Origin of the sequence: Streptomyces sp. NPDC019443 (genome assembly GCF_044389785.1) — a bacterium.
In the GTDB taxonomy this organism is placed as follows: Bacteria; Actinomycetota; Actinomycetes; order Streptomycetales; family Streptomycetaceae; genus Streptomyces.
The window spans coordinates 226,226-281,077 of sequence record NZ_JBIRYJ010000002.1; the positions used below are offsets into that span (position 1 = coordinate 226,226).

Annotated in this window: 62 protein-coding genes and 2 pseudogenes (2 of these 64 only partly in view); 38 read left to right on the forward strand and 26 right to left on the reverse strand. The window is 68.9% G+C overall.

What is annotated here, in order from left to right; all coding sequences use genetic code 11:
* On the reverse strand, positions 1-233 hold the 5' end (the start) of the coding sequence (folP, locus tag ACH492_RS07185; RefSeq protein ID WP_398983713.1) for a dihydropteroate synthase. The gene continues 628 nt to the left of window position 1, outside the view; 233 of the gene's 861 nt are visible here — the first part of the coding sequence; it begins with the start codon at positions 231-233; its stop codon lies beyond the left edge, outside the window.
* Positions 234-333: 100 nt separating this feature from the next.
* Between folP and ACH492_RS07190 the strand changes: the two genes are divergently transcribed.
* Both ACH492_RS07190 and ACH492_RS07195 read left to right on the forward strand, forming a co-directional pair.
* Entirely contained in the window at positions 334-687 is a 354-nt protein-coding gene (locus ACH492_RS07190) for a DivIVA domain-containing protein (RefSeq protein ID WP_398983715.1), read from the forward strand.
* The gene (locus ACH492_RS07195) at positions 684-1,271 is read left to right on the forward strand and encodes a DNA-3-methyladenine glycosylase I (protein WP_398983717.1); all 588 of its coding nucleotides are present in this window, start codon (positions 684-686) and stop codon (positions 1,269-1,271) included. The genes ACH492_RS07190 and ACH492_RS07195 overlap by 4 nt, the downstream gene beginning before the upstream one ends.
* 51 nt (positions 1,272-1,322) lie before the next feature.
* Here the strand turns inward: ACH492_RS07195 and ACH492_RS07200 are convergent, their stop codons facing one another.
* Positions 1,323-2,123 carry an enoyl-CoA hydratase/isomerase family protein gene (locus tag ACH492_RS07200; protein WP_398983719.1) on the reverse strand — a complete coding sequence of 267 codons (801 nt, stop codon included), beginning with the start codon at positions 2,121-2,123 and terminating at the stop codon, positions 1,323-1,325.
* A gap of 313 nt (positions 2,124-2,436) precedes the next feature.
* Here ACH492_RS07200 and ACH492_RS07205 point away from each other — a divergent pair, with 313 nt between their 5' ends.
* Positions 2,437-2,604, forward strand: coding sequence for a DUF3117 domain-containing protein (locus ACH492_RS07205; protein ID WP_003966491.1), 168 nt, complete (start codon positions 2,437-2,439; stop codon positions 2,602-2,604).
* A gap of 118 nt (positions 2,605-2,722) precedes the next feature.
* On the opposite strand, the gene ACH492_RS07210 is transcribed toward ACH492_RS07205, so the two are convergent.
* The gene (locus ACH492_RS07210) at positions 2,723-3,424 is read right to left on the reverse strand and encodes an O-methyltransferase (RefSeq protein ID WP_398984786.1); all 702 of its coding nucleotides are present in this window, start codon (positions 3,422-3,424) and stop codon (positions 2,723-2,725) included.
* Positions 3,425-3,531: 107 nt separating this feature from the next.
* Here ACH492_RS07210 and sigE point away from each other — a divergent pair, with 107 nt between their 5' ends.
* From sigE to ACH492_RS07235, 5 genes are all read left to right on the forward strand, one after another.
* Positions 3,532-4,299, forward strand: coding sequence for an RNA polymerase sigma factor SigE (gene sigE, locus ACH492_RS07215; RefSeq protein WP_398983720.1), 768 nt, complete (start codon positions 3,532-3,534; stop codon positions 4,297-4,299).
* A complete protein-coding gene (locus ACH492_RS07220) occupies positions 4,296-5,264 on the forward strand; it encodes an anti-sigma factor family protein (protein WP_398983722.1) in 969 nt (322 codons plus the stop codon). The genes sigE and ACH492_RS07220 overlap by 4 nt, the downstream gene beginning before the upstream one ends.
* A 93-nt stretch (positions 5,265-5,357) precedes the next feature.
* Positions 5,358-7,025 carry a S1C family serine protease gene (locus ACH492_RS07225; RefSeq protein ID WP_398983724.1) on the forward strand — a complete coding sequence of 556 codons (1,668 nt, stop codon included), beginning with the start codon at positions 5,358-5,360 and terminating at the stop codon, positions 7,023-7,025.
* Positions 7,026-7,163: 138 nt separating this feature from the next.
* The gene (locus tag ACH492_RS07230) at positions 7,164-7,610 is read left to right on the forward strand and encodes a sec-independent translocase (protein ID WP_398983726.1); all 447 of its coding nucleotides are present in this window, start codon (positions 7,164-7,166) and stop codon (positions 7,608-7,610) included.
* 120 nt (positions 7,611-7,730) lie between these two features.
* Positions 7,731-8,423, forward strand: a complete 693-nt coding sequence (locus ACH492_RS07235; RefSeq protein WP_398983728.1) for a hypothetical protein — start codon at positions 7,731-7,733, stop codon at positions 8,421-8,423.
* Positions 8,424-8,526: 103 nt separating this feature from the next.
* Here the strand turns inward: ACH492_RS07235 and ACH492_RS07240 are convergent, their stop codons facing one another.
* From ACH492_RS07240 to ACH492_RS07250, 3 genes are read right to left on the reverse strand one after another with little or no spacing between them, the layout of a single operon-like run.
* On the reverse strand, positions 8,527-9,660 hold the full coding sequence (locus tag ACH492_RS07240; protein ID WP_398983730.1) for an Mrp/NBP35 family ATP-binding protein: 1,134 nt from the start codon (positions 9,658-9,660) through the stop codon (positions 8,527-8,529).
* A 44-nt stretch (positions 9,661-9,704) separates the two neighbouring features.
* Positions 9,705-10,298: a DUF1003 domain-containing protein gene (locus ACH492_RS07245; RefSeq protein ID WP_398983732.1), complete on the reverse strand. Its 594-nt coding sequence runs from the start codon at positions 10,296-10,298 to the stop codon at positions 9,705-9,707.
* Positions 10,291-11,568 (reverse strand): magnesium transporter MgtE N-terminal domain-containing protein, encoded by a 1,278-nt coding sequence (locus ACH492_RS07250; RefSeq protein WP_398983734.1) that lies wholly within the window; start codon positions 11,566-11,568, stop codon positions 10,291-10,293. Before ACH492_RS07250 ends, ACH492_RS07245 begins: the two co-directional genes overlap by 8 nt.
* Positions 11,569-11,753: 185 nt before the next feature.
* Here ACH492_RS07250 and ACH492_RS07255 point away from each other — a divergent pair, with 185 nt between their 5' ends.
* Positions 11,754-12,521, forward strand: coding sequence for a hypothetical protein (locus ACH492_RS07255; protein WP_398983736.1), 768 nt, complete (start codon positions 11,754-11,756; stop codon positions 12,519-12,521).
* Positions 12,522-12,644: 123 nt separating this feature from the next.
* Here the strand turns inward: ACH492_RS07255 and ACH492_RS07260 are convergent, their stop codons facing one another.
* Positions 12,645-13,157 carry a hypothetical protein gene (locus ACH492_RS07260; RefSeq protein ID WP_398983738.1) on the reverse strand — a complete coding sequence of 171 codons (513 nt, stop codon included), beginning with the start codon at positions 13,155-13,157 and terminating at the stop codon, positions 12,645-12,647.
* Between the two features lie 28 nt (positions 13,158-13,185).
* Complete coding sequence (locus tag ACH492_RS07265) at positions 13,186-14,301, reverse strand: magnesium and cobalt transport protein CorA (RefSeq protein WP_398983740.1); 1,116 nt, start codon at positions 14,299-14,301, stop codon at positions 13,186-13,188.
* A 444-nt stretch (positions 14,302-14,745) separates the two neighbouring features.
* Between ACH492_RS07265 and ACH492_RS07270 the strand changes: the two genes are divergently transcribed.
* From ACH492_RS07270 to ACH492_RS07285, 4 genes are all read left to right on the forward strand, one after another.
* On the forward strand, positions 14,746-15,342 hold the full coding sequence (locus tag ACH492_RS07270) for a suppressor of fused domain protein (protein WP_398983742.1): 597 nt from the start codon (positions 14,746-14,748) through the stop codon (positions 15,340-15,342).
* Positions 15,343-15,578: 236 nt separating this feature from the next.
* Positions 15,579-16,217, forward strand: coding sequence for a DUF6758 family protein (locus tag ACH492_RS07275; protein ID WP_398983744.1), 639 nt, complete (start codon positions 15,579-15,581; stop codon positions 16,215-16,217).
* An 82-nt stretch (positions 16,218-16,299) separates the two neighbouring features.
* Positions 16,300-17,163 carry a PHP domain-containing protein gene (locus ACH492_RS07280; RefSeq protein ID WP_398983746.1) on the forward strand — a complete coding sequence of 288 codons (864 nt, stop codon included), beginning with the start codon at positions 16,300-16,302 and terminating at the stop codon, positions 17,161-17,163.
* 45 nt (positions 17,164-17,208) lie between these two features.
* Positions 17,209-17,814: a MarC family protein gene (locus tag ACH492_RS07285; protein WP_398983748.1), complete on the forward strand. Its 606-nt coding sequence runs from the start codon at positions 17,209-17,211 to the stop codon at positions 17,812-17,814.
* An 83-nt stretch (positions 17,815-17,897) separates the two neighbouring features.
* Here the strand turns inward: ACH492_RS07285 and ACH492_RS07290 are convergent, their stop codons facing one another.
* Positions 17,898-18,050: a hypothetical protein gene (locus tag ACH492_RS07290; RefSeq protein WP_307661284.1), complete on the reverse strand. Its 153-nt coding sequence runs from the start codon at positions 18,048-18,050 to the stop codon at positions 17,898-17,900.
* Positions 18,051-18,223: 173 nt separating this feature from the next.
* Here ACH492_RS07290 and ACH492_RS07295 point away from each other — a divergent pair, with 173 nt between their 5' ends.
* Positions 18,224-19,138, forward strand: a complete 915-nt coding sequence (locus ACH492_RS07295) for an NYN domain-containing protein (RefSeq protein WP_398983750.1) — start codon at positions 18,224-18,226, stop codon at positions 19,136-19,138.
* Positions 19,139-19,158: 20 nt separating this feature from the next.
* On the opposite strand, the gene ACH492_RS07300 is transcribed toward ACH492_RS07295, so the two are convergent.
* Both ACH492_RS07300 and ACH492_RS07305 read right to left on the reverse strand, forming a co-directional pair.
* The gene (locus ACH492_RS07300; protein ID WP_398983752.1) at positions 19,159-20,016 is read right to left on the reverse strand and encodes an alpha/beta fold hydrolase; all 858 of its coding nucleotides are present in this window, start codon (positions 20,014-20,016) and stop codon (positions 19,159-19,161) included.
* A 282-nt stretch (positions 20,017-20,298) separates the two neighbouring features.
* On the reverse strand, positions 20,299-22,044 hold the full coding sequence (locus ACH492_RS07305) for a DEAD/DEAH box helicase (protein ID WP_398983754.1): 1,746 nt from the start codon (positions 22,042-22,044) through the stop codon (positions 20,299-20,301).
* A 515-nt stretch (positions 22,045-22,559) separates the two neighbouring features.
* On the opposite strand from ACH492_RS07305, the gene ACH492_RS07310 reads away from it, so the two are divergent.
* Positions 22,560-23,285: a ferritin-like fold-containing protein gene (locus ACH492_RS07310; RefSeq protein ID WP_398983756.1), complete on the forward strand. Its 726-nt coding sequence runs from the start codon at positions 22,560-22,562 to the stop codon at positions 23,283-23,285.
* Between the two features lie 100 nt (positions 23,286-23,385).
* Here the strand turns inward: ACH492_RS07310 and ACH492_RS07315 are convergent, their stop codons facing one another.
* The 4 genes from ACH492_RS07315 to ACH492_RS07330 all read right to left on the reverse strand — a co-directional run bounded on the left by ACH492_RS07315 (position 23,386) and on the right by ACH492_RS07330 (position 25,231).
* Positions 23,386-23,655: a hypothetical protein gene (locus tag ACH492_RS07315; protein WP_398983758.1), complete on the reverse strand. Its 270-nt coding sequence runs from the start codon at positions 23,653-23,655 to the stop codon at positions 23,386-23,388.
* A gap of 196 nt (positions 23,656-23,851) precedes the next feature.
* On the reverse strand, positions 23,852-24,079 hold the full coding sequence (locus ACH492_RS07320) for a DUF3107 domain-containing protein (RefSeq protein ID WP_307661278.1): 228 nt from the start codon (positions 24,077-24,079) through the stop codon (positions 23,852-23,854).
* Positions 24,080-24,218: 139 nt separating this feature from the next.
* Positions 24,219-24,860 carry a TetR/AcrR family transcriptional regulator gene (locus ACH492_RS07325; protein WP_398983760.1) on the reverse strand — a complete coding sequence of 214 codons (642 nt, stop codon included), beginning with the start codon at positions 24,858-24,860 and terminating at the stop codon, positions 24,219-24,221.
* A gap of 146 nt (positions 24,861-25,006) precedes the next feature.
* Positions 25,007-25,231, reverse strand: coding sequence for a hypothetical protein (locus tag ACH492_RS07330; protein WP_398983762.1), 225 nt, complete (start codon positions 25,229-25,231; stop codon positions 25,007-25,009).
* Positions 25,232-25,355: 124 nt separating this feature from the next.
* On the opposite strand from ACH492_RS07330, the gene ACH492_RS07335 reads away from it, so the two are divergent.
* The 8 genes from ACH492_RS07335 to moeZ all read left to right on the forward strand — a co-directional run bounded on the left by ACH492_RS07335 (position 25,356) and on the right by moeZ (position 34,541).
* The gene (locus tag ACH492_RS07335) at positions 25,356-26,321 is read left to right on the forward strand and encodes an alpha/beta fold hydrolase (protein WP_398983763.1); all 966 of its coding nucleotides are present in this window, start codon (positions 25,356-25,358) and stop codon (positions 26,319-26,321) included.
* Between the two features lie 9 nt (positions 26,322-26,330).
* The gene (locus tag ACH492_RS07340) at positions 26,331-27,692 is read left to right on the forward strand and encodes a DUF3152 domain-containing protein (RefSeq protein ID WP_398983765.1); all 1,362 of its coding nucleotides are present in this window, start codon (positions 26,331-26,333) and stop codon (positions 27,690-27,692) included.
* Entirely contained in the window at positions 27,656-28,450 is a 795-nt protein-coding gene (locus ACH492_RS07345) for an ATP-binding cassette domain-containing protein (protein ID WP_398983767.1), read from the forward strand. Before ACH492_RS07340 ends, ACH492_RS07345 begins: the two co-directional genes overlap by 37 nt.
* A gap of 190 nt (positions 28,451-28,640) precedes the next feature.
* Positions 28,641-30,323 (forward strand): DUF3492 domain-containing protein, encoded by a 1,683-nt coding sequence (locus ACH492_RS07350; RefSeq protein WP_398983769.1) that lies wholly within the window; start codon positions 28,641-28,643, stop codon positions 30,321-30,323.
* Positions 30,320-31,528: a hypothetical protein gene (locus tag ACH492_RS07355; protein WP_398983771.1), complete on the forward strand. Its 1,209-nt coding sequence runs from the start codon at positions 30,320-30,322 to the stop codon at positions 31,526-31,528. Before ACH492_RS07350 ends, ACH492_RS07355 begins: the two co-directional genes overlap by 4 nt.
* Positions 31,529-31,590: 62 nt before the next feature.
* On the forward strand, positions 31,591-32,550 hold the full coding sequence (locus ACH492_RS07360) for an NAD-dependent epimerase/dehydratase family protein (RefSeq protein ID WP_398983773.1): 960 nt from the start codon (positions 31,591-31,593) through the stop codon (positions 32,548-32,550).
* Complete coding sequence (locus tag ACH492_RS07365) at positions 32,538-33,299, forward strand: spherulation-specific family 4 protein (RefSeq protein ID WP_398983776.1); 762 nt, start codon at positions 32,538-32,540, stop codon at positions 33,297-33,299. The genes ACH492_RS07360 and ACH492_RS07365 overlap by 13 nt, the downstream gene beginning before the upstream one ends.
* Positions 33,300-33,362: 63 nt before the next feature.
* On the forward strand, positions 33,363-34,541 hold the full coding sequence (gene moeZ / locus ACH492_RS07370) for an adenylyltransferase/sulfurtransferase MoeZ (protein ID WP_398983778.1): 1,179 nt from the start codon (positions 33,363-33,365) through the stop codon (positions 34,539-34,541).
* A gap of 167 nt (positions 34,542-34,708) precedes the next feature.
* On the opposite strand, the gene ACH492_RS07375 is transcribed toward moeZ, so the two are convergent.
* The 6 genes and pseudogenes from ACH492_RS07375 to ACH492_RS07400 all read right to left on the reverse strand — a co-directional run bounded on the left by ACH492_RS07375 (position 34,709) and on the right by ACH492_RS07400 (position 39,030).
* Positions 34,709-35,065: a hypothetical protein gene (locus ACH492_RS07375; RefSeq protein WP_398983779.1), complete on the reverse strand. Its 357-nt coding sequence runs from the start codon at positions 35,063-35,065 to the stop codon at positions 34,709-34,711.
* A 333-nt stretch (positions 35,066-35,398) separates the two neighbouring features.
* A pseudogene (locus ACH492_RS07380) lies at positions 35,399-35,659 on the reverse strand (transposase family protein); the annotation flags it as partial.
* A 126-nt stretch (positions 35,660-35,785) separates the two neighbouring features.
* Positions 35,786-36,241, reverse strand: a complete 456-nt coding sequence (locus ACH492_RS07385; RefSeq protein ID WP_398983781.1) for a hypothetical protein — start codon at positions 36,239-36,241, stop codon at positions 35,786-35,788.
* A 231-nt stretch (positions 36,242-36,472) separates the two neighbouring features.
* Positions 36,473-37,222, reverse strand: a complete 750-nt coding sequence (locus ACH492_RS07390) for a transposase family protein (protein ID WP_398983783.1) — start codon at positions 37,220-37,222, stop codon at positions 36,473-36,475.
* A gap of 445 nt (positions 37,223-37,667) precedes the next feature.
* The gene (locus ACH492_RS07395; protein WP_398983785.1) at positions 37,668-38,189 is read right to left on the reverse strand and encodes a hypothetical protein; all 522 of its coding nucleotides are present in this window, start codon (positions 38,187-38,189) and stop codon (positions 37,668-37,670) included.
* Positions 38,190-38,484: 295 nt separating this feature from the next.
* Positions 38,485-39,030: a hypothetical protein gene (locus ACH492_RS07400; RefSeq protein ID WP_398983787.1), complete on the reverse strand. Its 546-nt coding sequence runs from the start codon at positions 39,028-39,030 to the stop codon at positions 38,485-38,487.
* Between the two features lie 1,910 nt (positions 39,031-40,940).
* On the opposite strand from ACH492_RS07400, the gene ACH492_RS07405 reads away from it, so the two are divergent.
* A complete protein-coding gene (locus ACH492_RS07405; protein ID WP_398983789.1) occupies positions 40,941-41,525 on the forward strand; it encodes a hypothetical protein in 585 nt (194 codons plus the stop codon).
* Positions 41,526-41,581: 56 nt separating this feature from the next.
* On the opposite strand, the gene ACH492_RS07410 is transcribed toward ACH492_RS07405, so the two are convergent.
* Positions 41,582-42,787 carry an IS110 family transposase gene (locus ACH492_RS07410; RefSeq protein WP_398983791.1) on the reverse strand — a complete coding sequence of 402 codons (1,206 nt, stop codon included), beginning with the start codon at positions 42,785-42,787 and terminating at the stop codon, positions 41,582-41,584.
* 871 nt (positions 42,788-43,658) lie between these two features.
* Between ACH492_RS07410 and ACH492_RS07415 the strand changes: the two genes are divergently transcribed.
* Entirely contained in the window at positions 43,659-44,219 is a 561-nt protein-coding gene (locus ACH492_RS07415; protein WP_398983793.1) for an HD domain-containing protein, read from the forward strand.
* Here the strand turns inward: ACH492_RS07415 and ACH492_RS07420 are convergent.
* Together ACH492_RS07420 and ACH492_RS07425 are read right to left on the reverse strand one after the other, a co-directional pair.
* Entirely contained in the window at positions 44,207-44,677 is a 471-nt protein-coding gene (locus tag ACH492_RS07420) for an NUDIX hydrolase (protein WP_398983795.1), read from the reverse strand. The two genes, ACH492_RS07415 and ACH492_RS07420, sit on opposite strands and share 13 nt — an antisense overlap.
* A gap of 30 nt (positions 44,678-44,707) precedes the next feature.
* On the reverse strand, positions 44,708-45,439 hold the full coding sequence (locus ACH492_RS07425; protein WP_398983797.1) for an XRE family transcriptional regulator: 732 nt from the start codon (positions 45,437-45,439) through the stop codon (positions 44,708-44,710).
* 161 nt (positions 45,440-45,600) lie between these two features.
* Here ACH492_RS07425 and ACH492_RS07430 point away from each other — a divergent pair, with 161 nt between their 5' ends.
* Complete coding sequence (locus ACH492_RS07430; RefSeq protein ID WP_398983799.1) at positions 45,601-45,942, forward strand: hypothetical protein; 342 nt, start codon at positions 45,601-45,603, stop codon at positions 45,940-45,942.
* 63 nt (positions 45,943-46,005) lie between these two features.
* On the opposite strand, the pseudogene ACH492_RS07435 reads toward ACH492_RS07430, so the two are convergent.
* Positions 46,006-46,122, reverse strand: a pseudogene (locus tag ACH492_RS07435) (hypothetical protein); the annotation flags it as partial.
* A 260-nt stretch (positions 46,123-46,382) separates the two neighbouring features.
* Between ACH492_RS07435 and ACH492_RS07440 the strand changes: the two are divergent.
* From ACH492_RS07440 to ACH492_RS07495, 12 genes are all read left to right on the forward strand, one after another.
* Positions 46,383-47,306: an FtsK/SpoIIIE domain-containing protein gene (locus ACH492_RS07440; protein WP_398984788.1), complete on the forward strand. Its 924-nt coding sequence runs from the start codon at positions 46,383-46,385 to the stop codon at positions 47,304-47,306.
* 81 nt (positions 47,307-47,387) lie between these two features.
* Entirely contained in the window at positions 47,388-47,570 is a 183-nt protein-coding gene (locus ACH492_RS07445; RefSeq protein WP_398983801.1) for a hypothetical protein, read from the forward strand.
* A gap of 80 nt (positions 47,571-47,650) precedes the next feature.
* Positions 47,651-48,307, forward strand: a complete 657-nt coding sequence (locus tag ACH492_RS07450) for a DUF2637 domain-containing protein (RefSeq protein ID WP_398983803.1) — start codon at positions 47,651-47,653, stop codon at positions 48,305-48,307.
* An 18-nt stretch (positions 48,308-48,325) separates the two neighbouring features.
* Positions 48,326-48,607 carry a hypothetical protein gene (locus ACH492_RS07455; protein ID WP_398983805.1) on the forward strand — a complete coding sequence of 94 codons (282 nt, stop codon included), beginning with the start codon at positions 48,326-48,328 and terminating at the stop codon, positions 48,605-48,607.
* Entirely contained in the window at positions 48,604-48,798 is a 195-nt protein-coding gene (locus ACH492_RS07460; protein ID WP_398983807.1) for a hypothetical protein, read from the forward strand. Before ACH492_RS07455 ends, ACH492_RS07460 begins: the two co-directional genes overlap by 4 nt.
* A 24-nt stretch (positions 48,799-48,822) precedes the next feature.
* Complete coding sequence (locus ACH492_RS07465; protein WP_398983809.1) at positions 48,823-49,134, forward strand: hypothetical protein; 312 nt, start codon at positions 48,823-48,825, stop codon at positions 49,132-49,134.
* A gap of 89 nt (positions 49,135-49,223) precedes the next feature.
* The gene (locus ACH492_RS07470; RefSeq protein WP_398983811.1) at positions 49,224-49,418 is read left to right on the forward strand and encodes a hypothetical protein; all 195 of its coding nucleotides are present in this window, start codon (positions 49,224-49,226) and stop codon (positions 49,416-49,418) included.
* Positions 49,415-50,227, forward strand: coding sequence for a phosphoadenosine phosphosulfate reductase (locus tag ACH492_RS07475; RefSeq protein ID WP_398983813.1), 813 nt, complete (start codon positions 49,415-49,417; stop codon positions 50,225-50,227). The genes ACH492_RS07470 and ACH492_RS07475 overlap by 4 nt, the downstream gene beginning before the upstream one ends.
* Positions 50,224-50,649: an ASCH domain-containing protein gene (locus ACH492_RS07480; RefSeq protein WP_398983815.1), complete on the forward strand. Its 426-nt coding sequence runs from the start codon at positions 50,224-50,226 to the stop codon at positions 50,647-50,649. Before ACH492_RS07475 ends, ACH492_RS07480 begins: the two co-directional genes overlap by 4 nt.
* Positions 50,624-52,009 carry a replication initiator protein RepSA gene (gene repSA / locus ACH492_RS07485; RefSeq protein WP_398983817.1) on the forward strand — a complete coding sequence of 462 codons (1,386 nt, stop codon included), beginning with the start codon at positions 50,624-50,626 and terminating at the stop codon, positions 52,007-52,009. Before ACH492_RS07480 ends, repSA begins: the two co-directional genes overlap by 26 nt.
* A 2-nt stretch (positions 52,010-52,011) precedes the next feature.
* Positions 52,012-52,209: a helix-turn-helix transcriptional regulator gene (locus ACH492_RS07490; RefSeq protein ID WP_398983819.1), complete on the forward strand. Its 198-nt coding sequence runs from the start codon at positions 52,012-52,014 to the stop codon at positions 52,207-52,209.
* Positions 52,209-53,444, forward strand: a complete 1,236-nt coding sequence (locus tag ACH492_RS07495) for a tyrosine-type recombinase/integrase (protein WP_398983821.1) — start codon at positions 52,209-52,211, stop codon at positions 53,442-53,444. The genes ACH492_RS07490 and ACH492_RS07495 overlap by 1 nt, the downstream gene beginning before the upstream one ends.
* Before the next feature lie 20 nt (positions 53,445-53,464).
* Here the strand turns inward: ACH492_RS07495 and ACH492_RS07500 are convergent, their stop codons facing one another.
* Positions 53,465-54,852, reverse strand: the 3' portion of a protein-coding gene (locus ACH492_RS07500; protein ID WP_398983823.1) for an alpha/beta hydrolase. The gene runs 307 nt beyond the window's last position; 1,388 of the gene's 1,695 nt are visible here — the last part of the coding sequence; its start codon lies off the right edge, out of view; it ends in the stop codon at positions 53,465-53,467.

Genomic DNA, 54,852 nt, shown 5'->3' on the forward strand with positions numbered 1-54,852 from the left:
CCGACCGTCCGACGTGCCTCCTCCTCGGCCGTCACTTCCTCCCCGGGACCCGCCTTCACCCCACCGACGTCGATGATGGCAGCACCCTCCGACACCGCCTGCTCGACGCGGGCGAGGGCCGGCTCGTCGTGGAAGGTCGCGCCCTGGTCGTAGAAGGAGTCAGGCGTACGGTTCACGATCGCCATGATCACCGGCTCGTGCGCGTCGAATTCGCGCCGTCCCAGCCGCAGCATCCGCTGTTTCCTCCTCAGGTCGTTCGCCTGCGACCCTAACTGTCAGAGTCCCGTGGCACGATCAGCACCGGACAGTTTCCGCTTGGGGAGAGGCTCGCTCGTGTTCTTGTTCTTGCTGATCGCGATGGTCGTGGTCGTCGCCGCGGTCACCCTCGCTGTGGTCGGCGGCGGCGACAGCGCGGCCCTGCCCGAGGTGGCGCCCGAGCAGTTGGTCGATCCGCTGCCGGCCACCCGCCCGGTCGGCCGTGCGGACGTCGAGGCGCTGCGGCTGCCGGTCGCGCCCCGCGGCTACCGGATGGCGGACGTGGACGATGTGCTCGGCCGCCTCGGCGCCGAGCTCGCCGAGCGGGACGCGCGCATCGCCGAACTGGAGTCCGCGCTGGCCGGCGCGCAGGCCACCGCTGTGGGCAGGGGCGACCTGTTCACCAAGCCCGGCGAGGACCCCGAGCGGTGACCGGCGGTGTCGCTCCGGGCCCCGACGGGAAGCTGCGCTGCCCCTGGGGCCTGACCACGGACGACTACGTCACGTACCACGACGAGGAGTGGGGCCGCCCCGTCCACGGCGACGACGCGCTCTTCGAACGTCTCTGCCTGGAGGCCTTCCAGTCGGGCCTGTCCTGGATCACCATTCTGCGCAGGCGCGAGGGCTTCCGCCTCGCCTTCGACGGCTTCAAGATCGCTTCTGTCGCGGAGTTCACCGACGCCGACGAGGAGCGCCTCCTCGCCGACGCCGGGATCATCCGTAACCGCGCCAAGATCGAGGCGACCCTCGCCAACGCGCGCGTGCTCGCCGACTGGTCCCCCGGCGAGCTGGACACGCTGATCTGGTCGTACGCCCCCGACCCGGTGGCGCGGCCCGCTCCACGCACGATCGCCGACGTCCCGGCCGTAACGGACGAGTCCACCGCGCTGTCCAAGGCCCTCAAGAAGCGCGGGCTGCGCTTCATCGGACCGACGACGGCGTACGCGCTCATGCAGGCGTGCGGCCTTGTCGACGACCACCTGAGCGGCTGCGTCGCCCGCCGGGCGAGCGCCTAGCCCGCTCCCAGCGTGCTCCCAGCCTGCTCCTGGTCCGCGCCTGGCTCGCCCCTAGCGGCCGAGGTACTTCGGCTTCTCCTTGGCGATGAAGGCCTGGACCGCGATCGCATGGTCCTCGGACGAGCCCGCCCTGGCCTGCAGCTCGTCCTCCTTGTCGAGCGTCTCGCTGAGCGTGTGGCCGGCGCCGTAGGCCAGGGACTCCTTGATCGCCGCGTACGCCACGGTCGGTCCTTCGGCCAGCGCCCGGGCCACCGCGGCGGCCTCTGCGGCCAGGTCGTCAGCGGGGACCAGCTTGTTCGCGATACCCAGCTCGTAGGCCTCCTGCGCGGAGAACGAGCGCGGGAAGAGCAGCAGATCCGCGGCCCGGCTCTGGCCGATCAGCCGGGGCAGCGTCCACGACACCCCGGAGTCGGCGCTCAGCGCGACGCCCGCGAAGGAGGTCGTGAACTTGGCGGTGTCCGCGACGACCCGGTAGTCCGCGGCGAGCGCAAAGCCGAGGCCCGCGCCCGCGGCCACGCCGTTGACCCCGGCCACGACCGGCTTCGGCATCTCGGTCAGGGCCCGCACGATGGGGTTGTAGTGCTCCCGCACGGTGTTCATCGTGTCGCCGCTGCCGGACTCGCGGGCAGCGAGGAGGGTCCCAATGTGCTCCTTGAGATCCTGGCCCACGCAGAAGGCGCGCCCGGCCGCGGTGAGCAGTACCGCCCGTACGGAAGGGTCGGCTGCGGCTGCCCGGGCCGAGTCCCTCAGAGCGACTTTCGCCTCGGTGTTCATCGCGTTCATGGCCTCGGGCCGGTTGATCGTGATCGTCGCGAGTCCGTCGCTCACCTCGTACAGCACGGAGTCGGCCATGGCAGGGTCCCCTTTACGGCTCTGACGTTGGTGTTCAGACGTGTTCAGGGCCCAGCATGACGGAGATCGCCGGGGGCGAACATGTGACCTGCGTCAAACAATCTTCGGGCCCGGCCCGGCGCGCGGTGGCGAAGTATCGCAGGCGGATCGCCGAATTGAGTGGTTTTGAGAGAGCGCGTTGCGCAAGCGATGCCGACTGATGTTGGTCATCGGGTCCCGCCATGCGGGATAATGACCTGGAAGCAATGTGTTCGATGCCGGTGACACCTGGGTTGTCGGCTGCGATGAGCTGGTTTCAGGAAGGGGAACGAGCATGGCGGCCATGAAGCCGCGGACGGGCGACGGCCCGCTCGAGGTGACCAAGGAGGGGCGGGGCATCGTCATGCGCGTTCCGCTCGAAGGCGGCGGTCGGCTTGTGGTCGAGCTGACTCCGGACGAAGCCGATGCCCTCGGCGACGCTCTGAAGAAGGTCGTCGGCTGACGCGGAAGCGCCCACACTTTTCACTGCCCCGGCACTTCGGTGCCGGGGCAGTGCTGTGTTCCGGATCGGATGCGTAACGAGCGTGGCAGCGGTCGCGTCGGCCGACGCGGATACGGGCTCAGCCGCGGCGGACCGCGCAGAGCAGGCCGTCGCCCACCGGCAGTAGCGACGGCAGCAGCTCCTGGCTCTCCCGTACCGCGCGCAGCAGCTCCCGCAGACGCAGCACCTCCGTCGGCTGGGCCGCCGAGTCGACCGTGCGGCCGTCCGCGAAGACGCCCTCGAAGCAGACAAGACCGCCAGGTCGCAGCAGGCGCAACGATTCAGCGAGATAGTCCAGCGACTCCGTACGGTCGCCGTCGCAGAAGACGAGGTCGTAACCGCCGTCCGCCAGCCGCGGAAGTACGTCGAGCGCGCGGCCGGGGATGAAGCGCGCCCGGTTCCCGGCGAAGCCCGCCGCGCGGAAGGCTTCCTTGGCGAACTGCTGCCGGTCCGGCTCCGGGTCCACCGTGGTCAGTACGCCGTCGGGCCGCATCCCGTGCAGCAGATAGATCCCGGAGACACCCGTCCCCGTACCGATTTCGGCCACCGCTTTCGCGTCGGCGGTGGCAGCCAGCAGTCGCAGCGCGGCGCCGGTGCCTGGCGACACCGAGGGGAGCCCTGACTCCCGGGCCCGGTCACGGGCCCAGCGCAGCGCGTCGTCCTCGGCGACAAAGGCGTCGGCGAACGCCCAGCTCGTCTGCCGGTTGGCGGTAATGACCCTCTCCTGTCCCCGTAGTGGCGCGACGCTGACTGTATCCGCTGCGCCCGGGAACCCGCGGATGGGACCAGGCGTTATGGAGGGACAGGGGGAAGCGCATGGATCAGGACCAGAAGCAGGACCCAAATTCGCGTAAAGATTCTTATCCGGAGCTAACGGGCGAGGTGGCTATGGTAGGGGCTCCGCTGGACACCACCAGAGCCGACAGGGGAGGTGCGGCTGCACCTGCGGATCGGAGAGGAGTGCTGAGGCGCTTGCTCAGGTCGGCGGGTGAGCCGAGATCCGTGACCGACATTGCTGACCGTTCTCGCTCCACTGACTCCGCAGCTACCGCGACCTTCGCATCGGATGCGGAATCGCAGGCGTGGACGCCTCCCACCTGGGAGGACATCGTCAGCACGCACAGCGGCCGGGTCTACCGCCTCGCCTACCGGCTGACGGGCAACCAGCACGACGCCGAGGACCTCACCCAGGAGGTCTTCGTGAGGGTCTTCCGCTCGTTGTCGACGTACACGCCGGGCACCTTCGAGGGCTGGCTGCACCGCATCACCACCAACCTCTTCCTGGACATGGTCCGCCGCAAGCAGCGGATCCGCTTCGACGCGCTCGCCGACGACGCCGCCGAGCGGCTGCCCAGCCGCGAGCCGTCCCCGCAGCAGGTCTTCAACGACACCCACTTCGACGCCGATGTGCAGCAGGCGCTGGACACCCTCGCGCCGGAGTTCCGTGCCGCCGTGGTGCTCTGTGACATCGAGGGGCTTTCGTACGAGGAGATCGCCGCGACCCTGGGCGTCAAGCTCGGCACGGTCCGCAGCCGGATCCACCGCGGCCGGTCCCATCTGCGCAAGGCTCTGCAGCACCGTTCCCCGGAGGCACGTGCCGAGCAGCGCTCCCTGGCGGGTGTGGTCGGCCTGGCAGGGGAGGTCGGACCGGCGTGAGTGGCTCAAGCCCCACCCCTGCGGAGCAGCATCTGGGGGACCGGCTCGCCGCGCTTGTCGACGGCGAGCTCAAACACGACGTCCGGGACCGGGTGCTGGCTCATCTGGCGACCTGTCCCAAGTGCAAGGCCGAGGCGGACGCCCAGCGCCGCCTGAAGAACGTCTTCGCCCACACCGCGCCGCCGCCGCCCTCCGAAGGGCTGCTCGCGCGGCTCCAGGGGCTGCCCGCAGGGCCCGGAGGCGACGACGACGGCCGGGGTGGACCTTTTGACGGGGGGCGGCTCGGTGGCGACGGGGTGTTCGGAGCGCTGAGCCCTTCGTCGGAACGGGGCCGGGACTCCGGCGACTCCCGTACGCAGACGTTCGGATACGTTCCCGCGGGCGCCCACGCGACCGTCCTTCCCGGCGGTTCCGGCAGCGGCTTCCGAATTCATGACGTGGGGCGTACGGAAGCGGAGCGCTCGCCCTGGCGCGGGCGGAGGTTCGCCTTCGCGGCCGCCAGCGCCGTGTCGTTCGCGGCGATCGCCCTCGGGGGGGCACTGCCGCTCGACGCCTCGGTCCAGGCCGGACCCAGGGGCGAGGGCGCGGGTCGCAATGTCACGCCGCTGCGGGCCGCGACCCCGACCGCGGGCGCCACCGGCGCGAACACCGGCGCGAACACCGGGGCGGGCAACCTCAGGAGCACCGAGACCGAGCGCCGTCGCACCGGGGGCAACGGCCTGGTCAGGTCGGACAACCGCCCCGTCATCGCAGGGGCGCCCAGCCTGCTGGCCCCGGCGCCGCTGAACCACCCGTTCTCGGCCCCGATGCTGACCGACGCTTCGTACTCCCCGCCGCTGATACGTCCGACGGGCTCGGCATTCCAGCTCGCCACCGCCCCCGGGCTCACCTCGAGCGCCACAGCTGTCCCCACGCATCTCGCTGCCCCGACCCAGTCCGCTCTGCCCCTGTCGTCCCGGCGCTGAGCAGGACTCTGCGCGGAGATTCGCAAACCTGGTTGAATCTTCGGAGGGGTGCCCCGTGGGGGTGCGCAGTGGCCGGCAGTTTGCGGGGAGAGCATGGACGACGGGAAGCCCACCGGACCGAAGGCAAAGTGGTGGAGCCGGCCCAGTGCGGGACGTGCGACCCAGCCCGAGCCGGAGGCGCAGGATCCGGTGTCGGAGGGTGTGCCGGTGCCGGTTCCGGTGCCTGAGGATGCCGCGGTGGCCGCGGACACCGAGGTGACGGCAGAGCTGTCGCCCGCGCCGGCGCCGGGCAGGCCGCAGCCGCTGCACGAGCCCGACGAGTACAGGACCCCGCCATACGGCGGACCCGGGCCGTGGGCGCCCGCACCTCCCGTACAGCGGCCGATGCCGACCCCTGCGCAGGGCACTCCCGTACCGCCGCTGCACTCCGCGACGCCGAACGGCACCGCGCCGGGCACCGGCGGCGGGTACGCCCCGCCGCCTCAGCCCCAAGCGCCGGTGTCCCCGCCACCTCAGCCCCAAGCGCCGCAGCCGCACGCCCACCAGCCCCACACCCAGCTGCCGCAGCCTCCGACCTCCCATTGGCTGCAGTACGACCCCTGGAGCGCGCCAGGTCAGCCGCTGACCCACCCCGGCGAGCCCACCAGGAAGAAACGCGGGCGCGGATCGCTGCTGGTCGGGGCGGTCCTGCTGGCGCTCGTCGCAGGCGTCATCGGCGGTGGCATCGGCGCGTACGTCGAACGCAACGGCGGCATCACCCAGGTCGAACTCCCGCAGGCATCCAAGGACGACGGCAACCGCCCGCCCGACAGCGTCGCGGGCATCGCCGCAAGCGCGCTGCCGAGCGTCGTCACGCTCCATGTCAGCGGCGGCGGCGAACAGGGCACCGGCACCGGCTTCGTGCTCGACCAGCGGGGCCACATCCTGACCAACAACCATGTCGTCGACCCGGCGGGCTCGGCCGGCGACATCTCCGTCACCTTCAGCGGCGGCGAGACCGCCAAGGCGACGCTCGTCGGCAAGGACAGTGGCTACGACCTCGCCGTCGTCAAGGTGTCCGGCGTCTCGGGCCTCAAGCCGCTGCCCCTGGGGAACTCCGACAGCGTCCAGGTCGGCGACCCGGTCGTCGCCATCGGCGCACCCTTCGACCTCCAGAACACCGTGACCTCCGGCATCATCAGCGCCAAGGAGCGCCCCATCACCGCGGGTGGCGAGAAGGGCGACGGCAGCGATGTCAGCTATGTCGACGCGCTGCAGACCGACGCCCCGATAAACCCTGGCAATTCGGGCGGTCCGCTGGTGGACACCAAGGCCCGGGTCATCGGCATCAACAGCGCGATCCGCGCAGCGGACAGCGGCGCGGGCCCCGAGGGCGGCCAGGCCGGCTCCATCGGACTCGGCTTCGCGATCCCCATCAACCAGGGCAAGCGCGTCGCCGAAGAGCTGATCAACACTGGCAAGGCCACCCACCCGGTGATCGGCGTCAGCCTGGACATGAAGTACACCGGCGACGGCGCGCGTGTCGGCGAGAAGGGCAAGGACGGCAGCCCTTCCGTCGCTTCGGGCGGCCCTGGCGCCAAGGCGGGGATCAAGCCGGGCGACATCATCACCAAGGTCGACGGCCAGCGGGTGCACAGCGGCGAGGAGCTGATCGTCAAGATCCGCTCGCACCGCCCGGGCGACCGGCTGGAGCTCACCCTGGTCCGCGGCGGCAGTGAACGGACGATGACGCTCACGCTCGGCTCCGCGGACGGCACATGACGGACAGCGGAACGCCGACGGGGCCGGTCCCGGCACCGGCCGTCGGAAGGTACCGTGCGGACAGTTCCGGCGGGTACCGTGGATCGGGCCCGGACCCCATCCGACCTGCGAGCCGCAGAGAACACGAGGAGCAGCAGGGTGTTCAATGACATAGGCGCACTGGAGCTGGTGGCGCTCGTGGTGCTCGCCGTGCTCATCTTCGGCCCCGACAAGCTGCCGAAAGTCATCCAGGACGCCAGCCGCTTCATCCGGAAGATCCGCGAGTTCTCCGAGAGCGCGAAGCACGACATCCGCAGCGAACTGGGTCCGGAGTTCAAGGACTTCGATTTCGAGGACCTCAACCCCAAGACGTTCATCCGTAAGCAGCTGAACGAGAACGAGGACCTGAAGGAGCTCAAGGACCTCCGCAGCAGCTTCGACCTCAAGAAGGAGATCAACAAGGTCGCCGACGCGGTGAACGGCAAGGAATCCGACACGTCGGTCCCCGCCGCCGTCAACGGCTCGCCGGGCACCCCCGACCTGCTCAAGAAGCGCGAAAAGCCCGTTCAGGACGAGCGCCCGCCCTTCGACGCAGACGCCACCTGAGCACCTCAATCCCTGCGAGCCGGGACAGGGTGGCTATTCTCTCCATCTGTCCGGTAGCGAGGACGCCCGAGGGGGGCGGGTCCGCTCCGGACCTCGGACACAGAGGAGGCGGCCGGGTAGATGGAGACGACAAGTCGGCTAGAAGCGCAAGACACGGTCGGCGACCCCGATGCGCCCGACGGGGAGCCCCCGCTCGCGGCGGCACCTGCGGGGACAGCGGCCCAGCGCGCGGTCGACGACTATCGGCGTGCGTCCTTCCCCTGGTATGGGCTGGACGAGGCATTCACCGGCCCGCGCTGGCTGATGCAGGTCGGCACCGCGGCGGACGGCACGGTCCAGCACGGTGCGGTGGGCCACGGCGACGAGCCGTCGATACGGCCGGAGGCCGCCGGCGCCGAGAGGGAGCGTTTCGCCGCGGTCATCACCGTGGTGGCCAGCCCGGTGCGGCGCAGCGGCGACGGCACGGGCGTACTGGACGCCACCACGGTCTCCTCCGCGGCCTGGCTGGCCGGCTCGGGGCTGCTGGCCTACACCTGGCCCGCCCAGTTGGACCACTCGCTTCGCGACGACTGGCTGGACCAGCAGACCGAGACCGCGTTCGAGCTGGCCGACGATCTGGCCGGACCCGCGTGGTCGATGCTCTCGCTGCCGGTCGACGGCGTGCCGACGACCTTCCACTACCGCGAGTCGGAGTTCGGCTGGGTGCTGGCGGGCTCGACCCGGGCCGGGGTGCACATCGGCGCCTACGGGCGTGGGATGAGCGCGTACGGGCTGGGCTTCTCGGCGGTCCAGGATCTCGGCGCGTACGTCTAGTGCGGTGACCGCGATGGTTGCCGGCGCCGTCCGGCAGCCGGTTCGTCCTCAATCGCCGGACGGGCTTGATTACCAGCCCGTCCGGCGATCGGTGGCAAGCCGCCTAGAACTTGTTGCGCGGGGTGATTCCCAGCGACATGCCCGACAGGCCGCGCTGACGGCCCCCCAGCTTGCCCGCGATGTCCCGCAGCGCCGCGCCCGCCGGTGAGTCCGGGTCGGTCAGGACGACCGGCTTGCCCTCGTCGCCGCCTTCACGCAGCCGTACGTCGATCGGGATGGAGCCCAGCACAGGCACGTTCGCGCCGGTCGTCTTCGTCAGCCCCTCGGCGACCCGCTGGCCCCCGCCCGAGCCGAAGACGTCGACCATCTCGTCGCAGTGCGGGCACGGCAGACCCGACATGTTTTCGACGACGCCGACGATCTTCTGGTGCGTCTGTACGGCGATGGAGCCGGCCCGCTCGGCGACCTCGGCCGCGGCCTGCTGCGGGGTGGTGACCACCAGGATCTCGGCGTTCGGCACCAACTGCGCCACCGAGATCGCGATGTCGCCGGTGCCCGGCGGCAGATCGAGCAGCAGCACGTCCAGGTCGCCCCAGTACACGTCCGCGAGGAACTGCTGGAGCGCGCGGTGCAGCATCGGCCCGCGCCACACCACCGGGGCGTTGCCCGGGGTGAACATGCCGATGGAGATCACGCTCACGCCGTGCGCGGACGGCGGCATGATCATGTTCTCGACCTGGGTGGGACGGCCGTCCACGCCCAGCATTCGCGGCACGCTGTGCCCGTAGATATCGGCGTCGACGACGCCGACCTTCAGCCCGTCGGCCGCCATCGCCGCCGCCAGGTTCACGGTGACGGAGGACTTGCCGACGCCGCCCTTGCCGGAGGCGACCGCGTAGACGCGGGTCAGAGAGCCGGGCTTGGCGAAGGGCACCTCGCGCTCGGCGGTCCCGCCGCGCAGGGAGCTCGCGAGGTTCTTGCGCTGCTCGTCGCTCATCACGTCCAGCGTGACGTCGACGCGCGTGACGCCGTCGACGCGCGCGACCGCGTCGGTCACGTTCTTCGTGATCGTCTCGCGCATCGGGCAGCCGGAGACGGTGAGATACACCGTGACGGCGACCGCACCGTCCGCCCCGATCCCGACCGATTTGACCATGCCGAGTTCGGTAATCGGTTTGTGGATCTCGGGGTCGTTCACCGTCGCCAGTGCTTCAAGCACCGCGTCTTCCGTAGCCATACGGACGATGGTACGGCGCTGACGCCCGCCCCCGGAAAGGGCGGTCAGCGGTCGCCTTCATCACTCCCGCCGGAGGTGTCCTGCGGGAATAGATGCCGGTCGTCCATCTCCTTCATCAGATCCTGGAACTCGGAGCGGATCCAGTCCCGGGTGGCGACCTCGCCGAGACCCATCCGCAGCGCCGCGATCTCCCGGGTCAGATACTCCGTGTCCGCGATGGAGCGCTCGTTCTGCTTGCGTTCCTGCTCCTGCGTGACCCGGTCCCGGTCGGCCTGCCGGTTCTGTGCCAGCAGGATCAGCGGGGCGGCGTACGAGGCCTGGAGCGACAGCATCAGCGTCAGAAAAATGAACGGGTACTCGTCGAAACGCAGATCCCTGGGCGCGAAGATGTTCCAGACGACCCACAGGATGATGATCAACGTCATCCAGACGAGGAACCGTCCGGTTCCGATGAAGCGGGCGATCCGCTCCGAGAACCGGCCGAAGGCCTCGGGGTCGTACTCCGGCAGCAGACTGCGCCGTGGCGCGCGCGGCTGGTCGAGCCGGACCCGGTGACGCGGCGCGGCGCTCGCCCCCGAAGGGATGCGCTCCTTCGGCTCGCCGCGTTCGCTCAGTCCGTACTCGCTGCCGCTACCCATGGGCGGACTCCTCGCGGAGCGACTCCTCGAAGTCCGTCTCCCGCCAGTCCTCCGGCAGCAGATGGTCGAGTACGTCGTCGACGGTCACCGCCCCCAGCAGCGAACCGATCTCGTCGACGACCGGCGCCGCGACCATGTTGTACGCCGCGAGATAGCTGGTGACCGCCGACAGCGGGGTGTTCGGCGAGAGCGGCGGCAGATCGGTGTCCACGATCGAGCTGACCAGCGTGAACGGCGGGTCCCGCAGCAGCCGCTGGAAGTGCACCGTGCCCAGGTACTTGCCGGTCGGCGTCTCGTCCGGCGGCCGGCACACGTACACCTGCGCGGCGAGCGCGGGGGAGAGGTCCTGCTGGCGTACGCGTGCCAGCGCGTCCGCGACCGTCGCGTCCGGCCGCAGCACGATCGGCTCGGTGGTCATCAGACCGCCCGCCGTTCGCTCCTCGTACGACAGCAGCCGGCGCACATCCGCGGCGTCGTCCGGCCGCATCAGCGCCAGCAACCGCTCCTTCTCCTCCTCGGGCAGCTCGGAGAGCAGGTCGGCAGCGTCGTCCGGGTCCATCGCCTCCAGGACGTCCGCGGCCCGCTCCTCCTTGAGCTTGCCGAGGATCTCCACCTGGTCGTCGTCAGGCAGCTCCTCCATCACGTCCGCGAGCCGGTCGTCGTCGAGGGCCGCCGCGACCTCGGCGCGCCGCTTGGGGGACAGGTGGTGCAGCACATTGGCGAGGTCGGCAGGACGGAGCTGCTCGAAGGTCGCCAGCAGGCTCTCGGCGCCCTGTCCGTGCTCCTCCAGCGAGAAGCCGGTGACCGCGGACCACTCGACGGTCAGCGCCGCGCCCTTGCGGCGCAGCGCCCCGGGTTTGCCCTTGCGTACGAAGACCTTGTCGATCTCCCAGTCGCGGCGGGCCGGCAGCTGCTGGATCGAGACGTCGAGCACGGTGACCTCCTCGCCGGTGTCCACGAGCCGTACCCGCCGGTCGAGCAGTTCGCCGAGCACCAGCCGCTCGGTGGGGCGCTGTTCGAAGCGCCGCATGTTGAGCACGCCGGTGGTGATGACCTGACCCGACTCCACGCCGGTCACCCGCGTCATGGGCAGAAAGATCCGGCGGCGGCTGAGCACCTCGACGACCATGCCCAGCAGCCGCGGCGGGCGGCGGCCGACGCGCAACATCGCGACCAGGTCGCGGACGCGTCCCACCTGGTCTCCCTGGGGGTCGAAGACGGGCACGCCGGCGAGGTGGGAGACAAAGATCCGGGGGGCGCCTGCGGGCATGCTCCGCGCCTCCTCTTCACCGGGACATCTGCCGGGAAATACCAGTGTTTGACGGCTTCAGGCTAGCCCGTACGCTTCTGGGCCGCCCTGGCTGGCGTCCGTACGGCTCTCTGCGGATCGGTGCCCTCCGCACAGGTACGCTGCGGTCTGCCACCCACGACACGCAGACGAGAGGCAGCGCGCTTGTGACTCCCCTCCCTCCGGCTTCCCGAGCCCGCCGGGCCGCGCTCCCCCTGGCGCTGTGTGCCGGACTGACCGTGGCGCTCACGGCATGCGGCAGCGAGGATCCGGACGCGGGGACCAATGGTGTCGGCAGGCTCTCGGCCGCCGAGATCGAGACGAAGGCACGCGCGGCGGCGGACGCGGCGGTGTCGGTACGCCTCTCAGGGACGCTGGTCAGCAAGCGCGGCACGTACAAGCTGAACATGCGGCTCAAGCAGGACGGTGGCACCGGTTCCGTCACCTCGAAGGACAACACCTTCGAGCTGCTGCGGGTCGGGAAGGCGCTCTATCTGAAGGCCGACGCCGGTTTCTGGAGCGGCGCGGGCGACAAGGGCGACGAGAAGCCCAGCAAGACGGACGCGGAGGCGGCGGGCAAGCTCGACGACAAGTACGTGAAGGTGCCGGAGGGGGACCCGGCGTACAACCAGTTCCGTGGCTTCACGGACATGGATGTGCTGCTGGAGGGGCTGCTCGGTATGCAGGGCGAGCTCAGCAAGGGCAACCGCACGCAGGTGGGCGGCGTCCGCACGATCAAGGTCATGGCGGGCGAGGGCGCGGGCGGCACGCTCGACGTCTCGCTGGAGGGCAAGCCGTACCCGCTCCAGTTCGCGAGGGCGGGCGGCGCGGGGGTGCTGACGCTGGGGGACTGGGACAAGGACTTCGCGCTGGCGGCGCCGGCGAAGGACGAAACGGTCGACTACGGCCGCCAGCTGCCGAAGACCAGCGACTAGCTGTTCCCCGGGGCTCTCCAGGACCCGGTCCTCAATCTCCTCCAGACTTCGTCCGGGGGACTTCCAACAGGCTTGAAAATCAAGCCCGTCCGGCGATTGAGGACAAAGCCCGGCCGAGGCCGGCTAGCCGTGCCTCTTCTTGCGCTTCAGCAGCAGCCTCGGCAAAGCCGCCGGCACCGGAAGCCGCGTCGTCGCCGTCGTCGGCAGCGGCGCGGCCGCCCCCGAGCCCTCCGGGTGCTCCGTGATCGCGTCCTTCGGCTCCAGCCGCAGCACCCGGCACTCCCGTGCCCATCGCTCCGTCATCTGCTCCGCGTCCGGCGCGTTCAGGCGCTTGCCCTTCAGTTCCGCGACTGCCGACTCCCACGCCTCGGAGTGCGGCTCCAGTTCGCTCACCGCCGCCGTCCAGACGATCAGCCGGCCGCCCTTGTCCTTGCTGCGTACGGTGATCTCCGCCGTACCACCGTTCACCAGCTGCGGCAGTGGCTGCTCGCCCGGGCCGTCGCCGACGATGTGTGCCGCGCCCTCGTGCCACACGTGCCACAGCGCCCTCGCGTGGCCCTCGCCGCGCACCCAGATGAGGCCGGACTTCTTGGTGGCCTCCTCGATGAGGGCCTGGCCGAGCAGCATGTCTGTCATGCCCGCAGCTTAACGACAGCCCCCAGGGCTACAGCCAGCCGTTGCGCTTGAGGGTGCGGTGGATCGCGAGGCAGATGCCGATGATGCCGGTGAGCACCATGGGGTAGCCGTACTTCCAGTGCAGCTCCGGCATGTGGTCGAAGTTCATGCCGTACACCCCGCAGACCGCCGTCGGCACGGCGATGATCGCCGCCCAGGACGTGATCTTGCGCATGTCCTCGTTCTGCGCGACCGTCGCTTGCGCCAGATTGGCCTGGAGGATCGAGTTCAGCAGCTCGTCGAAGCCGATGACCTGTTCCTGCACGCGGGCGAGGTGGTCGGCGACATCGCGGAAGTACTTCTGGATGTCCGGGTCGACCAGCCGCATCGGCCGCTCGCTCAGCAGCTGCATCGGCCGCAGCAGCGGCGACACGGCCCGCTTGAACTCCAGCACCTCACGCTTGAGCTGGTAGATCCGCCCCGCGTCGCTACCGCGCGGGCTGCCCTTCGCGGGCGCGGAGAAGACATCGATCTCTACCTCGTCGATATCGTCCTGAACGGCCGCCGCCACCGCGATGTACCCGTCGACGACATGGTCGGCGATGGCATGCAGCACGGCCGAAGGCCCCTTGGCGAGCAGCTCGACGTCCTTCTGCAGCCCGTGCCGCAGAGCCCGCAGCGAGCCCTTACCGCCGTGTCGCACCGTGATGACGAAGTTCCGGCCGGTGAAGCACATCACCTCGCCGGTCTCGACGACCTCGCTCGTCGCGGTGAGCTCGGCGTGCTCGACGTAGTGGATCGTCTTGAAGACCGTGAAGAGCGTGTCGTCGTACCGCTCCAGCTTGGGCCGCTGATGGGCGTGGACCGCGTCCTCGACGGCCAGCGGGTGCAGCCCGAACTCCGCCGCGATACCGGCGAATTCGGCCTCCGTCGGCTCGTGCAGCCCGATCCACGCGAAGCCGCCGCCCTCGCGCACCCGCAGCATCGCCTCGTGCGGTGTCTGGCAGGTCGCGCTCTCCATCCGCTTTCCATCGCAGTAGACCGCGCAGTCGACGACCGCGCTGGAGGCGGACGGGTCGCGGGTGGCGTCGTACGTGCTGTAGGGGGCGTTGCTCTTGCGCAGGGACGGACGGACCGCTTCACGCAGGTCACGGATCATCGACATGGCAGGCTCCTTCACGGAGAGGCCGTCGTACGAGTGGCGTGGCACAGCCCGGAATGGGGACGTGATGCGTACGTCCGCAAAGCGGGCGGCACCGCGGGGATCGCGGTGACGGCGTTCGCTACAGACAGGCAAAAACGAAGTGCTCTTCCGTCGTGCGAAATGCCATGGGCCCCGTGTGGAAAGGCCTCAGATCACAGAGGAAAGGTGCCGTGCGGAAGAGCGGTTGGTACTGACCGGTCGACTTCGATCCACCGCAGCCCCACCTCCTCCAGCCGGTCCCCCGTGGGGGATGACGTGTCGTCGGGACTTGAGAGCAACTCCCCCAGAGCTCCGCCTGGGGGTACCCCCACCTGCGTGCCCGTCCCGACCAGCGGCCAAGACTATCAGCCGACTGAGGGCCAATCCCTTCGTTTGCCCGTTCCATACGCCATTTATGCTCGCGACATGGAAGACGTTCTTGCTCTGGTCGAGGCCCGGCTGCGTACGGCACTTGGCGAACCGGACGCGCGCGCCGCGGTGACCTTCCTCGGTACGGACCGCGTCGAGGTGCTCCGGTTCCTTGACCGGGGCGGCGACGGGGACATCGTGCGGTACGCCACTCTCGGCATGTCCGCCCACCCGATGACGGACCCCACCGCGGCCCTCGCCGACCCGGTGAAAGGACCGCGCGCGGAGCTGGTTCTCTCCGTACGGGCCGGGCTCGCCGACACCGACAAGGTGCTGCGTCCGCTCGCCGTACTGGCCGCGTCCCCGCAGGTCGAGGGCGTGGTGGTGGCGCCAGGCGCCTCGCTGGACGTCGGCGGTCCGCTGTGGCCGGACGCGCCGTTCAGCTCGGTGCTTGTCGCCGAGTCGGGCGGGCTTGTCGAGGACCTGGAGCTGGACGGGCCGATAGATCCGGTGCGCTTCCTTCCGCTGCTGCCGATGACGTCGAACGAGGCGGCCTGGAAGCGGGTGCACGGCGCGCAGGAGCTCCAGGAGCGGTGGCTGACGCACGGCACGGATCTGCGCGATCCGCTGCGCAGGTCCGTAACTCTGGACTGATTTCAGGTCAGTTGGTGAAGACCGTCACACCGTCCTCGGTCGCGTGGACGGGCTGGAGCGTCGGCGCTGCCCACGCCAACCACCGGCCGCTACTCCGCCGAATGGGTGCGATATGCAAGCAATAGGCTGGACAATCTAATGCTTGCAAGCTGCATCTAGTTTTGCCTGGCGAGGGCACGCGCCGGACGGGTGATCGTCCTTGACGCGACGACGGCCGGGGAGGACCGTTGGACGCTATGAGGGGCGAACCCAGTTGCCCGAAGTGCGGTGGCCGGGTCAGGGCGCCCGGTCTCTTTGCCGACTCCTGGCAGTGCGATGTGCACGGTGCGGTGCACCCGCTGCAGCCGGTGATCCCGCCCAGCGTCGAGGCCCTCGGTGTGGTCGTGCACCGCGCGAAAGTCCCTGTCTGGATGCCCTGGCCGCTGCCCGTCGGCTGGCTCTTCACCGGTGTCACCTATGCGGGGGACGACCGAAGTGGAGGCCGCGCGACCGCAGTTGCCTGCTCGGGTCCCGGCCCGCTCGGCGGCATGGGCGAACTGCTGCTGATCGCCGAGGAGCTGGGCGTCGGCCTCGGTGCGCGTTACGCGGGGATGGACGGACCCGACCCCGGCCCGCACATCTGCGTCGACAAGCCGCCGCAGACCAAGGTGCTCGCCGCGGGACGCCCCACTCCGCTGTGGCTTGTCAGCGACGCCCCCACCGACCGCGCGGTCTTCGCGGGCGAGGCGCTCGGGCTGTGGCTGTGGGCGATCGTCTGGCCGGAGCAGTCAGGGTTGTTGATGTACGACGAGCTGGTGCTGACGGATCTGCGGGACGCGGGCGCGGAGGTGGAACTGGTGCCCTGCGGGGCGCTGTCGCCCCGCCTGCTGTCCTGAACCGGGCTGAAGCGGGGCTGTTCGAATCCCCGATACACTGGACCGTCCCCTTGTCCGTCTGCCGTCCCTGGAGTTACGCGTCGTGCGCATCGATCTGCACACCCACTCCACGGCTTCGGACGGTACGGACACCCCCGCCGAGCTGGTGCTGGGCGCCGCCGCGGCCGGACTGGACGTCGTAGCGCTGACCGACCACGACACCACCCGCGGCCATGCCGAGGCGATCGCCGCGCTCCCCGAGGGCGTGACCCTTGTCACGGGCGCCGAGCTCTCCTGCCGTATCGACGGAGTGAGCCTGCATCTGCTGGCGTATCTCTTCGACGCGGACGAGCCGGAGCTGCTGCGCGAGCGTGAGCTCGTACGGGACGACCGGGTGCCGCGCGCCCAGGCGATGGTGGCCAAGCTCCAGGAACTGGGCGTCCCGATCGAGTGGGCCCAGGTCGCCCGTATCGCCGGGGAGGGCTCGGTCGGCCGACCGCACATCGCGACCGCGCTCGTCGAGCTCGGCGTCGTGCCGACCGTCTCGGACGCTTTCACGCCTCAGTGGATCGCCGACGGCGGCCGTGCACACATCACCAAGCACGAGCTCGACCCCTTCAAGGCGATCCGCCTGGTCAAGGCCGCAGGCGGGGTCACCGTCTTCGCGCACCCGCTCGCCGTCAAGCGCGGCAACACGGTGCCCGAGGCCGCGATAGCCGACCTCGCCGCGTACGGCCTCGACGGCATCGAGGTCGACCATATGGACCACGACGAGGCGACCCGGGCCCATCTGCGCGGCCTCGCCGCCGAACTCGGGCTGCTGACCACGGGATCGAGCGACTACCACGGCAGCCGCAAGACCTGCCGGCTCGGCGAGTACACCACCGACCCGGAGATCTACGGCGAGATCACGCGGCGTGCGACCGGCGCTTTCCCGGTGCCGGGCACGGGCGGACGCCCCGCCTGACCCTCGCCCTCCCTGTTCGACCCCTCTTCCCGCTAGGCCCTCACTGTGTTCGACGCTGCCGTTTTCGGCTCCCTCTTCCTGACCCTCTTTGTGATCATGGATCCCCCTGGGATCACGCCGATTTTCCTCGCCCTGACGTCCGGGCGGCCCGCCAAGGTGCAGCGCCGGATGGCCTGGCAGGCGGTGGCCGTCGCCTTCGGCGTGATCACCGTCTTCGGTATTCTGGGCCAGCAGATCCTGGACTACCTGCATGTCTCCGTACCGGCGCTGATGATCGCGGGAGGTCTGCTTCTGCTGCTCATCGCGCTCGACCTGCTGACCGGCAAGACGGACGAGCCCCAGCAGACGAAGGACGTCAATGTCGCGCTCGTACCGCTCGGCATGCCGCTGCTCGCCGGGCCCGGCGCGATCGTCTCGGTGATCCTGGCCGTGCAGCACGCGGACGGCGCGGCCCAGCAGATCTCGGTCTGGGTGGCGATCGTCGCGATGCACGTCGTGCTCTGGCTGACCATGCGCTACTCACTGCTGATCATCCGGGTGATCAAGGACGGCGGTGTGGTGCTGGTGACCCGGCTCGCGGGCATGATGCTCTCCGCGATCGCCGTGCAGCAGATCATCAACGGCGTCACCCAGGTCATCCAGGCTGCCTGAGGCCGACCTGCCGAACGCACTGCGCCCCCGTACGGATCGTCCGTACGGGGGCGCAGTGCGTCACATCACTACGTCGTCAAGCGTTACGAAGCCATGGATTCGGCCGGTCGGATATAGATGCGCTGGCCTGTCGAGGCGGCCTGCTGCACGATCCGGTTGACGGAGGCGGCGTCTACGACGGTGCTGTCCACGGCGGTGCCGTCGACGTCGTCCAGTCGCATGATCTCGAAGCGCATGGCTTCTCCCTTCGTCTGATCCTCCTGCTGGAGAACTGATGGCGACGGATATCCGTCTGTGTTCTGTGTGTGTTCAACGGGATGCACCCTGCAAACATTCCCTACGCTAAGGAAATTTTTTGGATGCCTAACTACTGGCAGGCTGTGGCGTGACCACGGAGAATGAGCACCGTATGAATGAGCACCGTATGGACGACGCAGAGATCAATGAGATCGGCGCCCGCCTGGAGCGCACCAACGAGCTGCTCCATCGCATGCTCGCCGAGGTCGCCAAGACGCCTTCCACCCACGCCATCTTCGTCGACGCGGGTTACGTCTATGCTGCGGCCGGGTTGCTTGTCGCGGGCACCGAGGACCGGCGCTCCTTCGACCTGGACGCGGAGGGGCTGATCGAGGCCTTCATCGACAAGGCCCGCACGATCTTCGCGGACAGCAGGCTGCTGCGGGTGTACTGGTACGACGGCGCCCGGCGCCGTATCCACACCCCCGAGCAGCAGTCCATCGCCGAGCTGCCGGACGTCAAGGTGCGCTTGGGCAACCTCAACGCGAACAACCAGCAAAAGGGCGTGGACTCACTCATCCGTACGGACCTGGAGTCACTGGCCCGGCACCGGGCGATCAGTGACGCGGCGCTGGTGGGCGGTGACGAGGACCTGGTCTCGGCGGTCGAGGCGGCGCAGGGGTACGGCGCGCGGGTCCATCTGTGGGGCATCGAGGCGGCTGAAGGGCGCAATCAGGCGGAGCCGCTGCTGTGGGAGGTCGACAGCCAGCGGACGTTCGACCTGGACTTCTGCCGCCCCTACATCACGCGCCGCCCGGTCACGACGTACGAGAACGAGGGCGCGCCGCCGCCGTCGCGGGACGAGGTGCGCTTCGTGGGGGCGCAGATCGCGGCGACGTGGCTGGGGGAGCGGGGGCGGGAGGCGATGGGGGAGCTGCTGCCGGGCCATCCCTATCTGCCGGGGCCGGTGGACCAGGACCTGCTGATCGAGGCGGAGAGGGTGCTGCAGCGGTCACTGCGGGGGCACGCGGTGCTGAGGCGGGCGCTGCGGGACGGGTTCTGGCAGCACCTGCAGGCCCAGTACTGACACGCCCAGTACTGGCTCGTTCAGTGTTGATCCCAGAACGCGGCAACGGCTGTGGCGGTCTCGCTGGGGCGGTCGGTGTTCGGTGAGTGCTCGGCGCCGGCGATCACGGTCCGGTGGGCGTCCAGCCGCTGCGCCATCGCGTCGAGCAGCGGCACCGGCCAGGTGTCGTCCCGCTCGCCGGACACCACATGCTTGGGCAGCGGTTGTACGGCGGCGAGTTCGTCGACCCGGTCCGGCTCCACGGTCAGCTGGCGGCCGGTGGCGATCAGCTGGGCGGGGTTGTGGCGCAGCCAGCGGCGACGGAGGTCCTCGCCGTTGCCGGGGCCGGTGTCGGCGTCCTCGGGCGGGTCGAGCGCCCTCATGGCATCCCAGACCTGGTCCATCGTCATGACCGCGAGCGCGTCGCTGAGCAGCTTGACCTTCTGCTGCTGGGCGGGCGAGATCTGGGCGGGCCCGGAGGACACGAGGGTGAGCGTGCGGAAGGGGGTGGGGTCGATGAGGACGGCGGCGCGGGCGATCTGCCCGCCGAGGGAGTGCCCTAGGAGGTGCACGGGCCCGCCGATCGCCTCGGCCTGGGCGAGCACGTCGCGGGCCAACTCCTCCTGGGCGTAGGCCTGTTGGTCGTCCGGCCCGGCGGTCTCGTACTGCCCGCGCCCATCGACGGCGACGGCGCGGTAGCCGGCCTCGGTGAGGGGCTGCAGCAGGGCGATGAAGTCCTCCTTGCTCCCGGTGTACCCGGGAAGGAGAAGGGCGGTGCGGTTGTCGGCGCGGCGACCGGGGTCGGGCTGCGCATCGAGCACGGCGAAGGTGCCGCGGGGGGTGTGGAGGTCGCGGGAGCGGGCGGAGGGGGGCGGGCTGAAGGTGGGCGGGCGACTCATGCGACGAGGCTAACGGGGACGGGGATTCCCCTTAACCGGGGCTCCGCCCCGGGCCCCGCTCCTCCATCGTCGACGAGGCTCCAATGGAGCCCGCTGGGGGTCCCCCCGGACGAACTCTGGGGGAGATTGAGGACAATGCCCGAAGGGCGTTCGGGGGTCTGGGGGCTTGCCCCCAGTTCGGGAAGTGGGGGTCCCCCCACGCCCGCCAGGGCGTAGGGGGAGGGGTGGGGAAAAGCCAATGGCCCGGCCCCCGCAACAGGGGCCGGGCCAATTTGGGGGCGGTCAGCTCTCGGGCTGAGCCGCCTTCACCGTGCGCGTACGGCGGCGCGGCTTCGTCTCGGGCTCGGGCGTGTCGACGACCGCCTCGACCACGGGCTTGGCGGCCCGCGTACGGCGGCGCGGCTTCGTCTCCGGCTCGGTCGCATCCACGACCGCCTCGACGACCGGCTTGGCGGCGCGCGTACGGCGGCGGGGCTTCGTCTCGGGCTCGGCCTCGACCGTGGCCACTGCCTCGACCGGGTCCGCGACCTTCACCGCGCGCGTACGACGCCGCGGCTTCGTCGCGACCTCCGCCTCGACGGCCTCGACCGCGACCTCGGCCAGCTCCACCACGGCCGGCGCTCCCACTCGCGTGCGGCGACGGCGGCGGGGGCTCCGCGGCTCAGCCGGGGCGTCCGGGGCGTCGGGTGCGCTCGTCGCGTCCGGTGTCACCGTCGGCTCCGGGGCGTCGAGCGGCGTGGAGCCGCTCCGCGTCCGGCGGCGCTGGCGCGGCGTGCGCGGTGCGCGCTCTTCCCGCGTCGGGGCCGCGGACGGCGACGACTTGCGGCCGCGGCCGCCCGTCTCGCCCAGGTCCTCGACATCCTCCGCCGCCAGGCCCGCGCGGGTGCGCTCCGCCCGCGGCAGAACACCCTTCGTGCCGGCCGGGATGCCCAGCTCCTCGAACAGGTGCGGCGAGGTGGAGTACGTCTCGACCGGGTCGCTGAAGCCGAGGTCAAGCGCCTTGTTGATCAGCTGCCAGCGAGGGATGTCGTCCCAGTCCACCAGCGTCACGGCTGTACCGGACGCGCCCGCCCGGGCCGTACGGCCGACGCGGTGGAGGTAGGTCTTCTCGTCCTCGGGCGACTGATAGTTGATGACGTGCGTCACGCCCTCGACGTCGATGCCGCGCGCCGCGACATCGGTGCAGACGAGGACATCCACCTTGCCGTTGCGGAAGGCCCGCAGCGCCTGCTCGCGTGCGCCCTGGCCCAGGTCGCCGTGGACCGCGCCGGAGGCGAAGCCTCGACGTGCGAGCTGCTCGGCGATGTCCGCCGCCGTCCGCTTCGTACGGCAGAAGATCATCACGAGCCCGCGGCCGTCGGCCTGCAGTATCCGCGAGACCATCTCCGGCTTGTCCATGGAGTGCGCGCGGTACACACGCTGCGTGATGTTCGCGACGGTCGCGCCCTCGTCGTCCGGCGCGGTCGCGCGGATGTGCGTGGGCTGCGACATGTACCGGCGGGCGAGGCCGATGACCGCACCCGGCATGGTCGCCGAGAACAGCATCGTCTGGCGCTTGGCCGGAAGCATGTTGATGATCTTCTCGACGTCGGGCAGGAAGCCCAGGTCGAGCATCTCGTCTGCCTCGTCGAGCACGAGCGCGCGCACGTGCGAGAGGTCGAGCTTGCGCTGGCCGGCCAGGTCGAGCAGGCGGCCCGGGGTGCCGACGATCACGTCGACGCCCTTGCGGAGCGCCTCGACCTGCGGTTCGTACGCACGGCCGCCGTAGATCGCGAGCACGCGGACGTTACGGACCTTGCCGGCGGTCAGCAGGTCATTGGTGACCTGCTGGCACAGCTCGCGGGTGGGGACGACCACAAGCGCCTGCGGGGCGTCGGTCAGCTGCTCGGGCTTCGCCCGGCCCGCCTCGACGTCCGCGGGGACGGTGACACGCTCCAGCAGCGGCAGGCCGAAACCGAGCGTCTTGCCGGTGCCGGTCTTGGCCTGGCCGATGACATCGCTGCCGGAGAGCGCGACGGGGAGTGTCATTTCTTGGATGGGGAACGGGGACAGAATGCCGACGGCTTCGAGGGCCTCGGCGGTCTCGGGAAGGATCCCAAGATCCCGGAAAGTCGTAGTCAGGGTGCTGCCTCTTCTGTGAGACGCGGCGCGAGGCGAACGATGGGGGTCGTACCGCACCTGGGTACTGGGCCGGCCGTGGGTTGGCCGGATGGCGCGGGACCACTGCCGTCGCTCGAGCGCTCGTGCCGCTGAGGGGGCCCCTCATCTGCGGTCATACGCAACTGTGCGCACGGTCCGCGCGGAGGGCGGTCGGTTCGGAGCCGATCGTGCCACCGACCGGGCATCCTCAAGGGGACTCTGGAGGAGCAAATCCTCCAGTCATACACTGCGATCGCCCGCCGAGTAACCAAAACGCTCGACAGGCGCATTACCACTGTACCCCGGAATCGCGCATGTGTGTTGGGTGAATTCGTAGGAACCGCGGTGCGGGCGGGGCTGACCAGCCCCTTCCGCCCTGCGGTGAGCGGGCTATTGTGCGCTTCATGGAGACGCCTGACAACGCCACTGAACACACCGGGATCGCCGCCCAGGACTGGGCCACGGCGTCCGCCGACCCGCAGTACCGCGCCGCCGTGGTGGATCTGCTGGGCGCGCTCGCGTACGGCGAGCTCGCGGCCTTCGAGCGGCTCGCCGAGGACGCCAAGCTCGCACCGACGCTCGGCGACAAGGCGGAGCTGGCGAAGATGGCCTCCGCCGAGTTCCACCACTTCGAGCAGCTGCGCGACCGGCTCACCGCCATCGACGCCGAGCCGACCGCCGCGATGGAGCCCTTCGCCCAGGCCCTGGACGACTTCCACCGCCAGACCGCGCCGTCCGACTGGCTGGAGGGCCTGGTCAAGGCCTACGTCGGCGACTCGATCGCCAGCGACTTCTACCGTGAGGTCGCGGCCCGGCTGGACACCGACACCCGCGCGCTGGTGCTCGCCGTGCTCGACGACACGGGCCACGGGAATTTTGCGGTCGAGAAGGTCCGCGCCGCGATCGAGGCCGAACCGCGCGTCGGCGGACGGCTCGCGCTGTGGGCGCGCCGGCTGATGGGCGAGGCGCTCTCCCAGGCGCAGCGTGTGGTGGCCGAGCGCGACGCGCTTTCCACGATGCTCGTGGGCGGTGTGGCGGACGGCTTCGACCTCGCGGAGGTGGGCCGGATGTTCTCCAGGATCACCGAGGCGCACACCAAGCGGATGGCGGCCCTGGGCCTCGCGGCCTAGCTTTCCGGCGACTCGGGCGGCCCCGGAGGATTCGCAGACTTCGGCGGCTTCGGCGGCTTCCGCGGCTCCTCGGGCTTCGCGGAAGCCGCGTCATGCGGCCTCAGAAAGGGAACGCTCGGCGCAGACGGCGCGTTGACGGCCGGATCAGCAGCGAGAGCAGTACGGCTCCGATGGCCGCCGCGCCCAACAGCGTCGCCAGGAAGTGACCTGGACCGAGCGCCGCATGCGTCACATACGCGCCGAACAGCGCGCCCACCGGGCCTGTTGTGAAGACCACACGGCGGGCCGGAAGCCGGTCGGGCAGATGACGGGAAACCGCCCAGGAGAGGGCGAGTCCGAGCAGGACTGAACCGAGCGCTTCCAGCAGCACTGCTGATCACCTCACGGACGCCGGTGCGGGCAAAACGGTCGTAGCCCGTACTACCCGGCGTCCGCGGAACGCAACCCTCCCTGAGCAGCGGACCTGAGAGCGGGCTGAGCAGCGGATTGAGCAGCGAAAGAGGGCCCGGCGGGGGAATTCCCGCCGGGCCCTCCTGCGTACTGCTCCAGTGGCTCGAGCCGCCCTGCTACAGCGCGCCGAATCCCACGCGCCGTGCCGCCGGCTCACCGATCTCGATGTACGCGATCCGGTCGGCCGGTACCAGGACCTTGCGGCCCTTGTCGTCCGAGAGGCTGAGCAGCTGCGCCTTGCCGGCCAGCGCGTCTCCCACCGCGCGCTCGACCTCCTCGGCGGACTGCCCGCTCTCCAGAACGATCTCCCGGGGCGCGTGCTGCACGCCGATCTTGACCTCCACGGCTATGTCCCTCCGAACGGTCAGCGATGCGCGGTCAGCCGCGCCGTACGCAGCACACATTAGCCCGGCCGACGGACGGGGCCGACGTCCGCGGGGAACGCCAGGAGCGAACATCCCGCGGCAGCGCCGCCGCCGCGCCTCAGTGCTGCTCTGTGCCGTGCAGCGGGAAGCCCGCGATGCCCCGCCACGCCAGCGAGGTGAGCAGCTGTACCGCCGTGTCGCGCGGGATGCCGGAACCGCTGGAGAGCCAGTACCTGGCCACCACCTGGGAGACCCCGCCGAGGCCTACGGCCAGCAGCATGGATTCCTCTTTGGACAGGCCCGTGTCCTCGGCGATCACGTCCGAGATCGCCTCGGCGCACTGGAGCGAGACCCGGTCCACGCGCTCACGCACCGCGGGCTCGTTCGTCAGGTCGGACTCGAAGACCAGCCGGAAGGCTCCGCCCTCGTCCTCGACATACGCGAAGTACGCGTCCATCGTGGCGGCGACGCGCAGCTTGTTGTCGGTCGTCGACGCCAGCGCCGTACGGACCGCGTGCAGCAGGGACTCACAGTGCTGGTCAAGCAGAGCCAGATAGAGCTCGAGCTTGCCCGGGAAGTGCTGGTAGAGCACCGGCTTGCTGACGCCGGCCCGCTCGGCGATGTCGTCCATGGCGGCCGAGTGGTAGCCCTGGGCCACGAAAACTTCCTGGGCAGCGCCCAGAAGCTGGTTCCTGCGGGCTCGGCGTGGCAGACGTGTGCCCCGCGGGCGCGCTGCCTCTGTCTGCTCGATGGCTGTCACGCCGCCTCCCAAAATTCGTTCCGTGCGCGCTGTGCGCCGCGCCGCCATCGTACTTTTGGGTAACCCGGCTGTGCGTGCTGCGAACGCAGAATTTCACGGACCGGACGGTCTTGGTAGCTCCCGATTCGGGGGCAAAGAGGGGCAGGTCACCGGTAGTCGTCCTCGTCGAGAGAGACGACGCGGGCCTGTTCCGCGGCATCGGCCTCGTTCGCGGTGTCCCGGTCGATGCCGGTCAGCGGGTCGTCGTGCTCCGGTTGTATCTCGGTGTGCTGCTCGGCGGCGTCGGCCTCGGGCACCTCCTCGTCGAGTGCGGCGTCGCCCAGGTCCTCTTCTTCTTCGAAGGTCTCCGGGTCAGTGGGATCGACAGGCATGCGGCACCGCTTTCCATGGAGAGCTGCCTTTCCTACGAGCCTAGGAGGTCCTGATTCATGGCGCTACGCGATGTGTGATGCCGAACACACGATCCAGGGTGTGATCGTCTCGTAACATTGCCGCATGTCTTCGACCGAGCTGCCGGGAGTTCGCGCCATCACCGCCGCGGCGGCCCCCAAGGTCGCGCCCGTGCGGGTCGCCGAGGGGGAGGAGTTGCGCTCCGTCGCGCTGCCCGGACTGTCCCTCACCGTCAGATCCCGGCCCCCGGCGCGCACGGGACTGCCGCCCGCTCTGTACGTGCACGGGCTCGGCGGCTCGTCGCAGAACTGGTCGGCGCTGATGCAGCTGCTCGATGACGTCGTGGACGGCGAGGCGCTCGACCTGCCCGGCTTCGGGGATTCGCCGCCGCCGGACGACGGCAATTACTCGGTCACCGGGCATGCCCGGGCGGTGATCCGACATCTGGACGCGGCCGGGCGCGGGCCCGTGCATCTGCTCGGGAACTCCCTGGGCGGCGCGGTCTCCACCCGGGTCGCGGCCGTCAGGCCCGATCTGGTGCGCACGCTCACCCTCGTCTCGCCCGCGCTGCCCGAGCTGCGTGTCCAGCGTTCCGCCATGCCCACCGCGCTGCTCGCGCTGCCCGGGCTCGCCTCGCTGTTCGGCAGACTCACCAAGGACTGGACGGCCGAGCAGCGCACCAGAGGCGTGATGGCGCTCTGTTACGGAGACCCCAGTCGGGTCGACGAGGAAGCATTGCGCAATGCTGTGGAGGAGATGGAGCGGCGTATGCAGCTCCCGTACTTCTGGGACGTGATGGCCCGGTCGGCGCGCGGCATCGTCGATGCGTACACGCTCGGTGGCCAGCACGGACTGTGGCGGCAGGCCGAGCGGGTGCTCGCGCCGACGCTCCTGGTGTACGGGGGGCGGGACCAACTCGTGGCCTACCGTATGGCGCGCAGGGCGGCGGCGGCGTTCCGGGACTCCCGGTTGCTGTCTCTCCCGGACGCGGGGCACGTTGCCATGATGGAGTACCCGGAAACGGTCGCTCTGGCCTTCCGGGAACTGCTGAACGACTGCGACAGGAGCTGAATCGGGGCCGTGGGACGACACAGCCGCAAAGGCCCCGCACCCAGGGGTTCCGAATCGGACGACAGGTCCGGCATATCGAACGCCGACGGGCCGGAGGGCGTGGTTCCGGACCCCGGCAGCGGGCGGCGCAGGCGGGGGGTCGCGCCCAGGGGCTCCGAGCAGCACGCCTCCTCCGGGTACGGCCCTTCCGGATATGGCCCCTCCGGGTACGGCACGCCGCAGGCCAGGGGCGGGCACCCGGAGCAGCATGAGGCGGGCGGCGGTTGGGGAGTCCCGCAGCGGTACGACAACAGGCAGGGCAGGCAGCGGGTGCAGACACCCGCGGCGCCGCCGCGGATCGCCACGGGGGCGCGAATACCGGGCCCGCGACGGGAGTTCGTCGAGGCCTTCGACCAGCAGTCACAGGCGCAACCACAGCAGGGCAGGATGCCCGGTCCGCGGGGGGCCGATCCGTACGCCTCCGTCACCTCCTGGGACGACGTCCCCGACCTCGTCTCCGAGCGAGATGTCCCCGATGCAGACGAGGAAGCGCCCGAGGAGCCGCCCGCCAAGGCCGGCAAGGGGCGCACCTTCACCGGGATCGCCGCCGCCGCGGTGACCACCGTTCTCGCGGTCGTCGTGGCCGGCCAGGTCGCCACCGACGGCCCGGCCACATCGAGCGCGCAGTCCGCGGGCGAGGACCGGGGGGCCGCGGAGAGCCCGGCGTCCCGCTCCAGAGGCCGGCAGGCGCCGCCGAAGGGCGCGCCGCCCGCCGCTCCGGCTGCCCCGGTCACGTACGCGAAGCTGATGGCCACTCAGTTCTCGATCGATCCGAAGCTGACGGCGAGCGGAAAATTCGAGGCGGTGCCCGGCTTCCAGAAGGCGCCGGGCAAGGGCCGCAAGATCCGCTACCGGGTGGATGTCGAGAAGGGCCTCGGACTGGACGGCGAACTCTTCGCCAAAGCGGTCCAGGAAACTCTCAACGACGAGCGGAGCTGGGCGCACGGCGGGGCAATGACCTTCGAGCGGATCTCGTCCGGCGAGCCGGAATTCGTCATTACGCTGGCGAGTCCGGGGACCACGGCGGACTGGTGCGCCAAATCCGGTCTGGATACGACCGTCGACAATGTCAGCTGCGACTCCGCGTCGACCGACCGCGTGATGATCAACGCGTACCGCTGGGCGCAGGGCTCGGAGACGTACGGCGACAAGGCGATGTTCCCCTACCGCCAGATGCTCATCAATCACGAGGTCGGGCACCGGCTCGGGTACGGGCATGTGAACTGCCGCACGCCGGGAGCGCTCGCGCCGGTGATGCAGCAGCAGACCAAGTCCCTGGACGTCGACGGGATCCAGTGCAAGCCCAACCCCTGGGTGCACCCCGGCAGTTGAGTCCAGTATGCGGGACAGGCGTCTCGCGCACGGCTCCTCGCGCGGCGCTGTTCCATCTCGCGCCGGGTGACTCGGCCAGGCTCGCCTGCGGCGATCGCTGCAACACGCAGAAGGTCGCGCAAGTGCGGGACCAACTCGGCCTGAACGACTCGTTGTCCGCTCAGTACGCGCACTTCCTGCAAGGCGTCGTGGTCGGGCGGGAGATGGCGCTCCAGGATCCCGTCGCCTTCCTCAGTCCGCGGCGGTCCGTCGGCGAGTGCATCGCCGATCCGCGGCGGTCCGTCGGCGAACGCGATGAACGGCGGATCAGGGCACGCGTGCAGGCGCTGCTGGAGCGGGTCGGGCTCGGTCCGGAGCGGTACGAGAGCTGTCCGCGCGAGTTCAGCGGCGGACAGCGGCAGCGGATCGGGATCGCCCGGGCGCTCGTCGCCGAGCCGAAGCCGATTGTCTGCGACGAGCTGGTCTCCGCGCTCGATGTGACCACAAAGGCGCAGGTGATGGAGCTCCTCAGCCGGCTCCAGGGCGAGCTGGGCCTCGCGCTGGTCTTCATCGCGCACGAGCTCGCCGTGGTACGGCAGGTCAGCGACCGCGTCGCCGTCATGCGTGGCGGCCGCATCGTCGAGCAGGGCGACGTCGACGAGGTGTACGGCTCCCCGCAGGACCCGTACACGCAGCAGCTCCTCGCCGCCGTGCCCGCGCTGGATCCGGTGCTCGCCGGGCCCCGCCGCTCCGCCCGCAAGGAGCTGGCCGCAGCCTGACGCTCAGTAACGAGATACCTGCGTAGCGCGACAGAACGCTACCTGGGTGGGAAAGTTACGTGCATTCACCCCTTCCGGTGGCGTGATGGACAACCGTCCGTCGCGCCACCGGAGTACCGGCTTACCGTCTTCCCGCTGCGAGTCACCGGACCAACGGTGGCCGCCCACAAGGGAGATCGGGGGTGCACCGGTGCGGATCGGACTGCTTACGGAAGGTGGTTATCCGTATGCGACGGGTGAGCAAAGGCTGTGGTGCGACCGGCTTGTGCACGGGCTCGCGCAGCACGAGTTCGACATCTACGCGCTGAGCCGCAGCGCGCGGCAGGAGGACCACGGCTGGATCCAGCTCCCGCCGCAGGTGCAGCGTGTGCGCACCGCCCCGCTGTGGGCGCCCGAGGACGACGGGCGCACGTACGGGCGGCGTGAACGGCGGCGCTTCGTCGGCCACTTCAAGGAGCTTGCCACCGCCGTCTGCGGCGAGGGCGATGGCTTCGCCGACGGCCTGTACGGACTCGCCGAGCTCGCCCGCGACAGCGGCGGCCTCTACGCTGCCCTCCGCTCCGAACTCGCCGTACGCGTCCTCGAATCCGCCTGCCGCGCCCACGGCGCACGCCGCACCGTGCACGCCGCCACCGTCCCCGACTACCTCGCCTTCGCCGACCAGCTGGAGCGCGCGCTGCGCCCGCTCTCCCTCGACTGGTACGGCGAGGACGGCCTCGGCGCGGTCGACCTCACTCACGCCGCTTCCGGCGGATCCGCCGCCCTGTCCGGACTTGTGGCCAAACGCTTCTTCGGGGTCCCGCTGCTGGTCACGGAGTACGGCGTACAGCTGCGCGCGCACTATCTGGCCGCGAGCGACGCCGAGCTGACCGCGCCGGTACGGGCCCTGCTCGCCGCCTTCCAGGGACGGCTCGCCGCCGAGGTGTACGCCCAGGCATCCGTCATCACGCCCGGCAACACGCACGCCCGCCGCTGGCAGGAGAAGTGCGGCGCAGACCGCGCCAAGCTGCGGACCGTCTACCCCGGCATGGAGGCGGATCGTTTCGCGGCGGTGGGCGAGCCGGTGGGGGAGGGCTCGGACAGCGGCGACCCGCACACCCTCGTCTGGGTCGGCAGGATCGAGCCCGCCAAGGACCTCATCGCGCTCCTCCACGCCTTCGCCGAGGTGCTCAAGAAGGAGCCGCGGGCGCGGCTGCGGCTGTTCGGCGCGCCGGTGCAGGGGCCCCAGGCGGCGACGTATCTCGCCCACTGCAGGGCGCTGGCCGCCCAGCTCTTCCCGGACGAGGCGGCCGACGCGCACGCCGTCGGCACCAACCCCGTCTCCTTCGAGGAGATCGGCGGACCCGAGGCCCCCGAGCTCGCCGACGCGTACGCCTCAGGGGGCGTGGTCGTCCTGTCCAGCGTCGTCGAGGGCTTCCCGATCAGCCTGGTCGAGGCCATGTTCTGCGGCCGCGCGACGGTGTCGACGGATGTCGGCGCGGTCGTCGAAGTCATCGGCGGTACGGGCCTCGTCGTGCCCCCGCGCAATCCGCGGGCGCTCGCGGACGCCTGCCTCGCGCTGCTGCGCGATCCGGAGCGCCGCGAACGGCTGGGCGCCGCGGCGCGCGCCCGGGCGCTCGAACTCTTCACGATCGAACAGAACCTGACGGCATTTCGCGGCATTTACCTGGAGCTGATCTCGCACTCCCCGGTGCAGCGCGAGGCCGTGAACGAGGACGGCGAACCATTGCCCTTCGCCCATCCCGCCGAGGCGCATGTACCGGGCCACTGGACGGGCGGCGGCACTCCGTCGAAGGGCCGCACACCACGCTGGGCGGACGGGCGGGGGCTCGTCGCCGCGGCTGCCGTCACCGCACAGGAGGCGCGCGCATGAGTACGTCCCGTATCACCGGGGCCGGGGAGGACGCGCCCGCGGAGCCGGGCAAGCCCCCCGCCCCGCGCCGTGGCCCCGCCGACCCCGTCAAGGCGCTCATGCACCGCCACCGGGAACTGTGCGAGCGGGCCGTCGACCCGCTGGAGATCGCCGCGGGCCTCGAAGCCCATGGCGTCACCGACCGGACCGCCTCGCGCTTCCGTCACCGGGACGTCTTCTCGCTCGCCGAGGAGCTGTACGCGCGCGTACCGCGCGGAGCGGAGTCGGATCCCGGCCCCGCACGTACGGGCGCGCGCGTCGCCGAATCGCGCTCCGGGCACGCGGGGCGCGCCGGGCGTGCACTCCTCGCGCTGTTGCCGGGCGCCGTCTGTGCCCTGGCCGTCGTCGCCCTGGAGGCGACCGACGGCGCCGCCCAACTCGCGGCCGGGGCCGCAGGCGCGGCCGGAACCGCCGTCGCGCTCGCCCTCTGTCTGAGGCACGGGCCGCTGCGCGCGGCGGGGCGCACCGTCCCCGCCGTGCGCCTGTGGACGCTATGGCTGGTGGCGTACGCGGCGTACGGCGAAGGCCTGCTGGAGCAGATCGCCGACGGCGGACCAGAAGGACCTCTGCCCCTGACCGCCGCCCCGCTCGTCGCCCTCGCCCTTGCCGTCGCCCCCGCGGCCTGGTGCGCCCGCGTCTTCTCCGTACAGGCCCGGCGCAAGCTGGACGGCAGCCGCGGTCTGGAGGAGTTCGCATCCGGCGCGCGCCCCCTGCTGCTGTCAGTCGTCGCGTTCTACGTCTGCGTCCTCACCGCGCTCCTCGCGCTGGCCGGGCTCGTCCTCCCGCACGAGGCCTTCGCCCCCGCCGTCACCCTCGGCACCCTGCTCTTCCTGGCCCGGCTGCTCATCGTCCACGGCTTCCCCGAATCCGCGGCCGCCGGGCTTGCCGCCGCCTGCGCCGCCGAAGTCGCGGCCCCCGTTCTGCTGCTGGCCGGCCGCCTGCCCGACTGCGGCTTCCTGGCGAGCCCCGTCGAGGCGGCCGTCGGCGCCTGGGGCGCCGGATCCGTACCGGCGATCGCCTGCGGGGCCGCCGCCCTCGGCCTGCTGGCCCACGCCACCGCGGCCCTGTCCCGGGCCTCGGCGCACACCGTCCAGACCGCCCCTGGAGCCGACACCGCGGGCGAACCACGGCAGCACCAGCACCCGCATCGACAGCAACACCCTTAAGGAGAAAGCGACATGACCCCCCAACCCCCAGCTCCGGCCCGTCGGCACCGAGGGGCCGCGCGATGAGGGTGCTGCTGCTCGGTGCCAATGGATTCCTCGGCCGCTTCGTCGCCGACCGGCTGCTCGCCGACCCGGCCGTGCACCTCACCGCCCTCGGCCGCGGCGACGACGCCGATGTGCGCTTCGACCTCGCCGGCGGCAGCCCGGGCGCGCTCACCCGCTTCCTGGGTGCCGTCCACCCCGGCGTCGTCATCAACTGCGCCGGCGCCACTCGCGGCGGCGCCCGCGATCTGACCCGGCACAACACCGTCGCCGTCGCCACCGTCTGCGAGGCCCTGCGCCGCAGCGGCTGCGGGGCCCGGCTCGTCCAGCTCGGCTGCGCCTCCGAGTACGGCCCCTCCCAGCAGGGTTCGTCGACCGCGGAGGACGCGATCCCACGCCCCGGCGGGCCGTACGGCGTCAGCAAGCTCGCCGCCACCGAGCTGGTGCTCGGCTCCGGCCTGGACGCCGTCGTGCTGCGGGTCTTCTCACCCGTCGGCCCCGGCACCCCGGCCGGCTCCCCGCTCGGCCGCCTCGCCGAGGCGATGCGCCGCGCCATGCAGTCCGGCGACGGCGAACTGAAGCTCAGCGGCCTCGGGGTGCAGCGCGATTTCGTCGATGTACGGGACGTGGCGCGCGCCGTGCACGCCGCCTCTCTGTCCGCCGCGCAGGGCGTCGTCAACATCGGCACGGGACGTGCCGTCCGTCTGCGGGACGCGGCCGCCGTGCTGGCCAGGGTCGCGGGCTACGCGGGCGCGCTGCACGAGCTCGACGCGCCCTCCGGCCGCCCGTCCATCGGCGCCCCGCGCTCCGAATCCGTACTGGAGCAGCTGTCCGCGACCCCTGCGCCGTACCCCGACGGCTGCGGCAGCTGGCAGCAGGCGGATGTCCGCACGGCCCGCGACCGGCTCGGCTGGCGTCCCCGTATCAACCTCGAAGAATCCCTTGCCGACATCTGGATGGAGGCAGCATGCCGCATCTGACCACGACCGGCACCCAGCTCGCCGCGACCGGCGCGGAGGGGCTCGGCTTCGGTATCCCCGGCTACGCCCACCCGTTGCTCGCCCCCGTCGAATGGGCCGAACTGACCCGTCCCGGCACACCGCTGCACTGGGTCGTCCTCAATGTCGACGACGGCCCCGGCGACCGCCCCGACCCGCACTGCCTGGAAGCCACGGGCAAGGTGCGCAACGCGGGCGTACGGGTCCTCGGGCACATCGACATGGCGCACGGCTCGCGCTCGTTCGGCGATGTCGTCTCCGATGCGCACCACTACCTCGAGTGGTATCGCGTGGACGGCTTCCTGCTGGACCGATGTCCTACGGACCGGGCCGACCTGCACGGGGTGCGGCGTGTCACGGCGACGCTGGAGGCGGTCCTGGACGGCGGGCATCTAGTCCTCGGCCACGGCTCGCACCCTTACCCCGGATATGCGGAGGTCGCCGACCAACTGGTCACCTTCTCCGGGCCGTGGACCGATTACCGCTGGTCGCAGGTGGCGGAGTGGACGGCGGACTACCCGCCGGAGCGGTTCGCGCACTTCGTCCACGGGGTGCCGCGCACGCATCTGGAGGAAGCCACCCGCATCGCGCGCTGGCAGGGCGCGGGGACGATCTTCTTCACCGACCGGTGCGCACGTTCCGATCACAGGGGACATAGCGCCGCATTCGAGGCACTGCCCGGTTACTGGGACGAAATCGTCTCGCAGATCGGACCGGGTGTCTCGGAATGAGGAGGGCCGTGGCAGTGTTACGGAGAGAACAACCGTACTGACATACCGACCAACGGAGCCCCCGTGTCGCTGCCACCCCTGGTCGAGCCAGCTGCTGAGCTCACCGTCGACGAGGTCCGCAGGTACTCCCGCCACCTGATCATCCCGGATGTCGGGATGGACGGACAGAAGCGGCTGAAGAACGCCCGTGTGCTGTGTGTGGGCGCCGGCGGCCTGGGTTCGCCGGCCCTGATGTACCTTGCCGCGGCCGGTGTCGGCACGCTCGGCATTGTGGAGTTCGACGAGGTCGACGAGTCGAACCTGCAGCGCCAGATCATCCACAGCCAGGCCGACATCGGCCGCTCCAAGGCCCAGTCCGCGAAGGACTCGGTGCTCGGCATCAACCCGTACGTGAACGTGGTCCTGCACGAAGAGCGGCTCGAGGCCGAGAACGTGATGGACATCTTCAGCCAGTACGACCTGATCGTCGACGGCACGGACAACTTCGCGACCCGCTACCTGGTCAATGACGCGTGCGTGCTGCTGAACAAGCCGTACGTCTGGGGCTCCATCTACCGCTTCGACGGCCAGGCGAGCGTGTTCTGGTCGGAGCACGGTCCCTGCTACCGCTGCCTCTACCCCGAGCCCCCGCCGCCCGGCATGGTCCCGAGCTGCGCCGAGGGCGGCGTGCTCGGCGTGCTCTGCGCGTCCATCGGCTCCATCCAGGTCAACGAGGCCATCAAGCTGCTCGCGGGCATCGGTGAGCCGCTGGTCGGCCGACTGATGATCTACGACGCCCTGGAGATGCAGTACCGCCAGGTCAAGGTCCGCAAGGACCCGGACTGCGCGGTCTGCGGCAAGAACCCCACCGTCACCGAGCTCATCGACTACGAGGCCTTCTGCGGCGTCGTGTCCGAGGAGGCCCAGGAGGCGGCGGCCGGTTCGACGATCACTCCCAAGCAGCTCAAGGAGTGGATCGACGACGGCGAGAACATCGACATCATCGACGTCCGTGAGATCAACGAGTACGAGATCGTCTCGATCCCCGGCGCCAGGCTGATCCCGAAGAACGAGTTCCTGATGGGCACCGCCCTGGAGGCGCTGCCGCAGGACAAGAAGATCGTCCTGCATTGCAAGACGGGTGTCCGAAGTGCGGAAGTCCTCGCGGTGCTCAAGTCCGCGGGCTTCGCGGATGCGGTGCACGTCGGCGGCGGCGTGATCGGCTGGGTCAACCAGATCGAGCCGGACAAGCCGATCTACTAATCAGCCCCTGGGCTGACCAGCAAGGCTGAAGAAGCCCACGGCTCTGACCAGGTCAGGTGCCGTGGGCTTCTGTCGTTGTTGGTCGGCGTCGGGCGCCCTCGCACGGCCCAGAGACGGCCCGGACTTCCCGCAGGGCCGTCGTCCGTTTCCCCAGTGCCGGGGCAGCCCTACAGGTCAACACGGGTCTCGATGTCGCCCCGCCTGAGAACGACGTGTGCCGGCCGGATGGGCAGACTGCGCAGAGTCGGCTCCAAGACCTTGAAGAGAGCATCTGCATCAGGCCCGTAGGCGTAGACCACGGCCTTGCCTCCTCCGAACTCATTGCCGTCGACCTCGCCGACACCGGCCTCCTCGGCCGCCGCCGCCATCACTTGCTCAGCCTCGTATACCCGCTCTCGCTGGTCGGCGTCGCCAAAACCGCCAGCAGCAAGCATGAAGTGGGCGATGACGGCGTGCTCCTCATCCCCGATGTCAGGGGCCATGGGTATCTCCATGTCGGACACACTCTCATCGGGCTCTGACATCGCACTGCCTCAGCTCCACCGCTGCTCGAATCCGCCACGACCTCTTCGTCCCGAAGCAACTGGGATGACCGTGTGACAGGGCGGCGTGTAGCTGAGCTGCTGCGATGTTCGTCGTCGTCCGTTGTTGTCCGTGGCTGTTCGCTGGCGTTGTCACGCAGTTAGAACTCACCCACGGCGCTCGATCTTGCGACCAAGCGATTAGAAGGCGCTTGGCATCTGCAGTGCCACCCCCGGCGTGAGCTGGTACGTAGTCCTGCTCAACTGCTGTTGGTTCCGGACTCCGACACGCATTCGACTGCGGCGGCCATCGTGCCTCCTCTTCACTGAGCGTTTTCAGCGTTGCCCCTCCAGGGTGAGGACAGCTTTGGTGATGACGGTCATGCGGTTGGGACTGATGCGGGATCTTCCGAAGATCTGCCAGGACTTCAGCCGTGCCATGCCGCGTTCGACCGGTGCCCGGGCTGCGGCCAGGGCTCGGTTGACGGTGCGCTGGGTGAGGGTGAGCTCGCCGCCCGGTGGCCGTTTGAGTCCGGTGGTGACCCAGGAGCCGGCACCCGTGTAGGCACGGTCGGCGAACAGGGGCCCACCCCGGCGCGGTTCGCATCCTGTCGGGGGCGGGGGCGGGGGCGGGGGCGGGGGACGAGCGGCGAGGCCCCCACCTGTCTTGGTAGGGGGTCTCGTCCAGTAGCGGCGCGGGCGGAGTTGCTGCCCTTCGCGGGCTCAACGGCTCTTGTACATCGTGACCGTGAAGCTGACCTTCTTACCGTTGTGGTAGTCGGTGCTGTCCCACACCGAGATGTGAGACCTATCCTGCATCCGCAGGTGCAGCACCTCATCGGCGTTGCTCCAGTTGTATCCGACGAACTGGAAGTTCGGCTCGGGACTGTCTCCCATTCTCCTGTTTCCCCAGCTGCAGATATGCGACGCGTCGTTCTTGCAGACGGACCAGGCCCTGGCGTACAGGTGGCAGTCCTCTCCCTGCCATATGTCGATACGCTTCAGCCTCGCGTCGGACGAGCGCCACGTTCCGTTGAACCGGTTGGCGGAGCACAAGGCGGCTGCTTCTTTCGTCGAGGTGACGGTGAGCACCACCGAGAGGGAGAGCGTCAGGGCGGCCGTCAAGAGCACGGCCATGATCTGGCGTAGTGGAATGCGGGCAGAAGAGACCTGTGTCATCGTGAACCTCCGATAGCGGGTCGCAGCGCGGGGCATCCCGTCGTCACACGACGCGTCGTCCCCCTACTTCGGCTGAACGCCACCCACTCGGGCCCGGATCATTTAGCCCTTTACCCCCTGCCTATTCCAGAGCAGCACTCCGCAATCCTGATCGCAAGTCGGCAGGATTTTACATTTCGCGCACGATTCAATGATGAATGCGATCCAAAGTAGATCGGTCAATGAGCTTCTTCAGCCTTGACGCTCCAGGGTGAGGATGGCTTTGGCGATTGACGTCATGCGGTTCGGACTGCATCGGGACCTGCGGAAGATCCGCCAGGATTTCAAGCGGGCGACGCCGCGTTCGACCGGTGCCCGTGCCGCGGCCAGGGCCCGGTTGACGGTCTTCTCGGTGGGGGTGAGTTCCTGCAGGGGCCTGCGTTTGATGCCCGTGGTCAGCCAGGGGCCGCCGCCCTGGTAGGCGAGATCGGCCAGGATGGGAACTCCCTGGCGCTCGCAGATGCGGATGATCCGGTGGGTGCGGGCGGCGGTCAGGTCGTGGGCGCGGCCCGGCAGCGCGGGTGAGAGCCACAGCAGCCGGCCGTCCGGATCGGTGACCACCTGTACGTTCACTCCGTGCCGGCGGTGCTTGTGGGAGTAGTCCGCGCGTGAGTCGCCGACCCGGTCGCACTCGGCGAGGGTCCCGTCCAGCAGGACGAAGTCGGGGTCAGCCTCGCGCAGGGCCTTCAGTAGACCTGGCGCACGTTGGGCGAGCAGGTCGGTGACTGCGCTGGTGTAGGCGTGGGCGGTGGACTCGCTGATCCCGAACCCGGCAGCGATCTTTGCCAAGGTTGTGTGCTCACGTAGGTACACCAGTGCCACCATCGCGCGCTGGGACGGGCGGAGCTTGCAGCGTCGGTCGCCCTCACGGGTGACGATGAGCATGGTGACCCACTCCACGAGCGCATGTGGCAGGTCGAGTGCGGCAGGATAGATGACCAACGAGGCCCCTGAGCAGCGTGGTTGAGACGTCAGACATCTCGATCAACTGTCCGGGGGCCTCGCTCGTTGCGCTTGTCGGGTGGCACCTGATCGGGGCCCGGCTCGAAGAAGCTCACTGAGTCCATGGAACTAGTTGAGCCGCCAATCAGGTGGACCCAGGACAAGCATCGCGTGGGCACAGAGTCCCATCGACAGCGCTGTGCTTGGAATGCACCGTGCTCCAACGACGCAGACTGGAGCGTGCATGTTGAGGACAAGGGTGGCGATAGTTGGTGGGCCGTCTGCGAGGAACACCGTGCCGCGTCTTCGGTCTTGGGTGCCAAGCCCCCGGCCCGGTAGCGCACGGCTCCGGAGGCCGTTCTGTCCTAGACGTCTGCGCCGGTTACGGACTCTTGGTCGATCGATTAGCGGACACTCGTCCAGAGACGGCAGCAGCCTTGGAGAGCTACTCGCCGAGCCGGGGGTCAATCGGATCATCGCTGGCGACATCATCTGGCTTCTTGACACCGAGCTGCCGTCGGCCTGCGACGAAGAGTCTGCGCATTGCTTCGCGAAGTCGCTCCTCGGGTGTGGCGTTCGCGTAGTATGCAGCCAATTCGTCCTCTCCGCCTTCGTGGACTTTTCTAACCCACCAGGCGTGGTGTTCTACTTCCCTAGCCGCTTGCTGTAGTTCCCGGCTACCAAGTATGCGTATCTGCTGTACTACGGATCGAAGCCTTGCGTGTTGTTCATCGACCTTCTTTTGGTGTTCCTCCCTATCTTGAATCCGGTTGTACCGGCGTACCAGGTGAACCAAGTGACGTGCTGTCGACGCGCATTGATTACATAAATCATAGAGTGGCAGATCCCATCGCACTTCAAGGGCGTGGCGTTCCCTTTTTCGTTCGATCAAGTATGTCGGGATGAGACCCACCGCGGCACCAATTACCAGCAGGACCACACTGGTTGTGATCGCTGAAGTATCCATACGGAAACCATATACTTGCGCGTCTGGGTTGTTCTTGAAGTTCGTGGAGTTTGGTGTATATGAGGCCTATTGGGGCCCTCAGGGCATGACGCCGAACTGGCCAGGACGTGTGAGTGCGGTTCCGTGCAGATGCGGGCGGAGGAGTCTCAACGACTCAAGTCAGCAACCCGGCTGGGCGGTTTCCTGGGCCGCCTCGACTGGTCAAGGCGCCATGCGGCTGCCGGCGGTCAGTTGGGGGGCGTGCCCTGTCGTACTCGATGTTCTTGAGGAGGGCCCTGGAGGCCACGACAAGCAGTTACTCCCACTCTGCCTCGAATGCGGCTTGCTGGTGACTTGCCGCAGTCACGTCGCGCACGTGTACGCCTACGTAGCCATTTGGAGCGGAGATTACGTAGATCGCCTCTTTGCCCTCGATGCCTAAAACGCGGGAATGCTGGATGTATTTCTCTTTGACTTCTACACCCGAGATGCCTTGTACGCGGCTCTTGAAAGCCAGGCCATCAATTCCCGGGGACACGATGAAACGAAAGGTAACCCCGCGACCTGCAACTTCAGCCATGGCGGCAAAAAAACTATCGGGATAGTCTACGCATCCGCGGCATTGCCCGTAGACCCGAGATGATTCATGCGCCCTGCCCATCATCTCGGCGAAAGCCGCAACGGCCCGTTTGCGTGTGAGATAAATTCGTATTTTGTCACTTACTTCAACAACTTCACTCGGGCTGGGGGTCCGAAATTGGCGCCAGCCAAAATAGGTCCCGATAACGGTAGCCACCGTGGCGATCACGCCCAGCGCAATGTTTAGCAATACGCCCCCGTCTGGCACCGAACCTTCTGGCACCTGTCTATGGGTACGCCAAAGATGGAGTACCCACCCTTGCTAGCTTTGCCTGGTTCAGCTTGGCAGGGGTATGCGCCACGGGGCAAGCAAGACTCAGAAGTATCGGCTGAGCCGTCCACCATAGGCCGCGGGGTCCTGCGGGCGCCGCCAGTGAAGTCGAGCAGCGATCTTGAAACAGTCGTCGCGCAAACTCGTCGTGGGTCTCTCACCATGGGGCGGGACGGCACAGTCCCGGGTCTGACAGAGGGAACGCACACGAAGCAATCGGCCCGGCTGGAGCCGCGCCAGGCGCACGCTTTCCAAGTCTGTTGGTGGGGTGGTGAGTGGCGTGCACGGCCGTTCACCTGCGTTCATGCGCGGTCGGGGCACCAGGGAGAGATGGGTTACTGGCCTTGGCTGAACGTGGGTGAACCTAACTGAATGAGACGGAAACTGAGACGGACGCACCTGTCATCGACGCCTGTAAGCACGTCCGGCCGACGTGGTCATGGCGAGACTTCGCGGTTCTGGGCTACTCAAGGTTCTTTAGGGAGCGCAGTCGCAAAACCAGGCGCCAAAGCAGCGGTGGCTCCGTCACAGTGGCCACATGCCGAGGATTCGCGAGGATGAGCTGTGGGCGCAGGTGTCTTCAGGCTGCGCTGCCAGGTGTCGAAGTGCGCCCCCACGACGACGGCTCCCGGCCGAGCATGCATGACTTCGACCTCGTGCGGGACGGACGCAGGTACGCGGCCCTGGAGGTCACGGCTGCAGCGGACGCAGAGTCGATCGCTCTCTGGAAGAGCATGACCCGTGATGGTCGTTGGATCGAGGCAGGGCTGGCGGGAGGCTGGATCGTCGAGCTGCTACCAACGGCCCGGATGAAGACCGTGAGGATCAAACTTCCACAACTCCTAGCTCAGATGGAGCGGCTTACCTTCCGCACTCTGCGTGACGCGGAGGGGGATGCCAGAAGTCAACTCGTTAGCCAAGCGGAGCGGATGGGGGTCGTCTCTGCCTTCCAGTCACCCGCCACGGAGTTCCCCGGCAGCATCTACTGCCTTATCAGGCAGCCAGCCGAAAAAGCAGGGGGTTGGGCGGCTCCCACGGGGGACGCGTTCGCTCACTGGGTCAGCGGCTGGATAGGTGAGCCGAAGCAGGCAGACAATCTTGCGAAGCTCCAGCTGTCAGGAGCGGACGAGCGGCACTTGTTCGTGGTCCTACCTGGGCACACAGTTGCTCCATTCACGGCGTTTGACTTGCTGATGAGGCCCGCAGCCCCCCTTCCCATAGTGGACCCTGCTCTACCTCGTGAGGTGACGCACCTTTGGGCGATGAGCACCTGGGATTCGGGAGATGGCTTCACTTGGTCGCCAGGGGCTGGCTGGAGCCGATTCCAGAAGATCCCCTGACGACGCTGCTACCTGGTCCGGCCGGCCCAGCGCTCCGCTCTGACCTCTTCGTCCCGAACTATCGGCGGGGCGGTCGCTGAGGTCTGCTCGGCTGGTCAGTCGGTCTCCTGGAGCCGGTGGCGGTCGGCTGCGGTCGCGGTGGTTGCCGTACTTCGCTGCTGTACTGCAACGGCTCCGTAAGGTCTTTCGGCCCTCGACCTGCGCACAGGTCACGAGCCTTTGAGCCGGACGCAGGGGCTGTCCATGGATAGTCCACCCTGGGCGCCATCACCCATCCGGGGCGCGTGCTGGCCCCGCCGCTGTCTTCGACTGACAGCCAATGCCCGGTTGTTCTGGCACGGCAGTGGCACACCGTGAGCGTGTGTGGCCCACCGGCATGCTGGCGCCCAAGCGGTTGGCCGCTTTGGGTGGCAAATTCACCCGCTCAGCCCCTTTCTAGAGTCCAGAACGAGCGTTTGCCGCATCGAGAGCGGATTGTCACAAGGAGGCCGGTAACACCGTGGCCTCCGAGGAGACGAGAAAATGGACAAGAAGGATTGGATTGCGGCCATAATCGGAATTGCTGGCATCGGGGCAACTCTGGGACTAGGTATATCCAATAGCATTGACCAAGAGGCCGCTTCGGCCGAACAAGAGGTGTTGCAGAAGGAACAAACGGAGCTTGCCAAGCGAATGACAGAGTCACAGGAGCAGATCGCTAGCCTCCAGGCTCTGGGTACTGCAACCAAGATCTCATGGTCTGTCGACAGCCCCACATGGCCTACTCAGCTGACCGTAGAAAACCGTTCTGATGGATCGCTACATGGCGGAATGGTCCTACTTCGGCACACACGAAGCCCCAACTCGGCAGTGAAGCAATACATGCACATTGGTAGCATTCCCACCTGTATACGGCTCAAGTTGACTTTCGGTCAGGGGTTGCAACCTCATATCCAGAACATCAACAAGGGGTTCTTCGTATTTCAGCTGGACTCGGGCTTTTGGTCTCGCCCATACACGGCAGGACTGACATACCTCAAATCCTCCGCTCCGGGCGTCAATGAATCAGCATCGGATATATCGAGTTGGGCGAAGCGCAAGGAAGAAAAGATTTTGGGATGCGGTTGAAGAACTTCGCGACCGGGATGCATGCCAGTTAGGGCGGTGGAGTCTTAATGACCCAGTCAAGCTGCCGCGGCAGCCGTCGGCGGGGCTGTGGTGAAGCGGCGGCTGTCTCGGAGTAGGGCCCAGAGGACGTTGACGCGTCGGCGGGCGAGGGCGATCACGGCCTGGACGTGTTTGCAGCCTTCGCCACGCTTCTTCAAGTAGTAGTCACGGTTGGGGCCTTCGCGGATGATGCTGGTCTGGGCGGACAGGTAGAAGACCCGGCGCAGGCGTCGGCTGTAGCGCTTGGGGCGGTGGAGGTTGCCTGTGCGGCGTCCGGAGTCCCTGGGGACGGGCACGAGTCCGGCGGCGGATGCGAGGTGGCCGGCGTCGGGGTAGGCGGCCAGGTCGCCTGCGGCGACGATGAACTCGGCGCCGAGGATGGGGCCCATGCCCGGCAGGGACTCGATGATGTCGGCCTGGGGGTGGGTGTGGAAGGTCTGCCGGATCTGCTGGTCGATGTGCTTGAGCCGGTCGTCCAGGGCCAGGATCTGCATGGCGATGTCTGCGACGATTCCGGCGGCGATGTCCTGGCCCGGCAGCGTGGTGTGCTGGGCCTGCGCGGCGTGGAGTGCGGTGGCGGCGACGGCCTCGGGGTTGCGCACCTTCCGGCCTGCCAGCCAGGCGGTGAGGCGGGCCTGGCCGCGGCGGCGTATGGCTGCCGGGGTTTGGTAGCCGGTGAGCAGGATCAGTGCGCCTTTGTGGTCGGCGTAGTCGAAGGCGCGTTCCAGTGCGGGAAAGATGCCGGTGAGCACGTCGCGGAGCCGGTTGAGCATGCGGACCCGGTCGGCGATCAGATCGGTTCGGCGGGCGGTCAGCAAGGCCAGGTCGGCGGCGAGCTGGGCGGGCACCTCGATAGAGCTGAAGTCTCGCCGCAGGCGCTCGGTGTCGGCGATCACGTAGGCGTCACGGGCGTCGGTCTTGGCTTCACCGCGATAGGCGCCGGACATCCGGTTGACCGTCCGGCCGGGAACGTAGACGACCTGTTGGCCGTGGGCGGCGAGTAAGGCAAGCAACAGCGCGGACGCTGTGCCTGCGATGTCCACGGCCCAGTGCACCTCGTCCGCGAGGTCGAGGATCTCGCCGAGTGCGGTCAGAATCGCGGCTTCGTCGTTGTGAACCTTCCGGCTCCAGGCCGTTGCCCCAGTCTCGTCGACCGCGGCCAGCCAGTGATGGGCCTTGCCTGCGTCGATCCCGACCCAGAGCCGGGTCAGATGCTCGGCCATGTGCTTCTCCTCAGCGTCAGGCGGCATGCCGTTCGGTCCGAGGAACACCCGCCGTCAGCTCCGTAAACAGCGACCAATGCGCACATCTCAATCAGCGGCCAGGGCGTCCCGGAGAGCCGGGCGGCCACTCCACCGGAGCCACCTGCGGGCAAGCGGTTTTAGAGCCACACCCGACTCTCCCGGACCGCCGAACAACTTACGGAGCGGGTTTGGCCGGTGTCCTGCCCGGTTTGGGGTCGGGCATGACCAGGGGGCCGTACGCTTGCCAGCTACTCGGGCAGGTTTCACCCCTGCCCGCAATGTGTCCGAGTGGCCCCCTGGTCTTGCTCGACGCGGGACCCGAATCGGGGAGTGTGGGTAAAGCCGTGGAGCCGACCGTCCCCACCCCCGGCCTGGTCTTTTCGCCCCTTGTGGGCGCGGGCGGGCGACGACGTGCGGCCCCGGTGGCGTAGACATTGAGGGGCAAGCGCGGCGGCGTCCGGCCGGCGCCGCCGCGCTGTGCGCGGCACTCTCTGATCTCTGATCAGACTGCTACCGCAGTTCAGGAGGCCGGGAAAGCAGACGCCCGATGCGTCAACTGTGGTGTTCTCCCGAGCTTCCGCCTGCTCTCCGGTGCTCTGGGGGTCCTGGTGTCTTTGCAGCCTTCTGGGGCCACTCGGGCGCATGGCGGGCATGGGCAGAGCCGGGCCCGTTGTGGCTGGGTTGCGTGGTGGCGGCTGGGCTGCCAACGACCTGGCTCGCTGCCCGAACCCCCTGGTCGAGCAGCGAGCGAAGCGAGCACTTGATAGACGTAGGGAAACTCTGTCCGCGTGCGTCGGACGGACTGATGCTGGCTGTTGATCTTTCGCTGGGCTGGGCTACCGTGCCATTCATGCCTTCTACGCTGGATACGCCCCGGGGAGCGGCCGAGCTGGCCGAGTCGTTGTTGCCGCCGCTCGGGAACCGTTGGCTGCACACTCAGGCTGTCGCCGCGCGGGCCGTCGAAGCGTCGCGCGCTCTGCCCGAGGGCGAACGGGATCTCCTCGTCGCCGCGGCCTGGCTCCATGACATCGGGTACGCGCCCGAGTTGCGTGACACCGGGTTCCATCCGCTCGACGGTGCCCGGTATCTGGTGTCCCTTGGTGCTCCTGACCGACTGGTGCGGCTCGTCGCCCATCACTCCGGCGCGGTGTACGAAGCCGAGCAACGGGGGCTCTCGGTTGAGCTGGCCGCGTACGAGCGTGAAGACTCCCCGCTACTGGACGCGCTGATCTTCGCCGACATGACCACCGGTCCCGCCGGGCAGCGATTCGACTTCGATCGGCGCATGGACGAGATCCTGGTGCGCTACGAACCCGGCAGCGTGGTGCATACCGCGATCAGCAAGGCGAGGCCGTATCTCGGGGCCGCTGTCGAGCGGACTCTTACGCGGCTCGGCGATCAGCCGATGTAGGGCTCTGCCTCGCTGGACAGTCCGCGGTCGATCCGCATCCGCATCGACGGGTGGATGTTGAGCTCGTCGAGCCGGTCCGGCCGTACGAACGCGACTTCCTTGCTCTCGCTGCTGGTGCGCAACTCGCCGCCGGTGATCTTCGCCGTGAAGCAGATCGAGAATTGTTGCCGTACCTCGCCGTCGTCGTACGCCATGACGTGCGCTGGGTTGGTGTAGAGGCCGACTAGCCCGGTCACCTCGACGTCGAACCCGGTCTCCTCCTTCGTCTCGCGTACCGCGGCGTCCGCGACCGACTCGCCGACGTCGACTCCGCCGCCGGGCAGTGCCCACAGGTCGTTGTCGGTCTTGTGGATCAGCAGCACTTCGCCCGCCTCGTTGAGCGCCACAGCCGTGACGGACGGGACAATGCTGTTTGCCTGCGGGGCCTTCGGGTCGTTGAAGTAGTCGATACGGGCCATGGCTCCAGCGTCGCATGACTGCTGGCTCGTCTACGAAGGAGTGCCGAGGTCCCACGCGTAGTCAAAGCTCTTCATGTAGTGACGGAACGTCCGCGCTCCCGGGATGTATCGGAAGTGCAGCACCGGGTTCTGTCCGGCCGGAGCGCCGAGGACGTGGGGGTTCACCAGGATGTCGTCGTCGAACCGGTAGATCGAGTTGTAGAGGATCGTGTCGTGAAGCCGGACCTCGACGCCCGGCGTCTTGGTGGCCTGTTCGAGGTATCGGCGGGTGATCCGAGCCCGGGCGGCAAGGTCGTTGCCGATGCCCTCCTCTTCGCCGCGCTGGCGGACCATCGCAGAGTCCGGGTCACCGAGGAGTATCCGGACCTGCGCCCCCGTTGTGGCCTTGTCCGCAAGCTGATCCGGCAGGTCCGGGTGGCTGTCGAACAGGAAGAGACCGGCGTACACCAGGATCTCGACATGGCTCGTGGCCTGCTCGATGAGCGATGACCAGAGTGTGGCCGGCACTGCGCCGCGGTGCGGGTAGTACGTCACCAGCTCCGAAGTGCTCGCCGTCTCCGCCTGCTTGGTGACCGAGGGCCAGAGATAGACCTCGTCCACGCCGAGGAAGCTGGACGCCTTCCAGCGGTGCCCGCGGTGTGGCGTGCGGTCGGTTGTGATCCAGCGCTCGACGCTCTTCGGGTCCACTCCGACATGCTGCGCGAGCGACTGGACGGTCTCGCCCTTCGCCGAAATCGTCGCGCGCAGACGCTCGTTCGCCATCTCGTACCGCCACCTCAGGGACGCCGGGGACGTTTTGACGATAGCTCAGACGTCCCCAAACGTCCATACGGGCCGTGATGTGTCCGTCACCTCCTGCGGTCTCCTGATCTCACCGCCCGATACGGCGGGTTCAACCAGCCCCAACCACAGGAGATAAGACGATGCGCAGGATCCCCGTGAAAACCGAAGCCATGACGGTGATGCTCATCCAGGCTCCGGAGAAGAAGCTCAAGAACCGGGAGACCGGTGAGGTCGCGGTCGACAAGACGGGCAAGGTGCAGTTCAACGTGAACGTGGCCGTGGTCGTGGATGGCCGGCCGGACGCGGTGACCGTCGTGGTGACCGAGGATGGTGTTCAGCCGGACCTGTTCCCCGGTATGCCGGTGGCGCTGCCTGGTCTGGTGGCTACCCCGTGGGAGAACGACTTCGGGCACGGCATCAGCTTCAAGGCAACCGCGGTGATGGCCGCGCAGGTTCCGGCGGCTGCGAACGGCAAGGGCTGATCGCCGTGACGGAACTGCTGCTGTGCATAGGCGCGTTAGTCGTCTTCGCGCTGATCGTTCGGGTCAAGGCTCCGGCCGTGTACTGGGTGGTGTTCGGTCTTCCGGCCGCGCTGTACCGGATTCAGTCCTCCTACCGTCCGACGATGGAGGCGTGTGAGCTGACGGTCGCTCCGCCGTGGTGGAAGGTCTTCGCCAAGAAGCTGTCCGCCGGTGAGCAGCAGGCCCGTCCCGGTGTTCCGAAGCTGCGCGGTATCCGCCCGACCCGCACCGGTTTGGTGCTGCGTCTGCGGCTGGCTGCGGGCCTGGCCCCGGACGATGTGGTCAAGTCGGCCGAGCGGCTGCGGCACGCGTGGGGTGTGTACTCGGTGCACGTCTTCGAGATCAAGCCGGGTGTGGTCGATCTGCGGATGACCGGCTTCGACATCCTCGACCACGTGCGGATGCCGCGCCGTCCGGCTCCCGGTCCGCTGTCCGCGACGGTCGCTCTGCGGGAAGACGGCCGCCCCTACGTGCGCAACTACCAGCAGATCCCGCACGGCCTCACGCTGGGTGCGAACTATTCGGGCAAGTCGATGCATCAACGCTGTCTGATCAAGGCTCTCGCGCCGCAGAGCGTCGCCCTGGTCGGGATCGACTGTAAGCGCGGTGTGGAACAAGGTCCGTTCGCCCCGCGCCTGTCCGCTCTGGCGACGACTCCGGACCAGGCCGAGGGGCTGCTGGACGCGCTGGTCGCGGAGATGGAAGACCGCTTCGACCTGCTGTGCCTGCACCAGGGCATCGGCCCGGGCACGGCGCTGGAAGACATCACCTCCGACATCTGGGGCCTGCCCAAGCACCTGCGCCCCATGCCCATCGTGGTCCTGATCGATGAGATCGCCGAACTGTTCCTGATCGCCTCCAAGAACGACATGGCCCGCCGGGACCACATGGTCACCCAACTCGTCCGCCTGGCACAGCTGGCCCGCGCAATCGGCATCTACCTCGAGGTGTGCGGGCAGCGCTTCGGCTCCGAACTCGGCAAGGGCGCAACCGCACTGCGAGCCCAGCTCACCGGCCGCGTGGTGCATCGCTGCAACGACAAGCAGACCGCCGAAATGGGCCTGGCCGACGTCAACGAACTCGCCGTCGCCGCTGCGACCAGCATCGCCCCCGAGCGGGCCGGTACCGCGATCGTCGGTGACTCCTCCGGCAACTGGACGCGCATCCGCACACCGAAGACGTCGCTGGGTGAAGTCGCCGCGGTGTGCCGCGAGTTCGCGCACCTGACACCGGACATCCCGGCCCTGGCACCCTTCCGCCCGGCCACCGGGATCCCCGCATCGGCCCCGGCAGCGACGCCTGCGATCGCCTCGGGCACCCCGTAGCCCTTCCCCGCTTCACACGGTCGGCGTGACCGTCTCACGCCAGGTCCCTACCCCCGCCACGCCGAAACGAGGAGGCACGTCATGGCCGCACGAAAGGCGAGCACCACCCGCAAGACCGCGAAGCACCAGCCGTGTCCGGACTGTCAGACCGGTCAGGTCTCCGAAGCCTTCCAGGTCGCCGGTCGTAGCAAGCGGCAGAGCGACGACCGGCAGGAAGCCCTGTGCCTGACCTGCTTCGGCACCGGCCACGCACCCACCGAATGATCCCGCCGGGACCGGACGGCAGGACGTATGAGCCCCGCCCGGCCCCGGCCCCAACCACCTTGTGAAGGAGGTGAAGACTAGTGACCCGCTCGGTCCGCCCCGACGCAGTACTCATCCAAGCCGTGATCGCCGGTGCGCTGTCCTTCGCCCACCTGCACGACATCGCCGCCGCAGCTGGCCAGGACGGCTGGAAAGCCTGGGCCTACCCCATCAGCGTCGACCTGCTGCTCGTCGCCGCCTGGCGACGCCTGCGCATCCTGCGCACCGACGGCGGCCCGACCCGCGCCGCGTGGACCTGGTTCACCGTCGCCCTGGCCGCATCCCTCGGGGCGAACGTCGCGACCGCGGGACTGCTCGACCTGAATGACGTGCCCGCCTGGCTGCGGATCCTGGTGGCCGGCTGGCCCGCCCTCGCCTTCCTCGGCGGCACCCTCCTCGTCCACACCCCCGAACGCCCGGCAGACCGGCTCGACGCTCCTGCTGAGGTACCGGACCCGGCTTCTGACGTCGTCTCCGTGACACGCGACGAACCGGCCACGGCCATGGCTCCCGAGCCCGATCCGGTTCCGGCCCTGCCGCCCGCCGTCCCGGTGCCCGCGGCGCTGCTGGCGCACGCCCGCAAGATCGCCGACGCACACCGTGCCACGACCGGCACGGCGATTGATGCCGACACCCTGCGCGCCCGCCTCGGCGTACCCGGCCCGATGGCCGACCAGCTCACCACCCACCTCACCTGATCCGAAAGGAGACCAGTCGTGCCGAACCGCATCGCCGCATCCATGAACCTGCACCTGCACACGAAACCGTTCGCCATGTGCCACGCCTACGGCACCGAGCGCACTCCGATCCTCGCCATGCAGGACGAGCACGCCTCACTCACGGTCAGCGCAAACAGCAGCACGTCCATCGCTGCTCACCTGCGCTTCGCCCGGGAACTGGTGGCCGCTGCCACCCGCTACGCAGCGGCGGTGGAGACCTACGCCGCTGGCCACTCCACCACCGAGGCCGCACCGGCCACATCCGGGGAGCCGGCGTGAACGTCGAACTGCCCCTGGTCCTCGTGGTCGCCCTTGTCGGCTACTTCGGGATCAAGCTCATGCGCCCGCCGACCTGGCTGATCGTCGTGCTGCTCCTCGGCGGCTTCCTCCTCGCCGACACGTTCCTTGCCCCGGCGATCGAATCCGGCACCAGGACCGGTGTCGACGTCGTCAACGGCACCACCAAGTGACCTGCCCCGGAAGGGAGAACCACCGTGAACCGTCCCGATGCCCAGCTTCGCGCCGGACACGTTCCGGCCGACCTGATCCCTCCGGGCACCGACCCCCGGTCCGTGGTCATCGTCCACACCACGCCCCGCTCATGGACCGGCCCGCTGGTGTTGATCCTCGTGGCCACGGTCGGCGTCTGCGGGCTGGTCTACCTCACCACCGTCGCCGTGCTGTCCCTGGTTCAGGTCGCCGCTACCACAGCGGCAGCGATCAAGACCGCTGTTCCCACGCTGATCGGCGGCGGCGGACTGATCACCCTCGCCGTCAAGGTCCCCAAAAAGAAGCCCAGTAAGTGACCGGCCCCCGGAGCGGCTTCAACCGCCAAGTTTCGCCCGCTCCGGGAGCCGTGACCCCAACCGATCTCACAACCGGAGGGAACTCCATCATGACCCAACCCACACGCACCGCCGATCGGATCTGCCCGAACTGCGACGGCTTCCCGTCCGTCGCCGTTACCCTCGGCGGCCGCAACCGCTCCGGACACCTGCGCACCATCACCGCGCACTGCCCGGCCTGCCACGGCACCGGCACCGCACCTGTCTGGCTCGTCACCACGCGTGTCTCTGTGGCGGGGCGGTGAGCACGGTGACAGAGCTACGTACTTTCAGTTTCGGAGGTGGCTGGCAGTCCACGGCCGCCCTGGTCCTGGCGGCTCAGGAACGGATCGACTTTCGCACCTTCCTGTTCGCCAACGTCGGCTCGGACAGCGAGAACCCCGCCACCCTGCGCTATCTCGAGCAATACGCCGCCCCCTATGCCGCGGCTCACGGACTCGACCTGATCGAGCTGCACCGGGAGGCCAAGGGCACGACCGAGACGATCTGTCAGCGCATCCTGTCCAGCAACGGCAGCCGGCAGACCATCCCGGTCTTCTTGACCAACGGCAAGCCGGGCAAGCGCAACTGCACCTACGACTTCAAGATCCTGGTCACCGGGGCGTGGCTCAAGGCCCATGGCGCGAGTGCCGACCATCGCGCCACCGTTGCCATGGGCATCAGCCTGGACGAGATCGGGCGCGCCAATCCGAACAAGGCCATGCCCTATGAGCGACTGGCCTACCCGCTGCTCGATCTGAAGATCCGCCGGGCCGACTGCCCGCGCATCATCCGCTCCGCCGGCCTGCCCGTGCCGCCTAAGTCATCGTGCGACTTCTGCCCCATGCGGAAGATCCCCGAATGGCAGGCCATGCATCAGCAAGATCCCGTGCGGTTCGAGCGGGCCTGCCATATCGAGGACACCATCAACCGCTTCTTGGCCGGCAAGGGCAAGCCGCCGGTCTACCTCACCCGCACCGGACGGCCACTGCGCCAGCTGTTCAAGGCTGGCACACAGATGTCGCTGTTCGACACCGACGATGAGGGCTGCGACAACGGGTGGTGCTGGACATGACCATCCCCACCTCCGAGGTCTTGGCGCTGACGGTGTGGCAGCCGTGGGCGAGTGCCATCGCCTACGGGACCAAGCGGATCGAGAACCGCACCTGGCCGACCGATCATCGTGGTCTGGTCCTCATCCACGCCGGACGCACCACCGACCCGAACGCCCATGACGCTCCGCTGGCCCGGCCGTTCCTGCGCCGTCCCTTCCCGCGGGGCGCGATCGTCGCCGTCGCCCGTCTGGAGGACTGCCACACCGATGACGGCTGGTGCACGCTCTGGTCCGCCAAGGGCCGCTACCACTGGCGACTCACCCAGGTGACTCCGCTCGCCGCGCCGCTGTTCTGGCCCGGTGCACGTGGTCTGTGGACCCCGCCTCCCGGCCTGCTCGCCGCACCGCTCCTCGCCGATGCGCTGGAGGCGGCCCGTGGCTGACACGCTCGATCCGACCACCCTGGGCGACCTGCTCAGGGTGGCTTCGGCCCCCGACTTCGACCGCTGGCAAGACCAGATCAAGAAGACCGGCGGATGCGCACAGCCCATCCACCTCACCGGCTGGTCCCTGACCCGCGACAAAACCAGTGGGCAGGTCCTGCACACCTACTCCACCGAGGACGAGCCCGGCGGCCGGCTGCGGATCGCCTGCGGCAACCGCCGCGCCTCCCGCTGCCAGCCCTGCGCCTACCTCTACGCAGGCGACGCCTACCGGCTCGTCCGCGCGGGCCTGGCTGGCGACGATGCCATGAACATCCCGGCTGCCGTGCGCGAACGACCTCGGGTCTTCGCCACGCTGACCGCCCCGTCCTTCGGTCCCGTGCACAACATCCCTGACACCGGACGCCGCTGCCGCTGCGGCACCCGCCACACCGAAGACGATCCCGTGCTCGGCACGGCCCTCGACCCGAGCACGTACGACTACGCGGGCGCGGTGCTGTTCAACAATCACGCGGGGGAGTTGTGGCACCGGTTCATCAACCGGCTCCGCCGCGAACTCGCCGCCGCTGCCGGACTCACACAGAAGGCATTCAAGGAGTCGGCCCGGCTGTCGTTCAACAAGGTCGCCGAGTTCCACAAGCGCGGTGCGATCCACTTCCACGCGGTCATCCGCATCGACGGACCAGACGGACCCGACAGCACACCCCCGGCCTGGGCCACGCTCAACCGGCTCACCAACGCGATCCGCGAGGCCAGAGAGCACCCGTACACCACGGTGACGGTTCCCGCTGTCGACGGGCAGCCTGCACGGAAGCTGCAATGGGGCGAGCAGCTCGACGTCCGGCCGATCACGGCCTTCGACTCGGATGACATCACAGAGCAGAAGGTGGCTGCGTACGTCGCCAAGTACGCCACCAAGGCAGCCGAGACCACCGGCACGCTCGACCGCCGTGTCGGCGAACTCGCCGAACTCGACCAGCACCGCGTACCCGACCACGCGCGCCGTCTCATCCGCGCCTGCTGGGACCTCGATGTCCTGTACCCGGACCGCAAGCTGTGGGCCTGGGCACACATGCTCGGCTTCCGCGGCCACTTCCTGACCAAGTCCCGCCGCTACTCCTCGACCTTCGCCGAACGGCGTCAGGTCCGTGCCGACTACCGCGCGGCCGAGCAACGCCAGGCACTCGGCCTGCCTGAGCCGGAAACGACCCTCGTCCTCGCCGACTGGCGCTACGCCGGCCACGGCCACACCCCCGGCGAATCCGCCCTCGCCGCCTCCATCGCCGAAGACATCCGCATCAACCGAGAAACCGCACGCGAAGTCCTACGCGACCAGCTCACCAATGAAGGGGAGTACTGACCATGGCCCCAGAGCTGCCGAACCGGTTCCTGACCCCTGAGAACCTGGTCGAGATGTTCGAGCTTCCCAGCGTCGAGACCGTCTACCAATGGCGGCGCAAGCGCACCGGGCCTCGCGGATTCCGAGTCGGCCGACACCTGCGCTTCGATCCGGGCGACGTGCGGGCCTGGGTGGACTCCAAGCTTGGGGAGGCTGCCTGATGGCCGGGCACATCCAAGACCGCTGGTATCGGACCGAGCCTGGACCCAGCGGCAAGGTCGTCAAGGTCAAGACCCAGCGGTACGGCGTCGGTCTGCGCTACCGCGCCCGCTACATCGGTCCCGACGGCACCGAGAAGTCCAAGAGCTTCCCCGATCGTCAGAAGCGGCTCGCTGAGCAATGGCTCACGCAGATCGAGTCGGACATGTCTCGCGGCCAGTACATTGATCCGCAAGGCGGTCGCCTCACGGTTCGACAGCACGCCCAACGATGGTTGGCGTCGCTCACCATGGACCCCGGCACCTTCGTGGGCACCGAGCAGCGCATCCGCCTGCACGTTCTGCCGTACCTGGGCAGTCGCACGCTGGGATCGCTCCGGCCGACGCACATCCGTGAGTGGCTGCGGAAGCTGCAGGACGGGGGAGTGGCGCCCGCCTATCAGCGAGTGATCTTCGCGAATCTTGGCACCATGCTCACGGCGGCCGTCGATGACCGTCTGATCCCCGACAACCCCTGCCGCTCGTCGTCCGTGCGTGCGCCAAAGCTCGACCTTCGCCGGATCGTTCCGTGGCCGCGAGAGCGCGTGCTCGCGGTGCGCTCGGCGCTGCCTGAGCAGTACCGGCCCATGGTGGACTTGGCCGGCGGCTGTGGCATGCGGCAGGGTGAGGTGCTTGGACTGGCAGTCGACGACGTGGACTTCGTCGACGGGTTGGTTCACGTGGCTCGGCAGGTCAAGCTCATCCGCAACCGGCCGGTGTTCGCGCTCCCCAAGGGGGGCAAGACCCGCACGGTCCCGCTGCCGGAGAGCGTCGCTCGATCGCTTGAGGAGCACATCACGCAGCATCCGCCGACTGCCGTGACGCTGCCGTGGAGGATGGTCGACGCCTCGCCGGTCACGGCCACCATGCTCTTCTACCGCGACCGAGAGCGCCCGGTGAACCGCAACGACTTCAATCGCCACGCGTGGCGCCCCGCGCTCGACGCGGCGGGCATCCCGTATGGACGGGAGAACGGCATGCATGCGCTGAGGCACTTCTACGCGTCCGTGCTGCTGGACGCGGGCGAGAGTGTCAAGGCTGTGTCGGAGTACCTGGGGCACCACGATCCGGGCTTCACGCTGCGGACGTACACGCATCTGATGCCGAGCAGCGAGAAGCGGACTCGGGAGGCGGTGAACCGCGTCTTCGACGACGGCCCGAACGCGGATGACGGCCCCACCACGGCCCAGGGAGGCTGAGGGCGCAGAGAACGCGCAGGTCAGGCTGCAAGTGGCCTGACTTGCCGATCTACTGACGCGAGTGTGCTGGGCCCTGGACCGGAGTGCCGGTCCAGGGCCCTTCGCGCTGCCGTGGACAGCTGTCCGCAGGTCTTGCCGTTCGCCGGGACCTTGCCGTCCAGGAGATACGCGTCCACCGTCCCGGTCACGCACGCGCCGTTCCCGTACGCGCCGTGGCCCTCGCCCTTGTTGGTGAGCAGCACGCCGACGCCCGCGCCGAGCTCGTCCGCCATCTTCTTCGCGCCCTCGTACGGGGTCGCCGGGTCGCCCGTGGTGCCGACGACCAGGATCGGGGCCGCGCCCTCCGCGGCGACCTCGGGAGTCTCCCACTCGCCGGGCACCGGCCAGTTCGCGCACCAGCCCGCCAGGTCCCAGGCCAGATACGGGCCGAAGACCGGGGACACCTTCGTGAACTCGGCCAGATGGCGGGACTTGACCTCGGCGGCCGTCACCCGTCCCGTGGTGTCCGCGCACGATATGGCGCGCTGCGAGTGGTCCTGCGTGCCGTAACTGCCGTCCTCGTCACGGCCGTTGTACGACTCGGCCATCAGCAGCAGCCGACTCCCGTAGCCCCTGTCGGCCTCGTCCAGGGCCTTGGTCAGGGACTGCCACTCGTCCTTGGAGTACAGCGGCGTGATGATGCCGGTGAGCGCGAGGCTCTGGGTGAGCGTGCGGCCCTGCGTGGTGGGCAGTGGCTTGCGGTCGAGCCTGTCGAGCAGCTTCACGACGCGCGCGGTGCCGTCCTTCGCGCCGATGCCGCGGCTCTTGAAGTAGTTCTCCAGAGCGCGCTGGAAGCCGAGGGCCTGGTTGCGCGAGTGTCCCGGGTAGTCGGCGGAGGGGTCGACCACGGCGTCCAGGACCAGGCGTCCGACCCGCGCCGGGAACAAGTGGGCGTAGACGCCGCCCAGTTCGGTGCCGTACGAGAAGCCCAGGTAGTGCAGCTTGTCGTCGCCGAGTACCTGGCGTATCAGGTCCATGTCGCGGGCGGCGTTCGTGGTGCCGACGTGCGGCAGCACCTTGCCCGACTTCTTGGCGCAGCCCGCGCCGAAGGCGGTGGAGTCTTCGAGGTACGCCTTCTCCTCGGCGGGTGTGTCCGGGGTGAAGTCCAGCTGGAACGAAGCCGCCGACTGCTTGCTGTCCCGGCAGACCACCGCGGCGCTCTCCGCGACCCCGCGCGGGTCGAAGCTGACCAGGTCGTAACGGCTGTGCAGGTTCTTGAAGCCTTCTGCCGAGCCGGGCAGTCCGGCCACCCCCGAGCCGCCGGGGCCACCGAAGTTGAAGATCAGCGAGCCGATCCGCTTGTCCGCGTCGAGTGCCTTGGCGCGGATCAGGGCGATCCCGATCGTCTCGCCCGTCGGCTTCTGGTAGT

Coding starts and splice junctions, on each gene's coding strand:
- ACH492_RS07200 (WP_398983719.1), bottom strand. CDS start 2,123: ATGGCCGACTCCGTGCTGTACGAGGTGAGCGACGGACTCGCGACGATC.
- ACH492_RS07205 (WP_003966491.1), top strand. CDS start 2,437: ATGGCGGCCATGAAGCCGCGGACGGGCGACGGCCCGCTCGAGGTGACC.
- sigE (WP_398983720.1), top strand. CDS start 3,532: ATGGTAGGGGCTCCGCTGGACACCACCAGAGCCGACAGGGGAGGTGCG.
- ACH492_RS07225 (WP_398983724.1), top strand. CDS start 5,358: ATGGACGACGGGAAGCCCACCGGACCGAAGGCAAAGTGGTGGAGCCGG.
- ACH492_RS07235 (WP_398983728.1), top strand. CDS start 7,731: ATGGAGACGACAAGTCGGCTAGAAGCGCAAGACACGGTCGGCGACCCC.
- ACH492_RS07240 (WP_398983730.1), bottom strand. CDS start 9,660: ATGGCTACGGAAGACGCGGTGCTTGAAGCACTGGCGACGGTGAACGAC.
- ACH492_RS07245 (WP_398983732.1), bottom strand. CDS start 10,298: ATGGGTAGCGGCAGCGAGTACGGACTGAGCGAACGCGGCGAGCCGAAG.
- ACH492_RS07250 (WP_398983734.1), bottom strand. CDS start 11,568: ATGCCCGCAGGCGCCCCCCGGATCTTTGTCTCCCACCTCGCCGGCGTG.
- ACH492_RS07260 (WP_398983738.1), bottom strand. CDS start 13,157: ATGACAGACATGCTGCTCGGCCAGGCCCTCATCGAGGAGGCCACCAAG.
- ACH492_RS07265 (WP_398983740.1), bottom strand. CDS start 14,301: ATGTCGATGATCCGTGACCTGCGTGAAGCGGTCCGTCCGTCCCTGCGC.
- ACH492_RS07270 (WP_398983742.1), top strand. CDS start 14,746: ATGGAAGACGTTCTTGCTCTGGTCGAGGCCCGGCTGCGTACGGCACTT.
- ACH492_RS07275 (WP_398983744.1), top strand. CDS start 15,579: ATGAGGGGCGAACCCAGTTGCCCGAAGTGCGGTGGCCGGGTCAGGGCG.
- ACH492_RS07290 (WP_307661284.1), bottom strand. CDS start 18,050: ATGCGCTTCGAGATCATGCGACTGGACGACGTCGACGGCACCGCCGTG.
- ACH492_RS07295 (WP_398983750.1), top strand. CDS start 18,224: ATGAATGAGCACCGTATGGACGACGCAGAGATCAATGAGATCGGCGCC.
- ACH492_RS07300 (WP_398983752.1), bottom strand. CDS start 20,016: ATGAGTCGCCCGCCCACCTTCAGCCCGCCCCCCTCCGCCCGCTCCCGC.
- ACH492_RS07305 (WP_398983754.1), bottom strand. CDS start 22,044: ATGACACTCCCCGTCGCGCTCTCCGGCAGCGATGTCATCGGCCAGGCC.
- ACH492_RS07310 (WP_398983756.1), top strand. CDS start 22,560: ATGGAGACGCCTGACAACGCCACTGAACACACCGGGATCGCCGCCCAG.
- ACH492_RS07330 (WP_398983762.1), bottom strand. CDS start 25,231: ATGCCTGTCGATCCCACTGACCCGGAGACCTTCGAAGAAGAAGAGGAC.
- ACH492_RS07335 (WP_398983763.1), top strand. CDS start 25,356: ATGTCTTCGACCGAGCTGCCGGGAGTTCGCGCCATCACCGCCGCGGCG.
- ACH492_RS07355 (WP_398983771.1), top strand. CDS start 30,320: ATGAGTACGTCCCGTATCACCGGGGCCGGGGAGGACGCGCCCGCGGAG.
- ACH492_RS07360 (WP_398983773.1), top strand. CDS start 31,591: ATGAGGGTGCTGCTGCTCGGTGCCAATGGATTCCTCGGCCGCTTCGTC.
- ACH492_RS07365 (WP_398983776.1), top strand. CDS start 32,538: ATGCCGCATCTGACCACGACCGGCACCCAGCTCGCCGCGACCGGCGCG.
- ACH492_RS07375 (WP_398983779.1), bottom strand. CDS start 35,065: ATGTCAGAGCCCGATGAGAGTGTGTCCGACATGGAGATACCCATGGCC.
- ACH492_RS07385 (WP_398983781.1), bottom strand. CDS start 36,241: ATGACACAGGTCTCTTCTGCCCGCATTCCACTACGCCAGATCATGGCC.
- ACH492_RS07395 (WP_398983785.1), bottom strand. CDS start 38,189: ATGGATACTTCAGCGATCACAACCAGTGTGGTCCTGCTGGTAATTGGT.
- ACH492_RS07405 (WP_398983789.1), top strand. CDS start 40,941: ATGGACAAGAAGGATTGGATTGCGGCCATAATCGGAATTGCTGGCATC.
- ACH492_RS07410 (WP_398983791.1), bottom strand. CDS start 42,787: ATGGCCGAGCATCTGACCCGGCTCTGGGTCGGGATCGACGCAGGCAAG.
- ACH492_RS07415 (WP_398983793.1), top strand. CDS start 43,659: ATGCCTTCTACGCTGGATACGCCCCGGGGAGCGGCCGAGCTGGCCGAG.
- ACH492_RS07420 (WP_398983795.1), bottom strand. CDS start 44,677: ATGGCCCGTATCGACTACTTCAACGACCCGAAGGCCCCGCAGGCAAAC.
- ACH492_RS07425 (WP_398983797.1), bottom strand. CDS start 45,439: ATGGCGAACGAGCGTCTGCGCGCGACGATTTCGGCGAAGGGCGAGACC.
- ACH492_RS07430 (WP_398983799.1), top strand. CDS start 45,601: ATGCGCAGGATCCCCGTGAAAACCGAAGCCATGACGGTGATGCTCATC.
- ACH492_RS07440 (WP_398984788.1), top strand. CDS start 46,383: ATGCCGCGCCGTCCGGCTCCCGGTCCGCTGTCCGCGACGGTCGCTCTG.
- ACH492_RS07445 (WP_398983801.1), top strand. CDS start 47,388: ATGGCCGCACGAAAGGCGAGCACCACCCGCAAGACCGCGAAGCACCAG.
- ACH492_RS07470 (WP_398983811.1), top strand. CDS start 49,224: ATGACCCAACCCACACGCACCGCCGATCGGATCTGCCCGAACTGCGAC.
- ACH492_RS07480 (WP_398983815.1), top strand. CDS start 50,224: ATGACCATCCCCACCTCCGAGGTCTTGGCGCTGACGGTGTGGCAGCCG.
- repSA (WP_398983817.1), top strand. CDS start 50,624: ATGCGCTGGAGGCGGCCCGTGGCTGACACGCTCGATCCGACCACCCTG.
- ACH492_RS07490 (WP_398983819.1), top strand. CDS start 52,012: ATGGCCCCAGAGCTGCCGAACCGGTTCCTGACCCCTGAGAACCTGGTC.
- ACH492_RS07495 (WP_398983821.1), top strand. CDS start 52,209: ATGGCCGGGCACATCCAAGACCGCTGGTATCGGACCGAGCCTGGACCC.